This window comes from Myxococcus sp. CA051A (genome assembly GCF_013336705.1).
Classification (GTDB): Bacteria; Myxococcota; Myxococcia; order Myxococcales; family Myxococcaceae; genus Myxococcus; species Myxococcus llanfairpwllgwyngyllgogerychwyrndrobwllllantysiliogogogochensis.
Map to the genome: position 1 here is coordinate 1 of NZ_JABUMS010000005.1, position 57,671 is coordinate 57,671.

A 57,671-nucleotide genomic window follows, 5' to 3' on the forward strand; every position below is an offset into this window, starting at 1 on the left:
GCTGGAAGGAGGAGAGCAGTGCCATGAAGAGGGTGGCACCGTGGAGACGGGAGAGGGAGTCGAGGGAGTCGCGAAGGTGGAGGGGAAGAGAGAAGCGGTGAGTGGAGCCCTCGAAGGATTGGAGAGAAGGACGAGGAAAGTCAGTGGGAAGAGAGAGGACGAGAGGGACGCCGTCGAGGAGGCGAGTCCAGAAGGAGAGCTGGGAGGAGAGGGTGTCGCCGGAGAGCCAGTGACGCTGCCAGGAGGAGAAGTCGGCGTACTGGATGGAGAGAGGGGCGAGGGAGGAGGCCACACCCTGGAGTCGAGCAAGGTACTCGGCGGAGAGCTCCTGGTAGAGGACGCCGAAGGACCAACCGTCGGAGATGATGTGGTGGAGGTTGAGCAGCAACAGATGCTCATGTTCGTGAGCAGCGGTCGTCACCAGCAGTGCTCGAAAGAGCGGACCACGTGCGAGGTCGAACGGACGTTCCGCCGCGGCACGCAGCAGGGCATGGGCCTGTTCGACTGAACTCACGGAGCTCCGCTCCAGCCGCACGGACACGGACTCCGCCACGAGTTGCACGGGAGCGCCTTCGCCCGGGAAGGTCGTGCGCAGGGACTCGTGACGGTCAACCAGTGCCTGGAGGCTTTGCTCCAGGGCCGTGACGTCGAGAGGCCCCTCCAACCGGAACGCCATGGGCAGGGAGTAGACGGCCGTGTCTGGCATCCACCGGTCGAGGAACCACAGGCGCTGCTGCGCGAACGATGGGCTCAAGCGCGCCTCGCCCTGGGCGGGTCGGATGAGGTCCTCGGAGAACGCGCTCGGGGTCTCCTCGAGACGGGCGCAAAGCTCGCGTAGGACGGGCTGATCGAAGAGCGCACGCAGCGGAAGGTGGAACCGTGTCTCCTCGCGCATCCGGGTGACGACCTGCGTGGCGAGCAGCGAGTGGCCCCCCAGGTCGAAGAAGTTCGCGGTGGCGCTCACTGCGTCCACGCCCAGCACCTCCGCCCAGATGCGCGCGACGGCGGTCTCCAGGGCCGACTCCGGCGCGATGAAGTCCTCGGAGTGCGCCTGGGGTGTGGGCAGCAACGCGCGGTCCACCTTGCCGTTGGGCGTGAGTGGCAGTGCGTCCAGCACCACGATGGCGGCGGGCACCATGTACCCGGGGAGCAGGCGTTGCACGTGCTCGCGCAGCTCGACGGAGGACGCTCGCGCGACGACGTACGCGACCAGCCTCCGGTCTCCCGGTAAGTCCTCTCGCACGAGCGCGAGGGCCTCCAGCACGGAGGAATGCTGGCGCAGCGCACTCTCCACTTCCCCCAGCTCGATTCGGAAGCCACGCAGCTTCACCTGGTGGTCGCGACGGCCGATGAACTCCATGACTCCATCGACGCGCTGCCGCACCAGATCTCCGGTGCGGTACATCCGCCCACCGGGCGTATCGCTCCAGGGGTCGGGCAGGAAGCGCTCTCCCGTCAGGTCCGCGCGCTCCCAGTATCCCCACGCGAGGCCCAGGCCCCCCGTGTACAGCTCACCCACGGTTCCGACGGGAACGGGCCGCAGCGACTCGTCCAGTACATACATCCGCGTCCCGGAGATGGCGCGGCCAATGGCGACGGCCGTGGTGTCATCTGTCTCCAGTGCTCCGCGCATCGGGTGGTAGCTGGTGAACGTCGTGTTCTCGGTGGGCCCGTAGAAGTTGACCAGCCGGATGTGCGGAAGCTGCTCCAGCGCCTTGCGCGCATGGGGCACGGAGAGGACCTCGCCTCCCGTGAGCAGCTCGCGCACGCGGCCCATTCCAGGCAGGCCCAGCTCGACGAGCTGATGGAAGAGGCCCGTGGTCACCCAGACCACCGTCACTCCCTGCTCCTCCAGGAAGGGACCCAGCTCGTCCAGCCCCGCGGCGCCCTGGGTGAACACGGCGAGCCGCGCGCCATTGAGGAGCGCGCCCCAGATTTCAAAGGTCGACGCATCGAAGGCCACGGGCGCGAGCTGCAGCAGCACGTCGTCGGGGCCCACGTCCACGTAGTTGGCGCCCAGCACCAGCCGCAACACGCCCCGGTGGGGAACACAGACGCCCTTGGGTTTGCCCGTGGAGCCCGACGTGAAGACCACGTAGGCGAGGTCGTCCGGGCAGACCTCCCGCTCGGGCGGATGCGCGGGAAGCGCGTCCAGCTCCGCCTCCAGCGCGTCCAGGCACAGCGTGGGCACACCGCCCGACGGCAGGCGGGAGCGAAGGCCCGTCTGCGTGACGATGGCGTGGACCCCCGCGTCCTCCGCCATCAACCGCAGTCGCTCGGATGGGTAGTCCGGATCGAGCGGAACGTAGGCGCCGCCCGCCTTGACGATGGCGAGGAGGGTGACCAGCAGCTCCGCCGAGCGCGGGAGACAGACGCCCACCTGGGGATGCTCTCGACCGATGCCCTGGGCGCACAGACGCCACGCGAGCTGGTTCGCCCGCGCGTCGAGTCCCGCATACGTCAGGCTCACGCTGTCGCTGCTGACCGCGACAGCGTGAGGACGCAGCGCCACCTGGGCTTCGAAAGCGTCCGCGATGTTGGAGGGAAGAGAAGCCGGAGAGGGAGCCGACAAGGAGAGGGCGTCGAGCATGTCAACGCGTCGCCCTCACAGGATGAGAAAGCGACGGCTGCCGCGGGTGGCACGGCAGCCGATGAGACGGGGCGGAACGCGTGAGTCATATCTAGGAGGCTTGCCAAGACATGCGCAAGATTGGCTGGTCCTCCCCGCCCTGATGAGGCGGATCCCCGTTGAGTTGTGTTTCAGTTTATTACGGGTGACTCGTCGGGTCCGCCGGGTTCGTGCCGGCGGACCGCTCGTCGCCATCGCGGAAGCCGTCGAGGTCCCGGTCGATGCCGATGCGCGTTCCCGAGCCCGGGGGCACGCACGTGTACGTCAGCACGCCGTTGCTCGCCGTGGTGGCGGCGCGAAGGTTTGCGTCCGACACTCCTGGCAGACCCTGTCGGTCGACGATGAACTGACCTCCTCCCACGTAGAGGAAGCCCGCATCGTGCGGGCCCACCCGGCCCTTGGCGACCAGGTCGCACTCGCCCGCGTTCGCTCGCGCCACCAGCAGGTTGATGCGCGGCCCCACCACGGCGGCCTGGGCTGCCGTCAGCGTCACCTGCTGGCCGACGATGGGCGCCAGGTTCGTGTCGAAGACGAAGATGAACTGCTCCATGTTCTTCTTCGCCGCGATGCCCTCCGGCGTATCCGGGATGCCCACCGAGTTGAAGATGGGGTGGAAGTCGAAGCCGCTGTTGAACGCGAAGAGGGTGGGAACGGTGCCGTCGCTGTTGAAGCCGAAGCCGCGCACCTGGTCTCCCATGAAGGGGTCCACGGGCAGATTGCCCGTGGCGAAGGGCGCGCCGAACATTCCGACCTTCTGGTACGCGTTGCGCAGGTGCGGCACCTTGGGAAACTGCGGCACCACGTCGAACGACGACCGACCGTCCGTGCCGAAGAAGCCCTTGAAGACACCTTCGCCAGGGTTCGCGTTGGGGTCGAGCGTGTGGCACGAGCCGCAGGGCCCGTGGAAGAACGTCGTCGTGTTCAGGAAGAAGTCCCGGCCCGCCTGCTGCGTGGTCGTGAGGGAGTTGTCCAGCTTGCGGATGGGGTTGGGCGGATAGACGACCTGGAGCGCGAAGTCGGTGAACTTCTGGAGCTGCTGCGGCGTGAGCTGGGCGTTGCGGCCCAACAGGTCCATGAAGGCCGGGTTGAACTGCTTGAAGGCCTCCGACTCATTGAAGGAGCCGTTGTTGGGCTGGGCGTTCGCCGCGCTGTCTCCGCCGTTGCGGTCTCCTCGCCAGTGCATGGGGCCGTGGTTGGCCATGCCTCGGAGGCTCTGCGTCGTCATCGGGCCCTTCAGCGGGTGGAAGGCCGTGCTCTGACCGAACGTCGGATCGCTGCCGAACTCGGGCATGATGGGGACGACGGGGCTGGGGTTGCTCTTCACCGCGCCGTCCGGGTTGCCCAGGTCCCAGGCCAGGCTGTCGAAGTCGCCGAAGATGTGGCAGCTGGCGCACGAGGAGTCGCCGTGGCTGGAGCTGTTCCGGGCGTCGTAGAGGAACGGACGGCCCTCCACCACGCTCGCGGGCTCCGGGTTGTACATGGGCAGGTGGGCGATCTCCTGGCGCGTCGTCGTGTTGATGACGGAGATGGCGTTGTCGAAGCGGGTGAGCACGTAGAGCCGCCGCCGCGCCTCGTCCAGCACCAGCCCCGTGGGGCCGCCGCCGGTGAGCTGAATCTGGTTCGCGGCGTTCGGCACGAAGGTGTCCGCCTCCAGCGCCGCGGTGGAGTAGACGCCCAGCTTCGAGGAGCCGAAGGCCGTGACGAACAGCGTGGCGCCGTCGGAGGTCACCGCCATGCCCAGCGGCTGCGCGAGGCTCTTCTCGCTCTCCGGATTGGGCGTGGGCGCGCAGCAGGTGCCGTAGTTGATGTGCTTGTTGAGGTGGCGCGGCGTGACGCTGGTGGGGCCGAGCACGGTGATGCGGCTCTCGTGGATGTGGCCGCGCAGCGTGGTGTTGGCGAAGGTGCCGGGCCCCTCGAAGCGCAGGTCATTCCGGGCCTCGGTGTTGCTGACGTACACCTTCCCGTTGGCGGGGTTGACCACCATGTTGAACAGGATGGTGCCCACGCCGGCGTAGACGCTCCCGCTGCCGGTGAGCGGCGCGGGCGGGTTGGAGGTGGCGTCGATGGCGAAGACGTCCTTGTCCGGCAGGGACAGGCGCACCTGCGGCGTCCACGAGCGGTTCACCACGTCCACCCAGTCCTGCCCGTTGTACTTGACGATGACGGAGACCTCCGGGGCGGGGACGCCCGCGAAGTTGGTGTTGGGGCTCGGAACGCCGCCCGCGGCTTCGCCACCGTTGGGAATGGCCGCCTCGTGCAGCACCGTGGTGCGATTGCCGGAGTGGAAGGCCGCCGCGTACACCCGCGAGCCGTCGGGCGTCGTCGCCAGGGCCCGGGGCGTGTCGGCGAACAGCGACAGGATGGTGAGCGGCGTGCCGCCCAGCGAGCTGCCCAGGTGGTCCGAGTCGAAGACCCAGACGTCGGCCCGGCCCACGCCCGGCGTGGTGAGCTGGGGGTCGAACGGCGCGTTCTGTCCGCGATGCGCCGCGGTGATGAACGCGCGCCGCCGGCCCGGGCCCGCGAAGACCAGGTCGCGAGGCTCGTCACCCACGAGCAGCGTGCGCGTCACGATGCCGCTGTTTCCCTCACCGTCCACGCGGACGATGCTGACGCTGTCAGACAGGTGGTTGACGACCCAGACCTCGTCGTTCGTCCTCGCGGCGACGGCCACGGGCTCCAGGCCCACCGGCACCGAGCCCCGGTGGCTGAGGCCACTGTTGCCGACGCGGAAGATCTCCAGGCGGTTGTCCGGAGTGTTGACGGCGAACAGCAGCCTTCCGTCAGGGGAGAGGGCCAGGGGCCGCACCTGTCCGCTTTCGAAGAGCGTGAAGGGCGCCGCCACGGCTTCGCGGCTTGAAAAGACTCCCGCCAGCAGCAACGTCAAGACAACGCTTCTCAGCGAACCAGCTCGAACGGCAGTGCACCGGGGTTTCACATCATCCTCCAGGGGAGAGGGACTCTTCCCTCCCTCCGTCGAGGGAGTGACGGTTGGAAGGGAATGCGGAATCTTCCGTGGATACGGTGTGAACCGTAAATACTGGCATTCGCTTTCGTGGAAATGCCCGTGACGGTGACGCAGTCTCATGGGTCTGGAGTGTCCGGACCTACCCATGGCATGTCCGGACGGAGCGAATTTTTACAGGAGTGTGAGCCGATGGCCTGGAAGATGCCCGAGGAACCCTATGTCGACGCGGAGCCTGGCTCCGCGCTGGAGACCGTCATCGTTCCGCGCACGCGGGACCTGGGGGATGGCTTCGAGGTGCGCCGGGCGCTGCCGTCGTCGCGGCGGCGGATGGTGGGCCCGTTCATCTTCCTGGACCAGATGGGGCCCTCGGTGCTCCAGGCGGGCAAGGGGCTCGACGTGCGGCCCCATCCGCACATTGGCCTGGCCACGGTGACGTATCTGTTCGATGGCGAGGTCCTGCACCGGGACTCGCTGGGCGTGGTGCAGACCATCCGGCCCGGCGCGGTGAACTGGATGGTGGCGGGACGCGGCATCGTCCACTCGGAGCGCACGCCGCCGGAGGCGCGCGTGAAGGCGAACCGGCTGTTCGGCATCCAGTTCTGGGTGGCGCTGCCCGGCAAGCACGAGGAGGTCGCGCCGTCCTTCGTACACACGCCGGTGGAGGCGCTTCCGGTCATCCAGGACCACGGCCTGGAGCTGAGGCTCATCGCAGGCGAGCTCTTCGGCGAGCGTTCTCCGGCGAAGACGCAGTCAGAGCTGTTCTACGCGGACGTGAAGCTCGACGTGGGCACCCGGCTTCCCGTGCCGTCCGTGCATGAGGAGCGGGGCCTGTTCATCGCGGAGGGGCAGGTGGAGGTCGGCGGCGAGAGCTTCGGTCCCGGTCAGCTCCTGGTGCTGCGTCCGGGCGCGGACGTCGTCGCCCGGGGCGGCGGGGCCACGCGCTCGCGCTTGTTGCTCTTTGGCGGCGAGCCCATGGATGGGCCGCGTCACATCTGGTGGAACTTCGTCTCCAGCTCGAAGGAGCGCATCGAGCAGGCCAAGGAAGACTGGCTCGCGGGGCGCATCGGCCAGGTCCCGGGTGAGACGGAATTCATTCCGCTCCCGGAGCCCGAGCCAAACGTGCCCCGCTATCCCTGACACGCCCGCAAGGTTGATTGAGACAGCCCCGCAGGAGGTCCTTCTGCGGGGAGTGTCTGTGTGCCCCGAGGCAGCTCAATCCTTGTGCAAACACTCTCCATTTCAGTATCCGCCGCCTGGATTGATGGGAAGCCGACGGGCGAGGGAGGGCAGGGTTTTCACGGATTGAGTTGTGTGGCTCGCGATGCAAATCCTTTCGCAGTGACCTTGGGTGTCTGGAGATGCCCGAGCGAGTCCCATGTGCGGGGAGGAATCGCCGTGAGCCATCCGATCATGAAGTCGCGAGAAGTGTCCGTCTCTGTCGGAGATTATCTGCTGGCCCGCTTGCAGGAGCTGGGCATCCACCATGTCTTTGGCGTCCCGGGAGACTTCAACCTGGGCGTGCTCGAGCAGTTGCTCAAGCATCCGGGGCTGCGGTGGGTCGGGTGCTGCAACGAACTCAATGCCGCCTACGCCGCGGACGGGTATGCCCGCATGCGAGGGTTCGCCGCGCTGCTGACGGCCTACGGCGTGGGGGAGTTGAGCACCATCAACGGCATCGCCGGCGCGTATGCCGAGCGGGTGCCCGTGGTGGCCATCACCGGAGCCCCTCCGCTGTCCCATCTCCAGAAGCGCTCCGTGATCCACCACAGCCTGGGGGATGGAGACTTCGGCAACACGCTGGCGAGCGTGGCGCCCTTCACTGTTGCGCAAGCGGTGCTGACGCAGGCGAATGCACCCCAGGAGATCGACCGGGTGCTGCGCACGTGTCTCCGGGAGCGGCGGCCCGTGTATCTCCAGCTCCCCTCCGACGTGACGTTCCAGCACGTCCCAGCTCCCGAGGCACCGCTGGTGCAGGAGGCTCCACGGAGCGACCCCGAAAGTCTTCGGCTGCTCCTCGAGGAGCTGGTGCCAAGGTTGAGGGGTGCCCGACGGTGCGCGCTGCTGGTGGACAGCGATATCCAGCGCTTCGGCCTCGCGCCGAAGGTGCTCGCGATGGCGGAGGCCGGCCGACTTCCTATCGCGCTGCTCAGCTCAGCGCGGGGCCTGGTCGACGAGGGGCATCTGGCGTTCCTCGGCTTCTATGGCGGGCGCCTGTCCGATGCATACGTGCGGGACTGGGTGGACGGCGCGGATTGCGTGGTAGCCCTGGGCACGCGCTTCACGGACCTCAACACACACTCCTTCTCTCATCGCCTGGAGTCCGCCCGGCTGGTGGATCTCCAGCTCTTCAGCGCCGCGCTGGGGCAGGGGACGCAGGGTGTGCCACCGTCCCTGTACAGCGGATTGGTGTTGAGCGAGGTGCTGGAGGCGTTGACGGAGTCGCTGGGCGCTCGGGGGGCCCAGGACTTTGTTCCCCGCTCCGCCCGGCTGCGAGCCACGGCGGCGGCCCGGGCGCCGGTGCCCGTCCCCAAGACCGGGACGCCGCTGACCCACGCGCAGCTCTGGCCCGCGCTCGCGGGGGTGCTGGAGCCGGAGGATGTCCTCGTCGTCGAGGCGGGCAGCCCCATGGTGGGCTTTTCATCCACGCAGCTTCCCCGAGGCGTGAGCTGGGTGGCCCAGCCGCTGTGGTGCTCCATCGGCTACACGCTGCCGGCGTTGCTGGGCACCAGCCTGGCGGCGGCCCCGGAGCGGCGCCACCTGCTCTTCATCGGCGACGGCTCCTTCATCATGACGGCCCAGGAACTCTCCACGTTGCTGCATTTGAAGCTCAAGCCCCTCGTCTTCCTCATCAACAACGCGGGCTACACCATCGAGCGCCTCATCGTCGGTCCGGAGTCCGTCTACAATGACATCCCGAAGTGGAACTACCCGGCCGTCTGTGATGCGCTGGGGGCTCCAGGTCAGTCGCTGACCTTGCTCATCGAGAAGCCGGAGCAGGTGGCGCCTGTCTTGGCCGAGGCGGTGCGTGCCCAGCGCGGCGGACGGCTGGTGTTCGTGGAGGTTCGGCTGGCTCCGCTGGACGCCCCCGCGGGCTTGGCCCAGATGGGGGCCTCCCTCTATTCCTTGTCATACCGGGACGACAGCGGACTGCCTCGCTTCTAAATCCCTGGCGCATTCCCTTGCGGGGCGGCGGGATGGGGAAACCACTCCCAGTGTGTTAGTCTGGGAAGGCCGTACAACCCATAAGCTGTCCCTGGAGGCACGAATGCAGGCTGGAAAGTACGTCAGCGGTGCGTTGCTTGCGGTGGGATTGATGCTGGCTGGTTGTGGTGGCCCCACGGTGGAAGCCACCGAGGCACCAGACCTCACTTCGCACGAGACCCTGGTTCCCGATTGTACGGGTTCCACGGCGGGGACCATCTACTACTCCAACGCGGCGCACACGGCGATGGTGGGATACATGGGCTGCGGTTGTGGTCGCTGGACGCGATGGGGGCAGACGTCGGACTACTCCTCCGCCACGGATCTGTGCCCCAAGGAGTACCCGCCCGAGGTCTGAGTGAGCAGACGTCGTCGTGAATAGAAAACGGCCCGCCCCGGAATGTCTCCAGGGCGGGCCGTCGCATTTTCGCTTCCTGAGCAGCCGAGAGTGATTGGCAAAGCCTGTTAACTATCGGGGCGGCGATTAACGACGTTCTCCTAGTACTGCCTGGTCGGTTGTATTCAGCGGGCGAGCGTGACTTACTCCAGGGACCATCAAATCTTCGTCGGCTGGATTCCGAGGGCTGAGCCATGCTTTTTGCTCAGCACGATGAGGATCCGCCCCAGTGGTCCCTCTTCTGTCCAGAACCTTGAGATGACACATCATTCAGATGTCTGCATTGTTGGTGCCGGAATCGGAGGGCTGACCTGCGCCACTGGATTGGCGACTTCCCCCTTGAGCAACCGTCTGCGAGTCAGAGTGTTTGATTTGAATGCCAGCGTGGGAGGCCGCATCCAGTCAAGAAAGCTGGACGGTGGGGAAATCACCGAGCTGGGTGCCGCTCGCTACTCGCCGCAGTTGCATCCACGTTTCCAGGCGCTCATGCATTGTTTCCAACATCAACATGCGACCTACCCATTCACTCAAGCCGTATTTCAAGACGACATGCAGGGAAAGCTGAGAGCGACCTTGCTTGGCTTGCTCTCCAATCTGGATGAGCATCCCCAGGCCTCATTCCTGGAATTCGTCAGCCACTATCTGGGGGAAGGGGAGGCCAGGAAGATCATCAAGGCCATGGGGTATGACGCCCTCCTTCTGCCGATGGTCTCCGCGTCCATGGCATACAGCATCATCAAGAAGCACCCGGAAACGCAAAGCCTGGTTGATGACACAAGCAACCAATGGCGCTATGCCCCGGAAGGCTACGGCCAGCTGCTGGCGCGCCTTCAGTGTCAGGCACAGGAGGGCCGGGTCGAGTTTCGGATGGAACACCGGTTGCTCTCCGTTTCGCGCTCAGGAGATGGATACGGCCTCGCCTTCAGTCATCAAGACAACATACAAATACATCGGGCGCGGCACGTCATATTGGCCATCCCACCCTCCGCCATGACACAGCTCAATCTCGGCTTTCCCACCCATTGGAGTCCCTACCAATATGGCTCCCTGCCTTTGTTCAAGGGGTTTCTGACCTTCAATGGCGCCTGGTGGCGAGACTGTCAGATGACAGACAAGGTCCTGGTGGTTAACAACCCTTTGAGGAAGATCTACTTCAAAGGCGAAAAATACGTACAGTTCTACACCGACGGCGAAAACGCGACGTATTGGCAGGACAGCCTGGAGCAAGGCGAGGACGTCTATTTGAAGAGGGTGCGCGCCTGCCTGGAACAGGTTCTCCCCCTCGGTGGAAAGCCCCTACCTCCCATCAAGGACCATTTTCACAAGCATTGGCCACATGGAGTGGAGTTCTGTCTGGAATCCAAGGCGGATCAGCCCACCGCCTTGGTTCATCGCGATGGTGTCATCGCCTGCTCAGATGCCTACACGCCGCATGGCGGCTGGATGGAAGGTGGACTGCTCAGCGCGCATCAAGCAGTTCGGCTCTTGCTGGAACAGCTCACCAGCGCTTCAGAGAACCGGTATCAACAAAGCCCTCGTAGCACCGCTTGTCGAACGCCATGAGTATCCTCTATTTTCCTCGGCTGTTCTTTCGAGGCTTTGCTCGCGCCAATGTTCCAACCGCGAATCGAAACACGCATGGCCAGATCGACATCGCCACCAATACCGTGCTCATGGAGGGGGCTCCGTTTGATCTTCGCCGGCCGCCCTCCGAATTCCATGAGCACCTGAAGCAACTGGCTCCCAGATACGACGCGGAGGGGAGGGCGGACTCCGGAGGAATCTTCAGCGAGGCAGCCGGCTACAATTTCGGCGGCAACAATCACTTCTCCTGGGAAAACGTCAGGATCACGGGCGTGCAGTTGCGGGAAGGGGACCTCGACACCAGCGACAGTCTGGTGGGGGCCCAACTGGCGCTCTGGGGAAACTACAACGAATACCTTCGCACGACGTTCAATCGCGCCCGATGGGTGGACAACAACCCCAGCCGGGCCGACACCACCTTGATATACGCCGGACAGGTGACGCTGAGCGACAAGCACGCTACGCCTCACACTCCGGCGCTGCTCACGGCGAGCATTCCGCGGGCTCATTCCGTTCGCTGGGTGGGGACCGGGCATGTCGTCGAGCGCAACGACCACTTCCTCGCCGAAGAGTTCACCCGCTCGCGGCTGTTTCAATTCTCCGTTTCCAAAAATGACACCCAGTTTCTACCCACGTCGCAAGCATCCCCATCCCCCGGCCTGGAGGCCGTGCTGCAAGCGCTGGAGGGCGACGAGGTACAGGGACTGACGATCCAGTACGCCTTGTTCAACATGTCGACGCCGCGGGGGGCGGATTCACCTGTCTTTTATGATCTGATTGGCACCGTTGGCCTGTGGTGCCGGCATGAGCTGGAAACCTATCCGGCGGGGCGTCTGCTGTTGCCGCGCCAGCCCGGCCTGGGACCGGTCGTGGTGAGGGTGCAGTCGGACCGGGTGTCACTCAACATGCCGACCGCCGTCCCTTTCACGACCCGAAGCGCCCAACCTGTCTCGGACCAGCATCCCACCCATGCCTTGGGCGGAAAACTGCCGCTGGGAGATCTTGCACTCCTCAACCAGTCCGGCGCACTGGTTGCCAGAATCCCTGAAAAACTCTACCTCGATTATTGGCGCCATCATGGCGTGCTGGATGTGCCGTTGTTGAACTCCGCCACGGATTCGCTTCTCCTGACAAGCGAACACGCCCAGTGGAGAGAATCCGATTGGGTGGTGCAGTCCGACAGTAACCACCTGTTTCTGGAGGCGCCCAACAAGCGGAAGGACCAGGTCTTCCCGGAGACCATCACCGTGCAAAGCCGCCTCCGTGGCGAACTGGCATCGCACTCGGCGCTCGCGGTGCGGGCTGAAGACGCCGGCATGCTGACCGCGCACCTGACTTCGTCGGCACTGGGGGCTGGCTATGCGCAAGTCACCCTCACGGGCCAACGCCCTGGCGCGACTCGCGTTGCGCTGAGCGCCGGAGAAGACAGCCAGTCCATTGGCGTCAGGGTATTGCCCGACGACTGGCACCTGGATGAGGTCCCCGCCGAGCAGGTGGACTATGCATTCTTGTATCAGCACGTCATGAGCTATTACGAGCTGGTATACCCCTTCATGTCGAACAAGGTGTTCAGCCTGGCGGACCGCTGTAAATGCGAAACGTATTCCCGGCTGATGTGGCAGATGTGCGATCCGCTCAACCGGGACAAAAGCTACTACATGCCGAGCACCAGGGAACTCTCCCTGCCCAAGTCCAAGCTGTTCCTGAAATACCTGACGCACCTCGAAGCGGCCTCCAGGACCTCTCTTCCTGAGCCTCCTGGTCCGCAGCCGATCAGCAATAGGGCCCACCTGGTCAAGGAGTTGAAGAGAGCGATCGACCTGGAGCTGTCCCTGCTGTTTCAGTATCTGTATTCCGCCTACTCCATTCCCAACTACGAACAAGGGCTCAAGCAGGTTCAGGCGGGCCGTTGGCAGATGGCCGAGCTGGAGTTGGCCTGCGGCTCCGAGGACAGGCGCCGCAACAGTGGTGTGCGCGGCACGTTGCTGGAAATCGCGCATGAAGAGATGATTCACTATCTCGTGATGAACAATGTGCTGATGGCCTTGGGCGAACCCTTCCATGCGGGCACCCCCATGGTGGGAGCGCAGGCGCGGCTCCATTTTGGTCTGGATACCGAGTTTTCCTTCGAGCCCTTCTCGGAGCATGTGCTCGCCAGGTTCGTTCGGTTTGAATGGCCTGGACATATCCCCGTGCCAGGAAAGTCCATCGCGGATTTCTACAGCTCGATTCGCCAGGCGCTTCGTGAGCTGCCTGACCTGTTCGACACCCGCCCCGGCAAACGCGGCGGGGAACATCATCTCTTCTTGAATGAACTGACGAACAAGCTGTTCCCAGGGTATCAGCTGGAGGTTTTTGATCGGGACAGCGCGCTCTTCTCCATCGACTATGTCACCGAGCAGGGAGAGGGTGTCGCGGTCGATGCCCCATCCTTCGAGTCCTCGCATTTTCAAAGACTGCGCCGCATGGCCGCCCGATTCAGCGCCCAGAAGAAACCGTTTGAGCCGGCCGTACCGGCATTGAGGAATCCGGCCCTGGAGCCACGTGACGATTGTGTCCAGGTGGTGAACGAGGATGCCAGGTCGCTGATGGGCCTGTATCAAGGGTGTCATGAGTTGATGGTGCTACTGATGGCCCATCATTTCGCGCAAAGACCGCTGGGCAGTTTGCGCCGCTCCCGCTTGATGAATGCCTCCATCGACATCATGACGGGTCTGCTGCGCCCTTTGTCGATCACCTTGATGAATACGCCGTCGGGTCTGCCCGGGCGCAATGCCGGACCGCCGGTGCCCGAGCCAGTCAAGGGCCAGGTCGGCGGCGATTACGCTTCGGGATGCCAGATGCTGGCTCAGAAATGCCTGACATTGGCGCAGGTGGCCCGCGGCATTGGCGCGGACCTTGTCGGCGTGGCACCGATAGAAATGTTGGAGTTCTTCAATCGTCAACTGACCGATCTGGCCCAGGGGAACATTCCAAGGGAGGCCTGAATGCACAAAGCCATCATTGTGGGCGGCGGACTGGCAGGCAGCCTGACCGCCATTTATCTGGCGCGGCGTGGGTACGACGTTCGTGTCGTCGAAAGGCGGAGAGACCCGCTGCAGAACACCTTCTCCTCCCTGGAGATGACCAGCTCGCGCGCCATCGGCGTCAGCATGAACGTCAGGGGCATCAAGGCGGTGCTGCAGGCCGGGATTGAGCCACAAGAGTTGAAGCGGTGCGGCGAACCCATCGCCGGCATGGCCTTCTCTGTTGGCGGAAAGTACAGGATCCGCGAACTCACTCCGTCCGAGGGGATTTCCCCTCTGTCCCTGGATCGGTTGGCGTTTCAAAGGCTGTTGAACAAGCACGCCGCCCTTCTCGGCGTGAAGTATCACTTCGAATCCAGATGCCTGGGTGTCGACCTGGAGAAGAAGTCAGTCCTCGTCCAGGAAAACGACGGTGGGGTCCAGCGCCATCAAGGGGATTTGATCATCGGCGCGGATGGCGCACACTCCGCGGTACGCCAGTCCATGCAGAGCGGCCTGCGGCGCTTCGAATTCAAACAGACCTTCTTCCGCCACGGCTACAAGACGCTGGTCCTCACCAACGCCGCGGAGCTGGGCTATCGGAAGGACCTGTTGTATTTCTTTGGCATGGACTCCAAGGGGCTCTTCGCCGGCCGCGCGGCGACCATCCCCGGTGATAGCATCAGCTTCGCGATTTGTCTGCCATACACGGGGGCCCTGAGCCTGGCGACGCAAGATGGAGACACCCTGCGCGCCTTCTTCAACCACTATTTCGGGGGCCTGCCGCTCGCCCGCCGGCAAGAAATGCTGGAGCAGTTCATGACACTGCCCAGCAACGACCTCGTCAATGTTCGCTCGAGCACCTTTCACTATCGTGGGAATGCAGTGCTGATGGGCGATGCGGCGCATGCCACCGCGCCCTTCATGGGGCAAGGCATGAACATGGCCCTGGAAGATGCCTATGTCTTCTCCACCCTGCTGGACAAACACGCCCATGACCTTGAGGTCGTGCTCCCGGAGTTCACCCGCCAGCGGAAGGTGCAGGCGGATGCGATGCAGGACATGTCCATCGCGAACTACGAGATGCTGAGCAATCCTCGCTTCATCTTCTTCTTGCGGGCCCAGTATGCCCGCTACATGCATCAGAAATTTCCCAGCCTCTATCCGCCGGACATGGCGGAGAAGCTGTATTTCGATTCGGTCCCTTACGACGAGTTGCAGCGAATCCAGCGGAAGCAGAATGTGTGGTACAAGCTTGGAAGGATGAACTAGCTCGGCCATGCAAGCACATCCCCCTCCGCCGCTCCTGCCAATGCAGTGGAGCAGCGCCTATGTCTCCTATTGGTCGCCCATGCTGCGTGGCGACCAGATGACTTCTGGCTATTGCTGGTTCAACTACGCTCGCGATGTCTGCCGGATTGACGGGCTGTTCAATCCCTGGCCCGAGAAGGAGAGGGGGGAGCACCTCTGGATGTCGGAGGTCGGCGATGTCGCGCGCGGACAGAGCTTCAAGAGGAAGATGGCCTACTGGAAGAAGGCGACCCCCATCGGGGAACGCCTTTGTGAGACCTTGTTGCCGGATGAAAGGTCGTCGTTCCATGAGTTGTTCCTGCCTCGCACCGTATTGCTGGACGGGAACGCGCGTCATGCTGGATGTGACCCTGTGCTGGGCCAGTTGGCGGATGTCTGGACCATCGAGAGGCCGAACAAGGCGCCCCTGACGCTCTACCTCCAGGCTGGAACCAACCTGCTGCTCCGCATGGTTTCCGGCAACGACAAGGTGCACGTCTCGGTGCGTGATTTCCCGAACGTATTCGTCGGAGACATCCCCGAGAGTGTTTTCGCGATGCCGAGAACCCCGTTCCCACCCGGCATGGCCGGGGAGGTCCCGCGCGTCGTTGAAACTTGAAGGGGACTCGACTCGATGCGGCATCCCCTCTCATGCCTGGCGAGATTCTCGCAACCTGTCCAGTGTGCTAAACTGGAAAAGTCGTACAGACCATGGACTGTCCCTGGAGGCACGAATGCAGGCTGGAAGGTTCGTCAGCGGTGCGTTGCTTGCGGTGGGGTTGATGCTGGCTGGATGCGGTGGTGCGGCGGTGGAAGACACCGAGGCCCAGGACCTCACCTCGCGCGAGGACGCGGTGCCCAACTGCAATGGCATTGCCTATGATCGGGAGTATTACTCCGACGCGTCGTACTCGACGCTGGTGGGCACGCGGAGCTGTGATTGTAGCAACTACGGCCAGTGGGGCCGGGTGACGGCGTTCGTCGTCACGTATAACTACACCTGCGGCTGAGCACACCCCGCGTGAATGAAGACGGCCCGCCCCGGAGTGTTTCCGGAAGCGGGCCGTCGTGCTTCAGCAATGCGTGGCTCAGGCGGTGGCGGAGCGCACGGCCGCGAGCAGCTCGCCGGAGTCGACCAGCTGGCTGACGGCCTCGATGTCCTTGTGCAGCTCCCTGTCCCGGTCCATGTGCGGCACCTTGGAGCGGATGACCTCGTAGGCGGCCAGCGCGCCCTTGCCCGGCTTCCCCGGCAGGCGGAAGTCCAGGGCCTGCGCGGCCACGAGCAGCTCGATGGCCAGACACGAGCGGGCGAATTCACCCACCTGCCGGCCCTTGAGCGCCGCCGTCATGCCCATGGACACATGGTCCTCGCGGCCCGCCGACGACGGAATCGAGTCCACCGACGCGGGGTGGCTGAGCACTCGCGACTCGGCCACCAGCGCCGCGCTCGTCACCTGGGCAATCATGAAGCCGGAGTTGAGCCCGGAGTTCTTCGCCAGGAACGCGGGCAGGCCCGACAGGGACGGGTTCACCAACTGCTCCACGCGCCGCTCGCTGATGGACGACAACTGGGTGAGCGCCATGGCCACCACGTCCATGGCCAGGGAGATGGGCTGGCCGTGGAAGTTGCCGCCGGAGACGATGCGCTCCGTCTCCGTGAAGACGAGCGGGTTGTCCGTGGCGCTGTTGACCTCCACCTCGAGGATGCGCCGGGCGAAGGACAGGCCCTCGCGCGCCGCGCCGTGCACCTGGGGCATGCAGCGCAGCGAGTAGGGGTCCTGCACCTTGCTGCAGTTGACGTGCGTCTCCACCAGCTCGCTGTGGACCAGGATGCGCCGCAGGTTCGCCGCACAGGCCTTCTGGCCCGGATGGGCTCGGATGTCGTGAATCTCCGGGATGAACGGCTTGTGGCTGCCGAGCAGGCCTTCCAGCGTCATCGCTCCGGCCACGTCGGCCAGCTCCGCGAGGGACTCGGCGCGAAGCTGGAGGAGGGTGCCCACGGCACACATGGCCTGGGTGCCATTCACCAGGGCCAGGCCCTCCTTGGCCTCGAGGATGACGGGCTGGAGGCCGGCCATCTCCAGGGCCTTGCGCGCGGGCAGCCGCTGTCCCTGGTGGAAGGCCTCGCCCTCGCCGATGAAGACGAGCGCCAGGTGGGCCAGCGGCGCCAGGTCACCGGAGGCGCCCACGCTGCCGCGCTCGGGGACGACGGGGACGACGTCCCGGTTCAGCATGTCCAGCGCCAGGGCGAGCGTCTCCGAGCGGATGCCGGAGTACCCCTTGGCGAGCACGTTGCAGCGCAGGAGCAGCAGCGCGCGGGCCTCGGGGAGGGGCATGGGCGTGCCGACGCCGCAGGCGTGGGAGAGGATGAGGTTGCGCTGGAGGTCGCGCAGGTCCTTCTTGTCGATGCGGACCTCGGCCAGGGTGCCGAAGCCGGTGTTGATGCCGTAGGAAGGCGTGTCACCGGCGGCGACCCGGTCCACGAGCGCGCGGGCGGCGCGGACGCGGGCGGCGGCCTCGGGGGCCAGCTCCACTGTGACCTCGTTCCGGGCGACCTGGAGGATCTGCTCCAGCGTCAGGGTGTCTCCGTCGATGAGGATGCGGGGGCGCGACATTGGGGCTCCAAAGGGATGGCGGATTCAGGGTCTTCGGCAGCGGGGCTTTACACCCGGGAGCGGTGCTCGTATAGGTCCGCCGACTGAAGAGGGAGGTCACGGACTCCGTGGCGCTGATCGTCCAGAAGTATGGCGGTACCTCCGTGGGTGACACCGAGCGGATGAAGAATGTCGCTCGCCGCTGTCTGGCTGCCCAGGCGGCGGGTCATGACGTGGTGGTCGTCGTCTCCGCGATGTCGGGAGAGACCAACCGGCTGCTCAAACTCGTGGCGCAGATCACCGACCGGCCAGACGAGCGGGAGCAGGACGTGGTGGTGGCCACCGGCGAGCAGGTCTCCATCGGTCTGGTGGCGATGGCCATCCATGCGCAGGGGGGCAAGGCGACGAGCTTCCTGGGACATCAGGTGCGCATCGTCACCGACAGCACCTTCTCCAAGGCGCGCATCAAGAGCATCGACGCGCAGCCCATCCGCGCGGCCCTGTCCAAGGGGCACATCGTGGTGGTCGCGGGCTTCCAGGGCGTGGACGAGGAGGGCAGCGTCACGACGTTGGGGCGCGGTGGCTCGGACACCACGGCGGTGGCGGTGGCGGCGGCGCTCAGCGCGGATGCCTGTGAAATCTACACGGACGTCGACGGCGTCTACACCACGGACCCGAACATGGTCCCCGCCGCGCGCAAGCTGGAGCGCATCGCCTACGAGGAGATGCTGGAGCTGGCGAGCGTGGGCGCGAAGGTGTTGCAGATCCGCTCCGTCGAATTCGCCATGAAGTACAAGGTGCCGCTCTGGGTGAAGTCGTCGTTCTCCCAGGACCCGGGCACACTCGTGTGTGAGGAGGACAAGTCCATGGAGGACGTGCTGGTCCGCGGCGTGGCGTATGACCGGAACGAGGCGAAGATCACCGTCTGTGGCGTGCCGGACGTGCCGGGCGTCGCCGCGAAGATCTTCGGACCGCTCGACGAGAAGCACATCGTGGTGGACCTCATCGTCCAGAACCCGTCGCGTGATGGGCGCACGGACCTGACCTTCACGGTGGGCAAGTCGGACTTCCTCAAGGCGCAGGAGGTGGTGCGCGAGGCGGTGAAGGAGATTCACGCCGCCGGCATCGAGACGGACGAGAACATCGCCAAGGTGTCCATCGTCGGCGTGGGCATGCGCAACCACTCGGGCGTGGCGGCGCGGATGTTCACGGCGCTGTCCTCCGAGGGTATCAACATCCAGATCATCTCCACCTCGGAGATCAAGGTGTCGTGCGTGGTCCACGCCAAGTACACGGAGCTGGCGGTGCGGGCGCTGCACACGGCGTTCGGGTTGGATCAGCCGCTGCCTCCCGAGGGTGTCGCCACCGTGTCGGAGACGGCCGCGCTCAAGGGCGAGAAGGTCTGAGCCGGTGGCAGGGCGCACCGCCGCGCTCGCCGTCGTCGCGCTGGGAGTGATCGGGCTTGGGGCGGTGGCTCGCTGGCGCTGGCCGGATTCCGATCCAGCGCTGGATTGTGCTCCAGAGTCCGTGCGGCTTCGGGCCGATGGCGTGGCCACGTGTGGCGAGGGTGAGGTGCCGACGGGGGCCACGGCGTTGGCGCTGGGGCGGCGGTTGGACCTGAACTCCGCGACGGAGGAGGAGCTGGCGCTCTTGCCGGGCGTGGGGTCGTCGCTGGCGCGGGGGCTGGTGGAAGCCCGCGAGGCGGCGGGTGGCTTCAGGAGCTGGGACGCGGTGGACGAGGTTCCCGGGGTGGGTGCTGCCCGGTTGAAGACCCTCCAGGCGGCCACCCTGTTGGGGCCGACTCCGGATGCCGGGCCCGTGTGGTAAGCACGCGACGTGCAGATCGCCTGCCCTCAGTGCTCGATGCAGTATGTCCTTGATCCCCGCCTGCTGCCGCCGGGAGGGGCATCGGTCCAGTGCACGCGTTGTGGCCATGTGTTCATGGCCTCGCCGCAGGCGGAGGCTCCGCGTCCGCCACCGGTGGACCCCGCGGGGCCACGCACACCGAGCGGCTCATGGGCCTCGGCCTCGAGTCCCGCCGCGTCGAGCATGCTGAGGACGCAGATCTTCGGCTCGGGCCAGAATCAGGGCGCGTCCGGTGCGGTGCCTCCTGTGGACGTGGGGACCGCTGCACATGGCGCGGTGCCGAACACGACGCAGACGTTTGGCGCGGTGCCGCCGGTGCGCGCGGGTGCGGGCTCCCAGGGAGCGGTGCCAAACACGACGCAGACTTTTGGCGCGGCGCCTCCGGTGCGCGCGGGGGCGGGTTCCCAGGGAGCGGTGCCAAACACGACGCAGACGTTTGGAGCTGTGCCTCCGGTGAGTGCAGGGCCGCCCGGCGCGGTGCCGAATACGACGCAGACGTTCGGCGCGGTGCCTCCGGTGAGTGCAGGGCCATACGGCGCGGTGCCGAATACGACGCAGACGTTCGGCGCGGTGCCTCCGGTGCGCACGGATTCAGGCCCACATGGCACGGTGCCGAACGCGACGCAGACATTTGGCGCGGTGCCTCCGGTGCGCTCGGATTCAGGCCCACATGGCACGGTGCCGAACGCGACGCATACGTTCGGTGCAGTGCCTCCCGTGCGCTCGGATTCAGGCCCGCACGGGGCGGTGCCGAACACGACGCAGACCTTCGGTGCAGTGCCTCCGGTGAGTTCTGGCCCGCATGGCGCGGTGCCGAACACGACGCAGACCTTCGGCGCGGTGTCTCCGGTGAGTTCGGGCACGCACGGGGTGGTGCCGAACACGACGCAGACGTTCGGTGCGGTGCCTCCGGTGAGTTTGGGGCAGCACGGCGCGGTGCCGAACACGACGCAGACCTTCGGCGCGGTGCCTCCGGTGAGTGCGGGCCCGCACGGCGCGGTGCCCAATACGACGCAGACCTTCGGTGCGGTGCCTCCGGTGAGTTCGGGTCCGCACGGGGCGGTGCCAAACACGACGCAGACGTTCGGCGCGGTGCCTCCGGTGCGCGCGGATGCAGGCCCGCACGGCTCCGTGCCGAACACGACGCAGACGTTCGGCGCGGTGCCGGGCCCGGCGCACGCATCGAGTGGGGATCCCTCGGGCCAGGGCTCCTCCGCCGGCGGTGTGAGGCAGTCCACCCAGGTCTTCGGTCTCGCGGCCCAGGGAAGCACCGTGCCGCCCTCGATTGCTCCGGTGTCGGGGGGCTCGACCGAGGCCCCTGCGTCCCTTGGTCGGACCCTGACGTTCGGCGCGATGGCCGCTCAGTCCACGCCCACCGCTCCCGGCGAGGCACCGTCGCTCGCGGGTGAGGCCCAGACCCGCGCCTATGGGGATGCCCCTGGCGGCACCCAGAGCTACGGAGCCATCGGCTCCGAGTCGTCGCCCACGGGCCTGCTTTCGGCGCCGGTGGAGCGCAAGACGACGCTGTACGGCGCGGCCCTGGGGCCTGGGGCCCCGTCCGGGAGTGTGCGGTTGCCGCCCGAGGACATGTCGGGTGTCGGGACCTTTGGCGCGGGAGCCAGTCTCGGAGCCTCCGAGCCGAGAACCCCGTCCTCGCGCCGGGTCCCCGTGTCGCTTCCTCCCGAGTTGCTGGCGGCGGGCAGGGACGACTCGGAGTTCCCCGGGATGGCCCCGTCGAGTCGCTCCTCCCGGCTGTGGCTCGGGTTGCTGGTGGCGGCGGGAGTGCTCCTCGCGGGAGTGCTCGCCTATCCGGCCTGGAGGGATCGCAACGCGAACATGCCGGCGGACGCGGTGGCGGACAAGGACCGCGCGGCGGCGCTGCTTCGGAGGGATGACGCGACCTCCAGGGACCAGGCCATCAAGACCCTCAGGGGCCTGACGACCGTCCATCCCAAGTACACCGAGGCACGGGCCGAACTCGTCGGCGCGCTGTCCTTGCGTCTGGGAGAGCTCCAGGCCCAGGCCGAGCGACTTCGAATGCGGAGCGAGTACCTCCAGCGCGAAATCGAGATCCTCACCCGGACCCGCGAGTCGGTGGATTGGGAGAGCCGGGTCAACGTGCTGCGGGAATCGACGGCCGAGGTCGTTCAGCTCAGCGGCCCGCTGCGGGTCGAGGTCGACACGCTTCGCAAGGAAGTAGACGTCCTCGCCTCCGAGCTGGAAGCCGCGCCGGAGGTGGAGCCCGCCCCGGCCCTGGCGGCTCGGGTGAAGGCGCTGGCCCTGCACGCGGGAGTGACGGCGGCTCCAGATGCCCTGGCCCTGGCGGAGCGCCTGCGCAACGTGGAGAGCGCCCCGAAGATCTGGAGCACCGTGGCCAAGGCCGAGTACGTGCTCAGCTCGGGTTCTCCTCCAGACTCCGTGGCCCAATCCGTGAGCGAGCTGGAGGCATTGCGCCAGGCCGACGGCACGCTCCTGCGCGCCCATGTCCTGGGTGCTCGCCTGGCCCTGCGTCAGAAGAAGCCGGAGGCGGCGCGTTCACTCCTGGACGAAGTGATTGCCCTCAATCCGAACCACGAGCTGGCGCGCAAGCTGCTCGAACAGTTGGATGCCACGGGCTTCCAGCCCTGAAACGACGTCCGTCGCGTTCCGAGGCAGGCTGGAGAAAGTCCAGTCCCTCCGTGGCGATGATCCTCGCCTTTCCCAGGTTCTTCGGGCGGAACGCGCGCCGGTGCGCGGGGCATGCCTCTTGCTGGTCACCCGTGCGGAGTCGGGGACTGGGTCTTGGGAGGCATGGTCGATGGCGGAGGTCTTCTTCTGGTGTGCCGCGCTGCTGTTGGCGCACACGTACTTTCTCTACCCATTGAGCCTGTTCGTGCTGGATGGGGCGGCGCAGGTGGCGCAGAACATCCGGGCGATGCGGGGTGGGGCGCCGCGTCGGAGCCTAGCGGCCAGTCGGGGGCCGGCTCCGTCGGTGAGCCTCGTCGTGGCCGCGTACAACGAGGTGTCCTGCATCGAGCAGAAGCTGGAGAACAGCCTCGCGCTCGAGTATCCGGCGGAGCGCTTCGAGGTGGTGATTGGCTCGGACGGCTCGACGGATGGAACGAACGAGCGGGTCCTCCAGTGCCAGGATGAGCGGGTGCGGTTGTCGCCGGCGCCGCGCGCGGGCAAGACGACGGTGCTCAATCGCTGCATTCCAACGGCGAAGGGCGACATCGTGGTCCTCTCGGACGCGAACACGATGATTGAACCGGAGGCCATCCAGAAGCTCGTGCGCCACTTCGAGGACCCTGAAGTCGGGGCCGTCTGCGGCAAGCTGCGCCTCTACAATCCGACGAAGCAGGACTACGAGGAGAGCGCGTACTGGAGCTACGAGTCCCTCATCAAGATGTACGAGGGGCGCCGGGGCGCGGTGGTGGGGGCTAACGGAGGCCTGTACGCCATCCGTCGCACGCTGTTCACGGAGCTGCCGCCGTCCACCATCGTCGACGACTTCGTCATCCCGCTGCGCATCCTCGAGAAGGGCTACAAGGTCGCCTATGAGGAAGAGGCCGTCGCCCATGAGGAGACGACGGAGGACTACGGCAAGGAGTTCGGCCGTCGCGCGAGAATCGCCGCGGGCAACTTCCAGAGTCTCCGCATGGTGCCGGGCCTGCTCCTGCCCACCGCGGGCTTCCCCGCGTTCGCGTTCTGGTCGCACAAGCTCTTGCGCTGGTGTGCGCCCGCGCTGATGGGACTGGCGCTGATCGCCAACCTGTTCCTGCTCGACAGCGTGTTCTACCGCTTCACCCTCCTGGGGCAGGGCCTGTTCTATGCCCTGGCCTATCTCGGAAAGGTGGGGGTGCTGAAGCGCGGCGCGGCGAAGCGAGTCGCCTCGGTGGCCTACTATTTCGTCACCATGAACCTGGCCATCGTCGTGGGCTTCTGGCGCTTCCTGCGCAACTCGCAGCGCGCCGCGTGGGACCGCACCGCTCGCGCGTCCTGAGTCGCGAGCACGTCGTGCGTCCTGGCGCTCGGTCCCTCTGGGGGCCGGGCGCCTCGTCGTTCTACCGCAGCGAGGCGACGGGGACGGGTGCGGGCTTCTTCGTCGCGGGGCTGGGGGGCAGCACGCTGCCGAACGAGGCGAAGAGCTGGCCGGTGAGGACCGGGTCCTTGTTCGGACCCGCGTGGCGCAGCAGGTCGTTGAGCACCGCGCCCGTCTTGGGGTCCCTGGGCAGGTGAGGGCGGGCCAGGTTCATCCGGTAGCGCACGACGCCCCGGCGCACCCGGTGGATGACGGTGACGGTGCCCTGCGCATCCACGGAGTCGACGATGCCCACGTGCGTGAGGCCGTCGTTGCGGCGGCCGTCCCGGTTCTGGTCATACGTCTCGTTGAAGAAGACCAGGTCCCCCGCCGCGGGGCGACCTTCCGAGTACACGCGGCCATTCGCGCGGGCGTAGCGGTAGAGGGCGGTGACGCCGTTGTCGCCGGGCTTGAGCGTCCCTCGGAAGGACAGGCCCGCCTGGGCGTAGACGCCCTCGATGAGTCCCGTGCAGTCCGCCGGGTACTTGCGCCCGTCGAGCGTCACCTGGGGCTTGCCCACCAGCGAGCGGGCCGACGCGAGCACCGTCGCGCGCGCATCGGCCGAGGCGGGCCGCACGTGCGTGCTCGCCGGAACGGTGGCGGGCTTGCCCTTCGCGGGGCGGGCGGCGGTGGCGCGCGCGGGCGTGCGCTTGACGGGGGCGGCCTTCCGCTCGGCCGTCTGGGCCTTGGGGGCCACGGGGCTGGAGAGCGACTCGCGCGGAAAGGCGGGCGGAGACGCGGAGCGGTAGCGCACGGCGTAGGAGTCCAGCCACGGCTCCAGCCGGTTCGACGGGGTGGCGCAGCCCGTCGCCGTCATCGCGAGGATTCCCATCAGCGTGAGCCACCGCATGCGCGACCTCCCTGTAGCGTCCTGAGGCACCCATGGTCGCCCCGGTGGCTTGTGTCGTCAAAAAACCTACCCAGGCAACCGTCCGTGACGGCTCGGGTTTCCGGGGGCGCCCGGGTGCGGTATTGCTCCCAGGAGAATGGTCTCCCTCCGCCGAGCCCTCGCCATCCTCCTGCTGTCCGCTGGCTGTCTGCCGTCGCCGTATGACCGCGCCGCCAGGACCGACACCGTGGAGGGCTACCGCGCCTTCCTGCGTGAGAACCCGACCCACCCGGACGCGGACGCCGCCGAGTCGCGCTTGGAGGAACTGGAGTTCGAGGATGCGAAGAAGCTCCACACGGTGCTCGCCTACAAGCGCTTCCTGGAGGTGTACCCGGACGCGCCGCACTCGCGCACCGCGAAGACGCTGTTGGAAGGGCTGCGCTTCAACGCCGCGAAGGAGGCCGCCACGGTGGCCGCGTGGCGGCAGTTCCTCCAGGAGCACCCGGAGGGCCTGCAGCGCGACGAGGCGAAGCGGCTGATGGCGGAGGTGGAGACGCGGGAGCTGGCGACGACGCAGGACCCCCGGCGTCTGGCCGAGTACCTGCGCGAGCGCCCGGATGATCCGCGCCGCATGGAGGTGGAGTCGCGGCTGGACGGGCAGGCCTTCGAGCAGGCCAGGTCCGGGGGCGCGGCGAAGCTCTTCGCGTACCTCAAGGACTTCCCGGCGGGGACGCACCGCGAGGAGGCGCGCGGCCTCCTGCTGGAGCTGGAAGTGGAAGGGCTGCTCGTCTCGGGCCTGGTGGACGAGGCCGAGGCCCGGGTGAAGGCGCATCCCCTGGGGCCCACGCTCACGGGTTTTCCGGCGCGGCTGGCTCGCGCTCGCGCGGAGAAGGCAGCGTTGGCCCAGCCGGAGCCGCTGGTGCAGGCGGCGTACGTGGGGCACTACCTGCGCGATTTGGAGGACCTGAAGCGCGCCATGGTGGCGCCGGATGCGTTGGACCGGTGGCAGGCGGCCGAGGAGATGGGCCAGCACGTGTCCGTGCGCGCGGTGGATCCGCTGCTGGATGCGCTGCGCTCCGCGCGCAATCCGCTCATCCGGCAGAACGCGCTGGAGTCGCTGCGCACGGTGCTGGCCTCGCTGCCGCGTCCGGTGGCCGACTACGAGGTGGCCTCGCGGCTGGACGCCCTGCGCGAGCGGGCCGGCAGCGCGGAGATGTACCTCACGGTGGCGGTGCTGCTGGACCTCTCCGGCCAGCTCGCCCAGGCCTCCACGGAGTACCAGCGCGCCTTCGATACGGGCGTGCCGGACCCCGTCGTCCTTCGCCGCTGGGTGGACATCCGCGAGGCGCGCAAGCAGCCGTTCTCCGCGGCGGTGGCCGCGCGGCAGCTCGCCGTGTGGGCGCTGGGCGTGGCGCGCGAGGAGACGGTGACGGCGGAGGGCCGCGTGCCCCTGGCCTCCGCGCGGCAGTTGTGCGCGGCGGCAGTCAACGCGCGCTTCGCGGCCGGGGCCATCTCCCGTGCCCGCGCGGCGTCCAACGAGTTTCCCGAGGACCTGGCCGAGTTCGAGCGTCGGGCGGAGGAGGCGCGGCGGCTGGCCGAGGCGCGACTGGCGGACGCGGAGCTGCTCCTGCGTGAGCAGAGCCCGGGCGTGCGCACCTGCGCGGACCGGGGTGTCAGCGAGCGGCTGGAGGGTGGGGTGAAGGAGCGCACCGCGGCGCTGGCCACGGTGGGAACGAAGCTGCCGCAGGTGGGACGGTTGCTCCTGGAGCTGGCGCGGGAGAGAGACCCCTCGCCCCAGGTCCGCGAGGCGGCCTCCGCGCGGCTGACGGCGCTCAAGCCGGTGCCCTGAGCCGACTGATCCGTTCGTCCCCGGAGGGCGGGGCGGTTAGAGTTCGCCGCCCCATGGTCACCCAGCCCACCCCTCGGACCGTCGCTCCGACGAGCGCCTCGTCGCGCATCGACTACGCCGGCCTGCTCAACGAGGAGCAGCTGCGGGCGGTGGAGGCGGAGGCCGGGCCAGTGCTGGTCATCGCCGGCGCGGGCTCCGGCAAGACGCGCACGCTCACGTTCCGCGTGGCGCGTCTGCTGGAGCGTGGCGTCCAGCCCGAGAACCTCCTGCTGCTGACCTTCACCAACAAGGCCGCGCGGGAGATGACCCGGCGGGTGGCGGACCTGGCGGGCTCGTTCGCGGACGTGCGGCGCATCCTCGGAGGGACCTTCCACCATGCGGCGCACCTGCTCCTGCGCCAGCACGCGGGGATGCTGGGCTACTCGGACCGCTTCACCGTGCTGGACCGGGAGGACGCCCGGGACTTGATGGTCACCTGTCTGGCCGAGCGCAAGCTCAAGAGCGACAAGCGCTTCCCCCGACCGGAGCTGGTGTTGGACCTGGTGTCGTTGGCCACCAATCTCCAGCAGGCCGTCTCCGAGGTCCTCTTCGACCGGCGGCCCCAGTTTCTTCCCCTGGCCCCGGAGATCCTCGCGACGGCGGCGCGCTACCGGCAGCGCAAGGCGCAGCTGCACCTGATGGACTTCGATGACCTGCTGCTCAACCTGAAGCGGCTGCTCACCGAACACCCCACGGTGCGCGCCCAGCTCACCGAGCGCTTCCACAGCGTCCTCGTGGACGAGTACCAGGACACCAACAAGCTCCAGGGAGAGCTGGTGGATCTGCTCGCCGGCGAGCGCCGTGACTTGACGGTGGTGGGGGACGACTGCCAGTCCATCTACAGCTTCCGGGGCGCGGACTTCTCCAACATCATCGGCTTTCCCGAGCGCCATCCCGGCTGCGCCGTCTTCACGCTCACTCGCAACTACCGCTCGACCCCTGAGGTCCTCCAGCTCGCCAACGCGGCCATCTCCCGCAACGAGCGGCAGTTTCCCAAGACGCTCGTCGCGGAGCGTCCTTCGGGGGCCCGTCCCGTCGTCGTCCCAGCGCTCGACGCCGCCGACCAGGCCGCCTGGGTGGCCCGCCGCGTCCTGGAGCTGCGCGACGGAGGCCTGTCCCTGGAGGCGATGGCCGTCCTCTATCGCGCGCACAACCACTCGCTCGAACTCCAACTGGAGCTCACGCGCCTGGGCATCCCGTTCCGGGTCCGCTCGGGGGTGCGGTTCTTCGAGCAGCCCCACGTCAAGGACGTGCTGGCCCACCTGCGGCTGGTGAACAACCCCGGGGATGAGCTCGCCTTCAAGCGGGTGGTGCGCGCGGTGCCCGGGGTGGGGCCCACGACGGCGGAGCACCTGTGGACGTCCCTGCGCGCGCTGCCGGAGGGACTGTCCCTGGCGGAAGGCCTGGCGCGCGACGAGGTCCGGACCCATCTGTCGCGCAAGTCGCGCCCGGGCTTCGAGCGCTTCGCCGTTCTGATGGGTCGGCTCGGACGTCCGGAGGCCGCAGCTGACCCGGGTCTTCTCATCGAGGAGGTGCTGGCGGGAGGGTACGCGGAGGTCCTCGCGGCGGAGTCCTCACCCGAGGAAGGCCGGGAGGACGACCTGCGGCAGCTGGCCGAGTACGCGCGCCGGTTCGAGGACCTGCCCCGCTTCCTGTCGGAGCTCGCGCTCGTCGCGGAGTTCGCCGCGAAGGAGGCCCTGGGGGCCGGGGCTCCCGGAGACGTCCTGACACTCACCACCGTCCATCAGTCCAAGGGGCTGGAGTGGCGGGCCGTCTTCGTCCTCTGGCTGGTGGACGGGCGGTTTCCCATGTCCCAGGCCGCCCGCTCGGCGGAGGAGGAAGAGGAGGAGCGACGACTCTTCTACGTCGCCACCACTCGGGCCCGGGACCACCTGGCGCTGGTGTACCCCTTGTCGGTGCTGCCCCGGGAGGGGGAGCGCATCCTCCTGCGGCCGTCCCGCTTCCTGGAAGAGCTGCCAGCCGGGGAGGGGGCTCCCTATGATCGGCTCGTCCTGGCTTCCGCCGAGGCGGTACTGGGGGGGCTCCCCCTGGGGTTGCCTGGGCCTGGGCCGATGGGGTCCGAGCCGGAGGACTGAGCGGACGCCCAGAAACGCGCGCGCGAAGTCGCGACGTGATACAGAGTGGGACGAGGGCGTGCGTCTTGTGACCCGCGCCTGTGAACTTCATGGCGGACAGACCTCGCATCGTCGGGATTGACCTGGGCACCACCAACACGCTGGTGGCGTCCGTGCGCAACCGCATCCCGAAGATCGTCCCCACGGACCGCGGCAATCTCATCCTCCCCTCCGTCGTCGCCCTGTCGTCCAAGGGTGACCTGCTGGTGGGTGGGGTGGCCAAGGATCAGATGGTCACCAACCCCCGCAACACGCTGTGGGGGACCAAGCGGCTCATCGGACGGAAGTACCATTCCAAGTCCGTGGAAGACCTCCGCGGTGCCTTCCCGTACGACATCGTCGAAGGCCCTGGCGGTGACGCCGCAGTGATGTTGGACGGCAAGCTCTACTCGCTGCCCCAGGTCTCCAGCTTCGTGTTGTCCCAGCTGAAGACCATCGCCGAGCAGTTCCTGGGCGGCCCCATCGACGCGGCCGTCATCTCCGTCCCGGCCTACTACAACGACAACCAGCGCCAGGCGGTGAAGGAGGCGGGCCGGTTGGCCGGCTTCGACGTCAAGCGCATCGTCAACGAGCCGACGGCGGCGGCGCTGGCCTACGGCTTCAACCGGGGCCTGGACCAGAAGATCCTCGTCTATGACCTGGGCGGCGGCACCTTCGACGTCTCCGTCCTGCACCTGTCCGGCAATGTCTTCGAGGTGCTCGCGACGGGCGGCGATACCTTCCTGGGCGGCGCGGACTTCGACAACCGCATCATGGAGTACGTGCTGGAGCGCTTCCGCGAGGAGACCAAGGTCGACCTCGCCGAGAACCCCATCGCGCTCCAGCGCATCAAGAACGCCGCCGAGGCGGCGAAGATCGACCTGACGCTCATCCCCAACGTCGTCATCGACCTGCCCTTCATCGACGAGCGCAAGGGCAAGCCGTTGGACCTGCGCATCCCCCTGACGCGCGAGTTCCTCAACAGCCTCACCGGCGACCTGGTGGACCGGACGTTCGACATCTGTGATCGCGTGCTGGCGGAGAAGGGCATCGCCCGCTCGGAGATCGACGAGATCATCCTCGTCGGCGGGCAGAGCCGGATGCCGCTCGTGCAGCAGAAGATCCAGGCGCACTTCGGCAAGCCGCCTCGCAAGGGCGTGCACCCCGACGAGTGCGTGGCCCTGGGCGCGGCGCTGCTGGGTGACTCGCTGGGCAGCATCGACGCGGTGACGCTGCTGGACGCGCTGTCCATGCCCATTGGCTACGCGCTGCCCAATGGCCGCGTGAAGCGCATCATCGAGAAGAACTCGCTCATCCCCATGGTGAAGAGCTTCCGCCTGCCTCCTCCCAAGGAGCCCGGCGCGCCCTTCATCGAGCTGGACATCTTCCAGGGCGACAGCGACCTGATGGTGGACAACGAGTACCTGGGCACCGTCCGTGTTCCTTCCGCCGCCGCCGGTCGCAAGATCGACTTCCGCCTCACCGAGGAGTGTCTGCTCCAGGTGATGGTGGAAGAGGCCAGCGGCATGCGGAAGGTGGACCTGGCGACCCGAGACACCCCGGAGCAGCTCAAGAAGGCGCTCCAGGAGGTCGTCATCAAGCGCGACACCCAGCCGGTGCCCAGCTCCAACGGCACCAACGATGACCGGGGCCTCCTCTCGAGCATCAAGAGCATCTTCCGGAGAGGTTAGTGGGGCATGGCGAAGTTCCCGTCGAAAGAGTGGCTGGACGAAGCGGTCCGGCTCACGAACGAAGATCCCGAGTGCGCGGTGGCCGGCAGGGGCTGGATGGGCGACTTCGGGGCGGTCATCGAAGCGGAGCCCGGCAAGCTGGCGAAGGCGTTCGTCATCCACGTCGTCCCCGGTGACTGCCGCATCGAGAAGGCGCGTGTGCTCGCGGACCCGGACGACCTGGATGAGCTCGAGCCCATCTATCTGGCGCGCGCCCCGTACACCGTCTGGAAGCAGCTGCTCCAGGGGACGTTGGACCCGGTGGAGGCGGTGCTCAAGCGCCGCATCACCATGAAGGGTGACCTGCAGCCGCTCATCGAGCGCATGAAGTACAAGGGCATCGCGGACCGAGTCTTCGCGAAGCTGCAGACGCAGTTCGTCGACGAGCCGTAGGCCGGGGGGCAATCATGGGTATCCGTGACGACTTGAAGAAGCAGGCGCTGGAGGTCTCCAGCAAGGCGGTGGAGAAGCTGATGGCCGACGAGAGTCGCGCCATGGCCATCGCCAACGCCATTGGCAAGGTTCAGCGTGGCAAACAGGCGCTGGACCGGGGCCAGGAGGAGCTGTTGAAGGCGTTCCACTTCGCGCCGCGCAGCGAGTTCAAGGCCGTGGGAAAGCAGCTCTCCGGACTCAAGCGTCGGCTGCGCGAACTGGAAGAGAAGCTGGATGGGCTGTAGTTGAAATTGCGTTGACACCCACGGGGGCAGATGGCATTTACCCCCTCGTCGCGTCTCGGTCGCACACGAAGCGCGGGCGCATAGCTCAGTGGTAGAGCACTGCCTTCACACGGCAGGGGTCGCAGGTTCAAGCCCTGCTGCGCCCAACAGAAGAGGCCGTGAATCCAAGGGGAAACCCAAGGGTTCACGGCCTCTTCGCTTTTCGGCTCAGGCAGCGCCGGATGTCTCTTCGGAGCGTCGGCTCGGCGCGCCCGGGCATGGACTCCCAGGCGCGCCGCGAGTTCCCCGTGCGGGGTGGACTTCAGCCCTCCGACGGCTTGGCGAGCGGCTCGGCGCCGGGCGTCACCGGCGCGTGGGGCGGCGTGTTCCGCGACTTGATGAGCGACGCGACGATGCTGAGGCCCAGCAGGCCCGCGATGACGCCCAGGGACACCGCGGGGTGGATCTTCACGAAGTCGATGATGGCCATCTTCGTGCCCACGAAGACGAGCACGCCCGACAGGCCCACCTTCAGGTAGCTGAACTTCTCCACCGCCCCGGCCAGGAGGAAGAACAGCGAGCGCAGGCCGAGGATGGCGAAGATGTTGGACGTGAAGACGATGAATGGATCCCGCGTGACGGCGAAGATGGCGGGGATGGAGTCGAGCGCGAAGAGGATGTCCGACGCCTCCACCAGGATGAGCGCCATCAACAGCGGCGTGGCCAGCTTGCGTCCGTTCTCCACGGTGAAGAAGTGGTGCCCGTCGAAGCGGGGCGTGGAGGGAATGGTCCGCCGCGCCATCTTCATCATCCACCCGTCCTCCGGGTGGTCCTCCTTGTTGCGCTGGAAGAAGAGCTTCAGGCCCGTGAGGATGAGGAACGCGCCGAAGACGTAGATGAGCCAGTGGAAGCGCTCCAGCATGGCCACGCCCGCGAAGATCATGATGGCCCGCAGGACCAGCGCGCTGAGGATGCCCCAGAAGAGCACCCGGTGCTGGTACAGCGCGGGGATTCGCAGCGCGGAGAAGATGACGACGAAGACGAAGATGTTGTCGACGGAGAGCGACTTCTCGATGAGGTAGCCGGTGAGGAACTCCACCGCCGGACCCCCGCCGAACTTCCACCACAGCCCCGCGTTGAACACGAGCGCCAGGCTGATCCACACCGTGCTCCAGCCCAGCGCCTCCTTGAAGCCGACCGCGTGGGCCTTCCGGTGGAAGACGCCCAGGTCCAGGGCGAGCATGGCGATGACGAAGGCAATGAAGCCGCCCCACAGGGCGGGACTGCCGACGGTTTGTAGGGATTCCATAGGTGGATTTCAGATAAGAGCGCCCGTTCTCATCGACAAATAGGGATTCCGGTTGCGCTCCATCGAGAAAACCTAAGAGATGCCGGGAGCGGATGGAGGCCTGTCCCGGGAGGGGCCAGCCCGAGGGGGGCTGGAGCGAGCGACGCTGGCTGGGGAAGGGTTGCGGGACGTGGTGGGTTTCGGCCCGTCCGGTTGGAACTCGACAGTCACCGGGCCATTGAGACCAACCAGGCGTCCGCGCCCGGAGGCATTCCTGGCCTCCGGCGGGATGGGCGCGGCGAGGGCTCGCAGGGCGATTGGCGTCCGCGGCTCCTGTCACCTCGTGGCCCCCCGAAGAAGGACCGCCCTTTTGACCCGGAACCGTCTTCTCTCCTCGATTTGCGGGGCCTTGCTTGCCCTGTCCGCCACGGCTTGTGGCGCTGACTCCTCTGGTACGACGTCCCCCGGTGGTGGCACCGAGTCGCCTCCCGAGCAGCCCCAGGTCCCCACGCCTGACCCCACGCCCACTCCGGACCCGACGCCCACGCCGGACCCGACGCCGACGCCCAATCCGGACCCGACGCCGACGCCCAATCCGGACCCGACGCCGACGCCCGATCCAGACCCGACGCCGACGCCCAATCCGGACCCCACGCCCGAGCAGCCAGGCGCGGACGCGTTCGGCGTGACGATGCTCTATCCCTCCAAGGCAGGGGGCGAGGCCTGGTCACTGTCGGACAACCCCACGTCGGACTCGCGGTTCGATCCCCAGGGCACCATCACCCGCAACTCGGATGGCTCCTGGAAGATGAAGAGCAGCCAGGTTCGCATGGGGGTCACCACGTCGACGGGTTACTCGGCGGCGAAGATCCCCACCTATGACCGGGACGTGCTGGCCAGCCGTGGCTACATGCAGGCGGCGAACGATTGGAAGAACCTGGAGATGACGGGCTTCGTGAAGCTCAACTCCGCCTCCGACGGCTCGGACAACTTCGACTGGTATGCGCGGGGCGGGAAGCACAACGACAAGGAGTCGGGCTGCGAGGGCAGCAGCTACAAGGGCGGTCTGCACTACGACGGCCGTGCCCGCTGGCAGAAGGAGACGTGGCACGTGTCCTACGAGCAGGCGCCCTACAAGCCCGCGACGTCGGCGTTGAAGGGCCGCTGGGTGGGCTTCAAGGCGGTGATGCGCAACACCACCGTCAGCGGCAAGGAGGCCGTGAAGCTGGAGCTGTACGTCAACGAGAACGCCGACAAGGTGACGTGGAAGAAGGTCCACGACATGGTCGACGCGGGAGACTGGGGCGGTGACGCCGAGCACTGCGGTGGTTCCGTCGGTCCCATGCCCATCACCTGGGGTGGCCCCATCGCCACGTTCCGCTGGGACAACGCGGAGGACGTCGACTTCAAGTGGCTGTCCGTTCGTGAAATCCAGCCGTAGTTGATGGGGCGTCACGGACCGCGGTGGACGCGGCCGTGTCAGGGCGCGGAGGGCGGAAGCCTTCCGCGCCCTTTTTCGTGTCCGGGGGCTTCATGTCTCCGCGCCAACGAGGTGCGAGACCCCAAGGCAGGTGGCCGGAGTGTCCGGGAACGCGCAGCCTTCTTCGCGCCGGCGCGGGAGCGGACGGCATCCGAGGGTGTGGGCGCGGCGCTTCGCCGGTCCACTTCGGGCGAGGGGCGGCGTTCATGCGAATCACCTTCCTGGGCCATGCGGGCTTCGCCGTGGAAACCGCGCGGAGCGTCGTCGTCATGGACCCGTGGCTCACCGAGCGGGGAGCCTTCGACTCGGCGTGGATGCAGCTGCCGCGCAACCACCACTTGGCGCCGCGCGTGCGCGAGCTGCTGGAGACGCCGGGCCGGGAGCGCTTCCTCTACGTCAGCCACGAGCACAAGGACCACTTCGACCCGGAGTTCCTGGCCACGCTCCAGCGCCGCGACTTCACGGTGGTGATTCCTCGTTTCCTGCGCTCGGAGCTGCAGGACATCTTCGCGAAGTACGGCTGCAAGCGCGTCATCGCCTGTGAGGATGGCCGCGAAATCCCCTTCAAGGGGGGCTACCTCAAGCTCTACGTGTCGGAGCAGGGCACCAACCGGGACTCGGCCGTCATGGTGCGAGGGGACGGCCAGTGCTTCATCAACCTCAACGACTGCAAGCTGCATGACCGGCTGGCGCGCATCACCGAGGAGGAGGGGCCCATCGACGTCTTCACGGCCCAGTTCTCCGGCGCCATCTGGCACCCCACCTGTTACGAGTACTCGCCGGAGACATACGCGGCCATCTCGCTGAAGAAGCGCGACAGCAAGTTCGAGGCGGTGGCGCGGGCGCTGGAGGTGGTGCGCCCTCGGGCCTACCTCGCGTCCGCGGGGCCCGCGTGCTTCCTGGACCCGACGCTGTTCCACCTCAACTTCGAGAAGGTGAACATCTTCCCCAATGCCACCACGCTGTTCCGGTTCCTGGAGCAGCGTCTTCCGGGGGCCGCGTCGAAGTACCTGGAGCCGATGCCCGGGGACGTGCTGGACATCGGCTCGCTGGATTTCGTCTCGCTCGACCAGGAGCGCGTGACGGAAGGGGGCTTCGATGCGTACCTCCGGAAGTACGCGGACGACATGGCGCCGCTGTTCCGGGAGCGGCGCCGCAACATGCTGCGCGCGGAGGTGGATGAGATTCACGCGCGGCTGCGCGTCGAGCTGCAGCGCAAGCTGGACCTTTTGGACCTGCACGAGCGCGTGGGCATGCCCCTGTACGTGGAGCTGACGGAGTTGCCGGAGCGGTTGTTGCGGGTGGACTTCAAGGGCCGGCGCGTGGACGAGGTCTCCGAGCTTCGCGAGACGACGCGCTACACGATGAAGGTCTCCGCCGCGGACATGGTGCGGGTGCTGGACCGGAAGCTGACGTGGGAGGACTTCCTGCTGTCGTTCCGCCTGCGGCTGAGCCGGTCGCCAGACGTCTACGAGCCCATCCTCCATGGCTTCCTGGGGGTGGAGATCGAAGACATGCGCGCCTTCTGCGAAGGCGTGCGCTCCACGGAGTCGCAGCGCGAGCGGACGGTGGTGTCCGTGGGGCAGAAGCGCTTCTCCGTGCAGCGGTTCTGTCCGCATCAGGGCGCGGACCTGGCGGAGGGCTGGGTGGAGGAGGGCAAGTACCTCGTCTGTCCTCGCCACCGCTGGCAGTTCGACCTGGACGACGGAGGTCGCTGCTTGATGAATGGCTCCACGCTCTGCGCGGAGCCGGCGACGGACGTCGTTCCCGAGGAGACGGAGAAGCCCACCGTCCCCGCGCCAGTCGTCGAGCCTCGCGTGTAGCTCGCGGACGCGAGGTGTGAGGTGGGGCGCTCAGGGCTCGAAGCTGACGCCGCCCTGAGCGAGGAATGGATGCCAATGCGCGCCAGCCTCGCGTTCACGGTGGCGTTCTGAGCTCCCGCCGGACCGAAGCACTCGATGAATCAATGCCGCCCGAGGTTTTCCATGGATGGCTTGGAATGGGCTGGCAGGAGGAGCGTCTGACCCGCTCGGGAATCCCTGGGTTCTGGTGGATGTCTGTCTGTGTATCGGAATGAATCCGGGGATTCATGGGAGCCGGTGGATTCATCAGGCGTCCCTGGGTGAAAAGGTGAGCCCGGCGGCCGGTATGGGCGGTATTTTCGGTCCGCCATGTCTCATGCCCCCAAGCCCCCGAAGAAGATGGATGTCGCCAGGCTGATGAAGAAGGTGGACGGCCTGCTCGACGAGTCGCCGCCTCAACTGGATGACGCGGTTCCCCTTCTGCGTCAGGTGCTGGAGGCCGAGCCAGAGCGACTGATGGCGTTGCACTCCCTGAGCTGGGCGCTGGACGCCTCGCGTCGCACCGATCCGCGTCGCTGGGAGCGAACGCTGAAGGCGGAGCACTGGAGGGCCAGGGACCGCGTCCTCGAGCTGACGCGAGGCACCCGGGCCGGTGGCGACCTGAGCGATGCCCAGCGGGCGCGCTCGCTGGCCCTGAGCCTGTGGGCGGAGGAGGTCGTCGGGGGCAGTCCCACGGACGCCCAGCTCGACGCCGTGGAGGCCGCGTTGGAGGAGGCCGAGGGGCTGCGCCCGCTGCCGGACCATGCGCGGGCGCGCCGGGGGCTCGACGCCTGGCGCACCTTGCGGAAGGGCCCGGGGACGAAGGGCTACGAGAAGCTGCTCGCCGTGCTGGAAGCGGCGCCCGAGCAGCGAACCCTCGACGTGGAGGACGACGGCCCGGATTGCTTCAGCGGTCTGCAGGGGGCCTTCTCCGACGAGGGCTTCGTGGCGTGGCTGCGAAAGCAGAAGCCGGCGGCGCGGCCCAAGGGGAAGAAGGCCCGTCAGCTTGACGCGGGCCTGCTGCTCGCGGCGGGGCAGGACGCCGCCCCGTTCTTCGGCCCGGGCTTCGGCGGAGGTCGAGTGGCCCGGGTGCTGGCCTTGCGCGCGCTGGGCGCGAACCTGGACGTCCAGGACGAGGATGAGCAGGGGCTGCTCCACCTGGCCGCCCGCGTGGATGACGCGGCGCTGGTGCGGGAGTTGCTCGCCCTGGGACTCTCCACGTCCGCCGTCGCCGCCGAGTCGGCCACGCCGCTGCACCTCGCGGCCGAGGATGGCGCGGTCTCCTGCATCCCCGTGCTCGTCAAGGGCGGAGCCCAGGTGGACGCGCTCGACGAGAATGGACGCACCCCGCTCTTCAACGCCCAGGTGCCTGAGGTGGCCCAGGCACTGCTCGACGTGGGCGCCGACCCCAACGGGGGCGATGGCTGGACACCGCTGCACCAGCACGTGTGCTTCCTGGACCGGGAGCCGGTCATCGAGCTCCTCCTTCGCGCGGGCGCGGACGTCACGCGCAAGGACGCGGGGGAGAAGACCCCCGCCCAGGAAGCGCTGCGCCACAAGAACCCGCGGCTCGCCGAACTCCTGGGGGCGCCGCGGCCGCCGGGCGGAAGGAAAGCCACACTGGCGAAATGATGAGACCTGGTTCGCCCCGGCGCTTGCGGGAATCCCGTATGCGCTGGGGTCGGACGTCGATGTTTGTGGCATTCCATGTCACACGCCGCCAGCTGAGAGGCATTGTTTGTAGCGCTTCATGTCACATGAGGGTCCCGCCTGCCGTGGGTCGTGTGTGGCATGACTGTGTTTGGATGGATATTGACGCCGGGATTGGAACGCCTGTGCCAGTCGTGGCAACGTCAGACGAATCACATATCGTGTTCCTGGGTGTCATCGAGCCCGATGCCACCTCTCTCCCAATCCGGAGGTATGTGATGTCTCTGTCGAGAATCGCTGGCAAGCAGTGGCTGTGGTTGTGCGGTCTGCTCGGAGGTGCGGTGGTGCTCGGTGGCGGCTGTGGCGCGCCTGACGCGGAGGTCGAGCCTCAGCCCTCCGTGGAGCAGGCGCGTCCGCTCATCCAGTGTACGCCCTCGTCGACGGGCCTGACGGCCTGTGGCGTCGTCACGACGGCCACGGGCGCGCCGGTCGCTGGCGCGATGGTGGACCTGCGTGGCATTGGGACGCTCACGGCCGCGGATGGCTCATTCTCCGTGTCCGCGCCAGCGCCGATGGGCTCCGCGCTGACCATCACCGCGCCGGGGTACATGCCCCACGTCGGCGCCATCACGCGCAACGTGCTCGGGGCCCGGTTCGTGCTCCACACGCTCCACCGTCAGACCTTCACTGGCGGCACCCCCACGGTGGCGGACCCGCGCAGCGGCGCCTCCATCCAGGTGAACCTGAGCGCGCTCCAGGGCCCCTCCGGTGAGCAGCCCGTCCCCCCGTTCACGGTGGGCGTGCGCTACATCGACACGGGCCTGCTCGCGATGCCGGGCGCGGACGCCGCCATCAACCGCGCGGGCCAGACGGTCTTCCTGGAGTCGCGTGGCGCCATCTACACGGAGGTGCGCGACGCCAAGGGCACCCTGCTCAAGCTGCGCGCGGGCGCGACGGCCCGCATCTTCATCCCACTCACCAACGACATGGCCGGCTCCGCGCCGAGCTCCATCGCGCTGTGGTCCATGGGCGTGGGCACCAACGTGTGGAACCAGCAGGCCGCCCCCGCCACGCGGGCGCCCAACCCGACGCAGTGCGGGGTGCGTGAGACCGTCACGTGTGACCCTGACGACTGCAGCCGCATCTCGTCGACCGGCTTCGGGGGCAACACCAGCGAGATTGGCTTCGTCAACGCGGACATCGAAAAGACGAACCCCGCCTGTCTGCGCGTGGTGGTGAACGCCGCGTCGCTGCCGCCCGGCACCGTGCTGCCCATCTGCCTGGAGCTGGAGATTCCGATCCCCACCGGTGGGACGCAGACGCGCAACATGTGCGTGGGGGCGGGCACCGACGTCCTCTACAACCTGCCGGCCAACGTCAACGTCACCGTGCGCCAGGCCTCGGGCTTCGGGTGTCCGCCGCCGCCCAGCGGCAGCGTGACGGTGAACACGGGCGCGCCGTGGGGCGGCGCCGGCGTGCCTGCTTCCCCCGGCCAGTGCAATGGCGTGCTGACGCTGCCGCCGCTGCCTTGACGTGAGTCGATGGTTGCAAGGGGCTCCGGCGTGCTCGCGCGCCGGGGCCTTGTCGTCGCCGAAATGAAGGGTGCCGTGTCCGGAAAGGTCGCCGTCCAGCAGCCGACAGCCATCCGCGACTGACAGGCGATTACGAGCCCCCGCCCGAACGGAGACCATCCCGGCCTCCGAATGCGTGCCATTCCCAAAGGGCGAACCCCCTTCCGTCGACGTCGTGTGGCTGTCATTGGCGCGGGGGTCGCGCGCGACGCCGTCATGCTTGTTCGGGGCGACTGCTGGGGAGCGCCTCGCAACGCCGCGGTGACCGTCGCGCCTTCCATGCCGCCAGCCCTGCCGCTGCGTTCCCCGCGCTCCGCGCTGCTCCAGGGCGCGCTGACGGGCCTGGCGCCGCCGCGTGGTTTTTCTGTCCGGGCTTGATGCGTGCTCGGGCTCGAAGCAGCTTCACCACCCCAGTCGGAGGTATCCCAGATGAGGGATGTCGCGCATTCCACCCTGTCTCTCCATGAGTCCCGAAGCAGTGCGGCGGAGCTCGTCCGGAGCATCCTGCCCATCCTCTATGGCGTCGACGAGCGCCCGCCTCGGGCGGCCGCGACGAAGCACTACCATCCCGATGCCACCTTCCAGGATCCGCTCCTCACGGTGCAGGGAATCGAGAGCATCCGGCGGCTCGTCTACGTCAACCGGACGCTCCTCACGGACTGCCGCATCGTGTTCGGGGATGTCGCGGAGACCGTCCGTCCGGACGGCTCGCACGTCGTGCTGGCCGACGTGACGTGCACGCTGGTCTTCAAGCACTTCCTCCTGTGGCGCCCCTGGCAGAAGCTGGTCGGGGATTCCTTCACCTATCAAGCGGTGCACAAGGTCGTGCTCGACGAGGACCTCAAGGTCACCGCGCATGAAGAGCATTTCAGCGTGAGGTCCGTGCTCGATACCGTCCCGGTGGGCCGCGCGCTGTATGCGCTGCTCCGCAAGGTGGATGCCGGCTGTACGTCGGACTTCGGCTACACGCTGAACCAGTACATCGCCGGGGACCGGTCCATCCGCACCGTGCTCTGAAGTGTCGCCCGAGCGCTTCGGCCCTCGCCGAGGCGCGCCGGGACCCGACGCGAGGGCTTCGCGCGAGTCAGGGCGTCCGGGCCAGCGTGTCCGCCTTGAGGTGTCCCAGGTCCGTGCGAGCCCCGCCCTCGATGACGAAGGGGCGCTTGTCGAGACTTCCCTCCATCGTCAGGAAGTGATCTCCGGGCGGAAGACCCGCCACGATGAAGCGCCCGTCCGCCCCCCGGAAGGACATGGGGTGGTAGAGCCAGTCGTCGACGTTCAGGCGCGGGCCCACGACATACGTCCCCTCCTGGGTGACGTCGACGTGGCCGACGACGGCGCCGGTGTCCTCCAAGCGGATGTCCGCGACCACCCGCTGGCCCTCGGTGGCCGTGACGGTGACGCTGCCGGCGCGGCCGTCATCGAGCCACGCATGGACGGTCTGCGTCCCCATGACGGGATTCACCACGAAGGCCGAGCCCTCGAAGCGGATCTGGCTGAAGTAGCGAGGGCTCTGACTGCAGCCTCTCCAGTACTGGGTGGGCTTCATCACGGAGATGCGTGCCCCCTTCGCGGGCGTGCCGTCCGGCATGAGGACATGACCCGCCAGCTCGAAGTAGTGCGGCACCGGAGGATGGGGTGGCCCGATGGTGACTCCGTGGACGTTCGAGTCATACGGAACCTTGATGGACAGCGGGACTCCGGGGGCCAATTCCACCTTCTTCCATCCGTCGAGGGTCGACCAGCCGTGGACGCCGCTCACGTGCGCGGTGTGGCTTCCCGACTCGACGTTGCCGCTCCAGCTGCCATCGTCCTGACGCCTCAGCGGAGCGGCGACGGAGACGGATTCGATGACATCCACGTTGTTGGACTTCTTGAACCGGGACCAGCGGCGATTGCGGCTGCGCGAGGGTTGGACTGTCACGGTGGTGAAGCCCGCGAACTGGATGTCCAGCCGAGCCTCCTCTCCCGCTTTGACGTCGAGGTCGCGACCCAGCCCCTGGCCCTCGGGGGAGAAGGGATGGATGTAGACGGGGCCCGGCGAAACGCCATCCAGGCGGTAGTGGCCTTGCGCGTCGGTGATGGCCTGGGTGGGCATCCACTTCTCGACTGAGCGCTCGCCCCTGGCCATCAATCGCACCCCCTGGGCGGGCGTCCCATCGAGCTTGCGCACCTGTCCGGTGACGGTGGCGCCGGGAGGCAGCGCCAGGTGGGCGGTGATGGTTCCTCCGGCGACGAGGCCCACGTCCGGCTCGCAGTCCTCGCCGTGCCCCGCGCCGCGCGCGCAGAGGTGGAAGTGCCCGGGGCGCGCGGCGGGGAACCGCGCGAGGCCCTGCTCATCCGTGAGCGCGGACTCCAAGGGATTGGCCAGGTCGACGGGCTCGCGAATGATGGCGACCATGGCTCCCGCGAGCGGCCGCTGATCCTGGGCGGAGACGACGCGGACCTCGGCGAGTCCCGTCCCATCGCGCGTGGGAGGTGTCAGCGGTGGACGAGGCCTGGGCGCGGAGGGGCTCGCGGGAGGGGCCGCGGGTTGGAGGGGGACGGGCGTGACGGCGGCCGGAGGAGGCGGATGGATTCGAGCCGTCAGTTCCTGGCGCAGCAGCGCGGCGACTCCAAGGGCCGTCACGACTCCAGCGGTCGCGACCCAGCCAGCCTTTGCACGCATGATGTGGTCCTCCCAGGCGCCTCGCACCCGCGCAGCCTGGGCGAGACAGATGAGACTACCATTCCCGGGGTCGTTCTGGGCACGGCCGCCGGGGTCTTCCCCGCTGTGAAGGGCGAGGGAGTAGGGTAGGGTGTCCGCCGTTCCCGCACCCTCGGATTTCTCCACCGCATGTCCACCGATGTTCCTGTTTCAGGAGAGGCGCCGCTGCCTATGTCCCTGGGCGCGCGGTTGCGCGTGCTGGGCGCGGAGCTGGCCTTTCCCGTGGGGCTCTTCTTCTTCAGCCGTCTGGCCTTGTTGCTGCTCGCGCGCGTATCGCTCGCGTTCGACAACAGGCTCCACCGCGCGCCCTTCCAGCAGGTGGGCCCGGCGGGGCTGGATGCGTTCTGTCGATGGGACTGTGGTTGGTACATGGAGATCGCGCAGAAGGGCTACGAGCGCCCCCAGGCCACGAACTTCTTCCCTTTGCTGCCCATGTTGGGGCGGTGGGTGCGAGACGCCACGGGCCTGAGCATCCAGGTCTCGTTGGTGCTGGTGGCCAACGTCGCCGGGTTGTTGGGACTCATCGTCCTGTATCGGCTGTTTCGCGCGCTGGAAGGCGAGGAGACGGCCCGTGTCTCGCTGCTGCTCTTCACGGCGTATCCCTTCGCCTTCTTCCAGTCCGCGGGCTACCCCGAGTCGTGGATGGTGTTCCTCACCGCGCTCGCGCTGCTCTTGAGCCTGCGCGGCCGTCACTGGTGGGCGGCGCTCGCCCTGGGCTTCGGCGGTCTGGCGCGGCACCTGTCCCTGGCGGCGGGCCTGTCCCTCTTGTTCCAGCAGGTGCGCTCTCGTGGTGGCGGCCTTCGGGCCTGGTTCCACCGCGACATGCTCGCGCTGGCGATACCGCTGGTGATGACCTCGCTCTACTTCGTCTTCCTCTGGCGGAAGTTCGGAGACCCGCAGATCTGGTGGAAGGTGCGCGGAGGCGAGTGGGCGGGGGCCTGGGCGGGCCTGCTGACCTGGTGGAAGGGTGACTGGGCGCCCGAGGTCAGCCTCTACGTGGCGCTCTCCTTCGTCCCCGGCGTGGGGGCCTTGCTGCTCCTGGCGCGCCGGCGCTGGTGGGCGCTGGCTGCCTTTGGCGTTCCGCTGATGCTCGTGTTGTGGACCGTCGGGCTGGTAGGCCTGGGCCGCTACAGCGCGGCCGTGTGGCCCGCCTTCCTGCCCCTGGGGGCCTGGCTCGGCCGGCACCCCGCGCTGCGAGGGCCCGTGGTGCTCGGCTTCGCGCTGTTCCAGGGCATGCTCGTCTTCCTCTTCGTCCACGCGTACCCCATCAACTAGGGCCGCAAGGCGAGTGCCCCTCCCGTGTCAGTCGAGGGGCAGGAAGTCCGGCCGTGACGCGCTCTTCGACATGGGGCCGGTGGGCCCGTCGTTGAGGACGCACTCCCCCGCGATGGGCTCGGAGACTTCGCAGCCCGACTTCGGGTTTCCCCATCGCTCGGTGCGGTTCAGCCACGCCAGGCTCCCCTCAAAGGTGCCCGGCGTGCGCCAGTCGAAGGGCACCAGCGCGCTCCACGTGTCCCAGGCGATGCCGCGTCCGGTGTCATCCGCCAGGAAGTCGCCGTTGGGCAGTTGCCGGTAGATGTGCCGGGCGGCATCCGCGTAGACGCCGTGGGAGCCCTGGGCGGAGAAGAGCTCCGGCCGCCAGCCCAGCAAGCCCATGCCCTTGTCGCCATAGGTGAAGGTCTGCCCGTTGGCGTGCTGGCTCAGGTAGACCTGCGACGGCCGGCCCTCCACGAAGCGCACCGTCGCGTGCTCCCAATCCCCCACGTGGTTGCCGAAGGTGGAATAGCCCCCCACGCAGCCCCAGGGGGAGTACCAGCCAATGCAGACGCGCTTGCCATTGTTGTACGGGTAGAACATCCAATACACCACGTCGGTCGTGGACGTGGGCAGCCCATTCACGGTGCGGGTGATGAGCTCCGCATAGACAGGCACGGGCGCCTGGTTCGGCCGCTGCCCATCCAGGAACTGCGGGTCCGTACACGAGTCACAGCCCAGGGCCTGGTTCGTCACCTGATGGCCGCCCTCCACGTGGACGTTGGCGAGGTGGAACTCCGTGGAGGAGGGGAAGTACGCCTCGCCGGGGTGCATCCACACGCGAGGGGCGAAGGCCGCCGCCGTCGCGGCGCTCACGGGCAGCCCCTGGAGCTCCGGGTGCGCCGTCGCGCTCTTGTTGAGGGCCCAGTAGCGACTGCCTCCCGTGTCGGAGTGGCTGGGCCGTGCCACGAAGGTGGCGACAGGCAGTCCCCGGTGGTCCCTGGCGTTGCTCTGCCAGAGGCCCACGTCGTTGTTCGCGCCAGAGCCGCTGTCGTTCCACACGGCGCCAGGGTCGGCGGCCACCACGTACTCGCTCTTGAGGCAGCGGATGAGGTCCGTGGAGGGCTTGCCGTAACCCAGCACCCCTACCGCGCCCAGGCAGGTGTAGCCGGCGGGCGCCACGGGCTCCCAGAACGAGCCATCGTGGGTTCCTCCGGAGCCCTTGTCGTCCCAGACCCAGACGTAGTCCACGGGTCGGGCGAGCAGGTCTCCCTCGCCCTGCACCACGAGCGCTGTCGCGGGAGTGGGGCCTCCGCCGCCATTGGGCATCGCGACATCGCCGAGTGAGTAATAGCCCGGCGACTGGGCGAGGTTGGGGCGCCAGATGGAGACGTCGTTGTTGGAGCCCGTGCCGCTGTCGTCGTAGATCCACTGGAAGGTCGACACGGGTTTGAAGAGCAGTCGCTGGCTGAAGCGCAGCGGAGCCCTGTCGGAGGCGAGGGTGAGGTCCGCGCTCTGGCCCGGTGAAGCGGTCGCCGCGACGAGCTTGTAGGTGCCCGGGGCCAGGGAGAGGGACACGCGCGCGCCCAGGTTGCCCGCGCTGTTGTCGTCCTCCGCGAGCACGTTGCCGCTGGCATCGAGCAGGTAGAGGTACGCATCCACGGACGAGGTGAGGGTGAAGGTCACCGTCGCAGTGGGGCCCACGTGGTCGACGAAGAACGTGCGGTTGCCGGGATGGGTGGGATTGCGTCCACCGGAGCCGAGCCATCGCCCATACACGGTGTTGCCCTGGAGTCCCGCGAGGGCGGCCCCCGTGTCGCGCAGCGACGTGTCTTCGACGGCCTCCAGCGAACCGCCACATCCCAGCGCGCCCACTCCCAACGATGACAGCACGAGCCAGCGGAGTGAACCCAGACGTCCAGCGAGCATACGGGCCTCTTCATGTCCCTGCGTGGACGCGCAGGATGCCCTCAAGTCTCTTCAAGACACCAGTCTGGCACCTGGAAGGAATGCGTCAGGGTGAGGGGACGCGAAGCTGGAGCGTCAACCGCACGTTGTCCGAGCGCAGGCCCACGGGACCGTCGAGTGCGAGGGCCTCTGGGGGAAGGTCGCCCTCCCAGACCAGCGCGTCGTCCGCCCAGACGCGCAACGTCACTCCGGCCAGCTCGGCGCGCAGGGTGTGTTCCTCTCCCTTGGAGGGCGCGCTCACCGCGCTGCGTCGGAACGGGCGGACGGTGACATAGCCGCGATTGCCACAGTCACTGCTGTGGTGCTGGTCGGGGTTGCGCTTGTAGTTGACGACGATGTCCGCTTTCGGAGCGAAGCGCCACATCACGTACAGCACGTTGCATCCGTCGCGTGCGCGCAGCTTGAGGCCTGCCTGCTGTCGCTGTTCTCCAGACCGCAGGGCCCGCTGCTCGCTGGAGGAGCCTCGGGACGAGAAGCGCAGCTCCGCGCGTGACGTCGTGTTCGTGCCGGGAACGATGGCTCGCAGCCGTGCGCCTTCCACGTCGAGCCGTCCATCGGTCCGCTCGCGCAGCGCGCCCTGCGTGACCCGCAACTTCGACAAGGGCACCGGGGCGAGGGTCGTCACACGTTCCTTCTCCCGCGCGCCCGCGCCTTGGGGAGCGCCGGGACTCTGGGCGTCACCGGGCGGAGGCCGAGCCCACCCGAGGACAGAGAGCACTCCGAACCCCAGACAGGCCACGAGGACCCGGCTCGGGGCCCTGGCCGACATCAGGGATGCGTCGTCCCGAGGAAGGACGTGAGCGCCTCCACATGCGCCGTCAGGTACGCCTGCTCCGCGCGCAAGCGTGCCAGCTCCAGGAGGAGGTAGTCGCGGAAGCGGCGTATCTCCCGCGTCTGGAGTGCCTCCACTTCGCGAAGCTGTCCCTCCAGGTCCGACACGAGCGCGGAGACCTCCCTCAGCCGAGCCTCCTCCGTCCGATGCCGCGAGCGCAGCTCCACCAGCAACTCGGAGATCTTCTGATGCACGCCGTCCACGTCATTCGCCGTCGAACGTCGACGACCGTCGCGGGCCCGGGCATTCGCCTTGCCTTGCCACAGGTGGCCCAGGTCATACGTCAGCATGACCTGCCCGAAGAGGGGGACTTCCTGCTCCACGTCGAAGACCTCGTCATACCCTCCGCGCACGCTCAGCTCCCACGCCTTGGCTCGGCGCAGGCTTCCGGTGGCGACCTCCACCGCGTCATCCGCCGCGCGCAGCTCCTCCAGCAAGGGCTCCAGGCGCTGTCCGCGAGGAAACTCGGGGCGCGACGCCAGGCGCTCTCGCGCCAGCGCCGTGTCCGTGCTCAGGGAGCGCAGGTTGTCCAGGCGCACCTGCATCGCGTTGAGCTCTTCCAGCGTCGCCCGGCCGTCCCGGAGGTCCGTGCGCAAGGCGTTGACGAGCTCCTCGGCGCGGGGCAGGGCGTCCTGGAGCACGCGGGCCCGGGCTTCCAGCGCCGAGTCCTCACCCAGCCCCATGCCCTGTCTCACCGCCGCCTGGAGCGAGGAGAGCGCCTGGTGTCGGCGGCACTCCGCCGCCGCGCGTCGGTGAATCTTGTGGCCCCGGTACAGGCCCACGAAGTCGTAGCTCAGGCCCGCCGTCACCCGCAGCTTCGGCTTGCCAAGAGGGACGCCGCCCTCGGCCTCACCGGTGTTCACCACGCCAAAGCTGCCGAACACCTCGGGTGCCAGCTCCAGCGCGGCCTCCGCGTCGCCCAGTCCTTGAACCCAGTCGCAGTAGCCCGCGGCGCGCTGCTCCACGCGGGCGTCGGGAGTGGCCGACTCGGTGGGCTGCTCCGCGTGGGCCGCCGGGGTTCGCGCGGCGAGCAACACCAACACGCCACAAGTGAGAGTCTTCCGCATGGGGCTTCTCCACGTCTTCATGTGCGCATGCCCTCACAGCACCAGGGGCGCGCGGCCCAGGTGCAGCAGGTCCTCGCGCGCCGACGCGGAGTCCGTGAGCTTCACCTCCACCATCACCCCGCGCAGCATGTGCTGACGGATGGGGTGTTTGATGGAGACCTCACCCTCCAGCACCCGGCCCACGACGCCCACCTCGCGGCACCAGATGACCTTCGCGGCGCACGCGAAGAGGGGCGTGCCCACGGCCGCGTTGTTCAGGTTCTCGTACGGCACGAAGGCCACCGTCAGGTCCTTCTCGATGGCGCGCAGATAGGGCGAGGCTCGCAGCGACACGATGAGCGCCTCGTAGCGCTGGGACACGTCGTCGAGCGCCTTCAGGTCATGCTCCAGGCTTCGCAGCGTCGCCACGGCGCGGGCCTGCTCCAGCACCGAGTGCGTGTACTCGCGCTCCAGGAGCAGCACGTCCGGAGTGATTCCCACGGGCGTGCCGTCCTTGCCCATGCCGTTCTGCACCGCCGTCAGCCCCGCGAGCTCCCGATGGAGCGAGTCGACTCGAGTCTCCATGTCCACCGTGGTCTGCGCGAGGGCCAGGTTGCTCTGCGCCAACTGCGCCAGATGGTGATTGATGGTGAGCTTGTCCTCCTGCTGGAGCAGCCGCGCGCCATACATCGCGTCCGTGCGTGCGCGGGACAGTCCCGCGTAGGCGCGGTTGGACTTGAGGATCTCCTCTCGGGCCCGGCCGTACTCATGGCGCAGGGAGGCCAGTCGCTTCGCGGCGCGGTCCTTGGATGCACGCTCGCCGCGCAGGGCCACCAGGAAGCGCTGTTGGAAGGCGCGCTCCGCGGACACGGTGCGCTCCGCATCCTCGATGCGGTTCTCCACCGCGCGCCGCTCGGCGACGACGTGGTCTCTCGCCGACGTCTGCGCCGCGAGCTGCGTGTTCAGTGAGAGGATTTGCGGGTCCGTGGGGGACACCACCGTGGGCGTCACCCAGCCATGGCTCAGGAGGAAGAAGCCCTGGACCGCGAGGAAGGACACCAGCGCCGCCAGGATGATCCCCAGGAGCACCGAGCCCAGCAGCTTGTACGTGGACACGGCGATGGCATTGATGCGATTCGCGACACGTTGGTTCATGGCGAGCCCTCTCCGGCGGGGTTGGGCGGCAGTCCGCTCCGGTTTTCTTCGGTGGAGGGAGCCGGGGCGACGCTGGGGCTGCCCCGCGTCTCCCAACTCCCGGAGTCCAGTGTCAGCAGTGCCAACGGCGTGAAGAGCGCGTACGTCACCGGCATCAGCAGCGCCATGGGCAGGAAGCACGCCCCGTGCACGCGTCGGTCCTCGGGCAGATGCCGCGTCTCCAGTCGGTAGATGATTCCCAGCAACCCGATGACGAGGAAGTGGAACGAGAGGATGTCCAGGAACTCGCCGGTGAGGACGTTGTGGACGATGACGACGGGGTAGGCGAGCAGCAGCGCGAGCTGGGACACGTAGTGGATGGTGATGACCGGGTGCAGGCGCCACGCGTGGGACAGGCCGCCGAGCAGGTCCACCAGGTTGGAGCGCCGCCACCGCAGCTGCTGGGAGAAGTAGCCGGCCAGCGTCGCGGGCGCGGCGGTGAAGCAGAACGCGTCCAGCGTGTAGACCGTCTCGTAGTCGTGCTTGACGATCTGCCGCGTGAGGAACCGGTCCTCGCCGTATTTGATGGGGATGCCGGCGATGGAGCGCGCCTCCAGGATGGGCTCCAGCTCCAGGAGCACATGCCGGCGATACGCGGTGAGGCAGCCGGACAGACACATCACCTGGCGGAAGCTGCGCTCCAGGTCCTTCAGCCACTGCTGGGCGAAGTGGAACTTGATTTCCACCATCCGCGTCAGCCAGTTCTGGTGCCGGTTCGTCACGTACGTCCGTCCGCCCACCGCCGCGATGCGGGAGCTGACGAAGCGGCGCACGAGGTTGCGCACCGCGGAGCGGTCCACGATGACGTCGGAGTCCACCGAGACGATGATCTCCGCGTCGACCGCGGCCTTCACGCCCCGGTTGATGCCCTTGCGCTTGCCCATGTTCTCCGGGTTGCGCATGACCAGGACATTGGAGTGTCCCTCCGCGGCCTTCAGGGCCCACGTGTAGCTGTCATCGTTGGAGCAGTCGTCCACCACCACGATTTGCAGCAGGTCGCTGGGGTAGTCCTGCTCCAGCAGGCTGCGGATGGCGTGGAAGATGCCTTTCCCCTCGTTGAAGAGGGGGATGACGATGGCGACGCGAGGCCGGTACGTGTCGTCCACCCGGTCGATGCTGGACCCGCGCAGGCGCCGCAGGAACGGACCGAGGATGTAGCGGTTCATCAAGACGACGATGAACAGCAGCTGGATGGGAAAGAGCTCCATCAGGTCCCGTCCCCCATCACGCCGCCACCCCTTCCCCGTGGCGGCCCGCGCCGCCCCCATTTCTCCCATGAGGGAGCGGGGGGAAAGTTGGTGGGGGTTGGGCCCACGCCAACTGCCCCCAGGGACGGTGGAAGGGGATTGCTCACCCAGGCGTCATCGCGCGCCGGAGGCCGTCCGGTACGCGTCAGCGCGCCGGGCCCGGAGGGCACCCCCGAGCTTCTCGTGCTCGACGCCTGGGAGGCGTCAGTGCGCCGCGGGAGGCGACGGAGACGTCAGCGCGTCCGCGCGCTGGAGGTCCCGGGTCAGCTCCACCTTGCGGGCATCTCGCTGGGCCGCGGAGGCGAAGGCGATGCCCTCCATCGACTCGCGCGCGGCGATGGCCACCCGAGCCAGTCCGTCGCGGGAGATGAGGCCCAGCGCGAAGGCCTCCAGCGCGGCGCCCACATAGGTGTCGAAGAAGTGGATGCGCTTCTCGCGCCACGCGCGCCGGGTGGTCTCCGGCGTGTCCACCACGTCGTGGATGAACACGGCGTGGACGGCGTGCGGGGCGGCGGTGAGCATCTTGTCGCCGAACTCCACGTCGCCCTGTCCGCTGTCGCCCACGAAGACGAAGCCGTACTCCGGGAAGACGCGCACGTAGCGCTGGAAGTTGTCGAACTTCTTCGCGGCGATGCGGGAGTTGCCCAGCAGGTGGGTGAGGCTGCCGGAGAGCACGACATGGGGCGGGACGCCGTGCTTGCGCAGGGAGTCGAAGGTCAGGTTCTCCACCGCGCCCAGCGGGTCCATGGGCCGGGCCGTGACGAAGGTGAGGTCTCCCTCCCGGCCGGGGATGATGCCCGGTCCCCGGTCCAGCTCCGCGTAGAAGGCGAGCACGCCCGGGTACACCGTCTTGGACGGGTACCGGGTGTCCTTGAGGTTGGCGAAGAAGGTGTCGTCGATGTCGCTGAGGACCTTGTTCTCGCCACTGGGCGCCGCTTCGCCCTCGCGGAGGATGTGCGCGAGGATCTCCTCGCGCAGCGCCGGGTCGTCCACGTCGTCGAAGAGGAGCTTCTCCAGGTCCTGGTGGTTGTTGCCGGCGTCGAGCAGGTTCTTGAAGGCGGTCAGCTCGCGCCCATGCACGCTCAGGAACATGTCGCGCAGGGCACGCTCCGCGGTGGCGGGGGTGCCCCCGCGCTGGAGCGCTGTCACCAGGCTTGCGCGCACCGGCAGGGCCAATTGGGCGGCGCGCTCGCGACAGAGCATCGTCAACAGGGCGGTGTGGTGGTCCGGCCCGAAGATGCGGTCATCCATGTCCCCCAGCAGGGACTCGAGGTCGATGTTGGCCAGGAGGTAGTTCAGCTCGGCGGCGTTGGCGTCGCGCAGGAGGTCCAGGATGCGACGCTCCTCGCTGGTATCGGTGTGGCCGGCCATGAGCGTGCGCAGCGTCTCCAGCTTCTTCGTCGCGGCGTGCGGATCCATGTTGCTCCCCCCATTCCGGCGCGAGGCCGGACTTGGATTTCCGAGCCTACGCGGGGTGCGGCCCGGCGTGGTAGAGGTGAGGCATGTCGACTGTCGCCGTTCCGCTGGAGCTTCGTCCGGACGAAGTCCATGTGTGGATTGTCGAGCCCGAGCGCATCCAGGAACAGCGGCTCCTGGACGCCTACTGGGGGCTGCTGGATTCAGGGGAGCGCGAGAAGCAGAAGCGCTTCCGCTTCGAGCGTCACCAGCGGCAATACCTGGTGAGTCACGCGCTGGTGCGGCTGACGCTGTCGCGCTACGCGCCGGTGGCGCCCTCGGCGTGGAGCTTCTCCACCAACGCGTACGGGAGGCCGGAGGTGCGGGGTGAGTGGGGCGCGCGGCTGCGCTTCAACCTGTCGCACACGGACGGCATGGCGCTGGTGGCGGTGGGGCTCGACGCGGAGCTGGGCGCGGACGTGGAGGACGCCCAGCGGCCGGGCGAGACGGTGGAGATCGCCGACCACTTCTTCGCCCCCCCGGAGATCTCCGCCCTCCGGGCCCTGCCCGCCGCCGAGCAGCGGGGGCGCTTCTTCGAGTATTGGACGCTCAAGGAGTCCTACATCAAGGCCCGGGGCGCGGGGCTGTCCCTGCCGCTGGACCAGTTCGCCTTCCACCTGGAGGCCGGCAAGGAGCCGCGCATCTCCTTCGATGCGCGGATGGTGGACACGCCGGAGACCTGGCGCTTCATGCAGCTGCGTCCCTCCGAACGCCATCAAGCGGCGGTGGCGATGCGCGGGCCGAAGGAGCGGCCCTTCCGCGTGCGGTGGCAGTTCACCGTGCCGCTGGAGTCGGATGCGCCGCCCCGCTTCGACGAGGCGGCGTGAGCCTCAGGCCGGAGCGGCCATCCAGCGCGTGAGGTCCTCGCCCAGCGCGGCGAGCATCGCGGGCTGCTGCTTGCGCAGGAAGAAGTGGCCGCCCTCGAAGTGGCGGATGCGGAAGTCGGCGTTGCGCGTCTCCTCGCGCCACGTCTCCAGGCGCGCGAGGGACACGTGCTTGTCCTCGGTGCCGCCCATGACGGAGATGGGCACGTCGAGCTTCACGGGCCCGGGGCCGTTCTCCCACCACGCGAGCGCGAAGTCCGCGCGCAGGGTGGGCACCAGCAGCTCCAGCAGCTCCCGGTGCTGGAGGATCTCCTCCGGCGTGCCGTCATAGCGCCGCAGCTCTTCGATGAACTGCTCCTGCGGCAGGTGGTGGATGGGCTTGCGGTCCGACTCGCGGGGCGCTCCGGACGCGGCCAGCACCAGGCCCCGGGGCAGCGGGCCGTTGCGCGCCTGCAGGCGCCGCGTCAGCTCCAGGGAGATGCGCGAGCCCATGCTGTAGCCGAAGAAGGCGAACGGCTTGTCCAGCAGCGGAGCGAGCACCGGCAGCAGCACGTCCATCAGCGCGGACATGTTGTCGAAGGGCTTCTCCATCAACCGCCGCTCACGGCCGGGCAGCTGTACCGCGCACAGCTCCACGCCCGGAGGCAGGCCTCCCTGCCAGCCGCTGTAGATGGACGCGCTGCCTCCGGCGAACGGCAGGCAGAACAGCCGCAGGCGAGGGTCTGTCAGCGGCTTCCGGGAGGGAAACCAACGTTCGGGAGAGTTCGGGTTCGGGGTGGGAGCACTGGGCATGGCGGTATGGTTCTGTCGCACAGCCGAGGAAAACGGGTCAAGGCCCCGGTACTTCGAGCGTGTTGAAGACTTCTACCCAGCGTACAGGACTGGCTGTCTCTGCTCGGAATTCGTGAATGAGTGGACTGGCGGGACTCCTCGGAAGACGTGCTAGCGTTTTTCGCGTGAGCTACGAGCTGTCGCACCTGGACGCCCTGGAGGCGGAGTCCGTCTTCATCATCCGGGAAGTGGTCGCCGAACTGGACAGCCCGGTGTTGCTGTTCTCCGGCGGCAAGGACTCCGCGGTGATGTTGCACCTGGCGGTGAAGGCCTTCGCGCCCGCGCCGCTCCCGTTCCCGCTGATGCACGTGGACACCGGGCATAACTTCCCGGAGGTGCTCGAGTACCGCGACGCGCGCGTGGCGGAGCTGGGCGCGCGTCTGCTCGTGGCGTCCGTGCAGGAGGCCATCGACGGGGGCCGGGTGGCGGAGGAGAAGGGGCCGCGCGCCTCGCGCAACCGCGCGCAGACGGTGCCGTTGCTGGAGGCCATCGAGAAGCACCGCTTCAACGCCGTCTTCGGTGGTGCGCGCCGCGACGAGGAGAAGGCGCGCGCGAAGGAGCGGGTGTTTTCGTTCCGCGACGAGTTCGGTCAGTGGGACCCGAAGAACCAGCGCCCGGAGCTGTGGAACCTCTACAACGGCCGCCACCGCCGGGGAGAGCACCTGCGCGTCTTCCCGCTGTCCAATTGGACGGAGCTGGACGTGTGGCAGTACATCGCGAGGGAGGGTGTGGCGCTGCCGTCCATCTACTTCAGCCACCGGCGCGAGGTGTTCCGCCGGGACGGCATGTTGATGGCGTGGTCTCCCTACCTGCCGCTGCTTCCGGGCGAGGAGGTCACCACGGCGCCGGTGCGCTTCCGCACGGTGGGGGACATGACCTGCACCGCGTGCGTGGAGTCCGGCGCCGTCACGGTGGCGGAGGTCATCACGGAAATTGTCGCCTCGCGAGTCACGGAGCGGGGCGCGAGCCGGGCGGATGACAAGTTCAGTGAGACGGCGATGGAAGACCGCAAGCGCGAGGGCTATTTCTAGTGGAACTGCTTCGATTCGCGACCGCGGGCTCCGTCGATGACGGGAAGAGCACCCTCATCGGCAGGTTGCTCCATGACACCCGCTCGATTCTGGAGGACCAGCTCGCCGCGGTGGAGCGCACCAGCCGCGCGCGCGGGGACGAGTACGTCAACCTGGCGCTCCTCCTGGATGGCCTGAAGGCCGAGCGCGAGCAGGGCATCACCATCGACGTGGCCTACCGGTACTTCGCCACGGCGCAGCGCAAGTTCATCATCGCGGACACGCCGGGGCACCTCCAGTACACGCGCAACATGGTGACGGGGGCCTCCACCGCGGACCTGGCGCTCATCCTCGTCGATGCGCGCAAGGGCGTGCTGGAGCAGACGCGGCGCCATGCGTTCCTGGCCTCGCTCCTGCGCGTGCCTCACCTGGTCCTCTGCGTGAACAAGATGGACCTGGTGGACTTCGACGCGGCGGTCTTCGAGCGCATCCGCGAGGAGTTCCGCCAGTTCTCCATGAAGCTGGACGTGGCGGACCTGTCGTTCATCCCCATCTCCGCGCTGGGCGGGGACAACGTGGTGACGCGTTCGGAGCGGATGCCCTGGTATCAGGGCCCCACGCTGCTGCACCACCTGGAGAACGTGCACATCGCGTCGGACCGCAACCTCATCCACGTGCGCTTCCCCGTGCAGAGCGTCATCCGCCCCATGTCCTCGAAGTTCCCCGACTACCGGGCGTACGCGGGGCAGGTGCTGGGCGGCGTGCTGCGGCCGGGCGACGAGGTGATGGCGCTCCCCTCCGGCTTCACCACGCGCATCCGCGAACTGGACCTGGCGGGGAAGGCCGTGGCGCAGGCGTTCCCGCCCATGTCGGTGAATGTCTCGCTGGCGGACGAGCTGGATATCAGCCGGGGCGACATGCTGTGCCGGCCGGGCAATCCGCCCATGGTGGGGCAGGACCTGGATGCGATGGTGTGCTGGCTGGCGGAGGGCGTGTCGCTCCAGCCGGGAGCCAGGTTCGCGCTCAAGCACACCACGCGCTCGGCGCGGGCCCAGGTGAAGCAGTTGCACTACCGGCTGGACGTCAACACGCTGAGCCGGGACGAGACGAGTCCCCGGCTGGCGCTCAACGAGATTGGCCGGGTGACCTTGCGCACCACGGTGCCGCTCTTCTTCGACGAGTATCGCCGCAACCGGCACACGGGCAGCTTCATCCTCATCGACGAAGGCACGAACGCGACGGTGGGTGCCGGGATGATCAACGGACCCGCGGTCTGAGGTGCGCATGAATCGGCAAGGCTCCGGATTCATTCTCTGGCTGACGGGCATGTCGGGCGCGGGCAAGAGCACGCTCTCGCGGGCGCTGCGCTCGCGGCTGGAGCCGTTGCGTCCGGTGGAGGTGATGGACGGTGACGAGGTGCGCACCTGGCTGACGCGCGGACTGGGCTTCTCGCGGGAGGACCGGGAGGAGAACGTCCGGCGCATCGGCCACGTGGCGCGCCTTCTGGCCCGGCACGGCGTCGGCGTCATCGTCGCCGCGATTTCGCCCTATCAGAGCTCGCGCGCGGAGGTGCGGCAGTTGGCCGCGGACGCGGGGCTGGCCTTCCTGGAGGTCTACATCGAGGCGCCGCTGGAGGCGCTCATCGCGCGCGACGTGAAGGGGCTCTACAAGAAGGCCCTCGCCGGTGAGCTGCCCCACTTCACCGGCGTGTCGGACCCGTACGAGGCTCCGGAGGCGCCCGAAGTCACCGTCCGCTCGAGCTCGGAGCCCTTGGAGGCGGGCCTTGAGCGCGTGCTGGCCGCGCTCCAGACCCGGGGACTCCTGGTGCCTCGCGCCGCCTAGAGCACGCGTTCCATGCGCACGTAGGGGCGCTCGGCCTGCATGCCCTTGGAGCGGCAGTGGTCGATGAACTTGTTCGACTCGATGAGCTGCGGGGTGGTCTCGTTGTAGACGAGGATCATCACGTGCCGCAGCCAGGGCTCCTGGCCCATGGCGTAGACGTAGACCTCCTTGGGCGTCAGGTGGTTGGTGATCTCCATGGCGCGGTTGCAGTCGGAGCCGTTGAGGCGCCGCGCCTGGTCCATCTTCCGGGGCAGCGGGTTGGACAGGAGCGGGCCGTACATCCAGCTCATCGGGCCGCCCTCGCACTCCATGCCGAGGAACAGGATGTCGATGGGGCCGATGATGTCGCGCAGGTGCTGGTACATGCGCGGCTCAATCGCGTTGGAGTCCGCCGCCATCAGGATGGACTTGCCACCCACGCGCACCAGGTGGGCCGTCTTGGCCTGGATGGCCAGGTCGCTGTGCTCGCCGAGGAAGGGCAGGCCGGTGATGGAGCCGCCGGGGATGGTGATCTCCTGGAGGTCGTCGATCTCCACCACGTTCTTGAAGCCCGTGTGGTGGAGCATCAGCCGCAGGGAGGGGTCCGCCAGCGAGTTGCCGTTGTTGCGCGGGACGATGATGGTGCCCACGCGGTGACGCAGCTGGAGGAGCGTCTCCATCATCAAGTGGTCCGCGTGGCCGTGGGTGAGGACCACGTAGTCCACGTGCTCGGGCAGGTCCGCGTGCGTGTAGCGCGGCAGGTCCGTGGGGAACTCGTAGCTGATGACGGGGTCGGTGAGGATGCTGACCTCCTTCGTCTCCAGCAGCACGCAGGCGTGGCCGAAGTAGCGCACCCGCACGCCCTCGCCGTCATAGCGAGGCGCCTTGCGAGGCACGGCGTCCGTGAAGAGGTCCGCGAACGCCGCGGCGGCCGAGGACGGCACGCCGAGCATCTCCGCCACCTGGCCCGGCGAGCCCGGGGTGTGACGCATGCGGAACAGCGCGTCCAGGCCCTCGTGGCGGTAGGGCACCTTGAGGTGCACCGGCATGTCCTCCTCGAGGCGCGGCGTGCTGAAGATGTACGGGCGCCAGTCGCCGTCCACCTGCATCAGCGTCACGCTCTGCGAGGACTCTTGATAGAAGCGGCTCTTGTACAGGAGCGGCTCGATGAAACGCGCGCTGGCGCGGTTGCTCAGGTCGTACGTGAGCTCCACGTAGCCGCGCAGCAGGTCCGGGACCTTGGGGTAGAGCGCTTCCAGCGAGCCGCCGTTGTTCGGCGCCATCAACTGCTCCAGCTCCGCCACCGCCTTGGTGTACGCGAGCATGTGCGCCTGGTCTCGCAGCGTCCGCTCGAGCAGCTCCTTCACCCGGGCCGCGCGCGCCGTGGGGTGGTTGATGAACGGGCCGCCCATCAACATCGGGTTCTTCAGCGCGGCCACGTGGACGTCGGGGTTGGCGACGAAGGACTGCATCAACTTCTGGTGCAGGTTCGTCACGAACAGCGGCGCGGTGGCGGGAGACAGCAGGTACCACCAGGCGTACCACTGGTTGTACAGTGGCTCGATCGCCACGTTGGGCTTGAGGTACATCGGTCGGTCCAGCATCGGTTCTCCAGGCGAGGTTTGATTATCTGGGAGGGCATGGAGACAGGGAAGCCCCTGATGACGTTCGCCTGCCTGCTGGACCTGTAAGGGTGGGCCCTGAGTCCACACCGCGAGTCTCTCCCTCTAACGGCTTTTAGCCCTCGCGGATTTCGCCTGCGCTACCATTACGTCGGACCTTCAAGAGTGCGCACGTTTTGTGCGTCAGCGTCCGGAGGCTTCTCCACGTGACGGCATCCTCGACTTCCTCTTCGGAGTTGCCGCTGGCGTCCTGGGCCCGGCGGCTGGCGCCCTCGGCCATCCAGGACATGCTGCAGATCATCACCCGGCCGGGCGTGTTCTCGCTTGCGTTGGGGCTGCCCGCCGCGGAGCTGTTTCCCACGGAGGGGATGGCGGAGGCGGCGGCGCGGGTGCTGGCGGAGCAGGTGGGGGCGTTGCAGTACTCGCCGACGCTGGAGCCCCTGCGCGAGCAGGTGGTGGCGCTGATGGCGAAGCGCGGGGTGCGCTGCTCGACGAGTCAGGTGTTCCTGACGACGGGGGCGCAGCAGGGGCTGAACCTCCTGACGCGGCTCTTGCTGGAGCCGGGGCAGACGGTGCTCCTGGAGGACCGGGTGTACTCGGGCTTCCAGCAGGTGTTGGATCCGTTCCAGGCGCGGCGGCTCACGGTGCGCAGGGATGCGCGGACGGGGTTGGACCTGGACGGCCTGGCGTCGCTGCTCGCGTCAGGGGAGCGGCCGGCGTTCTTCTACACGATGAGTGACGGGCACAATCCGCTCGGGACGAGCCTCGCGATGGATGCGCGGGAGAGACTGGTGGGGCTGGCGCGGGAGTACCGCATGCCCATCATCGAGGACGATGCGTACGGCTTGCTCCACTACGAGGAGGGCGGGGCACTGCCTCCGCTGCGCTCGTTGGACGCGCAGTGGGTCTATTACGTCGGCTCGTTCTCGAAAATCCTGGCGCCGGCGCTGCGGGTGGGCTGGGTGGTGGTGCCGGAGTCGCTGGTCTTCCGGTTGGCGACGGTGAAGGAGTCGAGCGACATCGACACGGCGACCTTCACGCAGCGGATGGTGCTCTCGTTCCTCCAGTCGGGGAAGTTGGAGGCACACCTGACGCGGCTGCGAGGGGAGTACCGGCTGCGGCGGGACACGTTGCTGAGGGCGCTGGAGACGCACCTGCCGGCCGGGGCCTCGTGGACGAAGCCCACGAGCGGGATGTTCGTCTGGGTGGAGTTGCCGGAGGG

42 protein-coding genes, 1 tRNA gene and 1 pseudogene (1 of these 44 running past the window's edge) are annotated in these 57,671 nt (G+C 67.7%); 30 read left to right on the top strand and 14 right to left on the bottom strand.

The features are described 5' to 3' along the window. On the bottom strand, window positions 1–2,590 hold a 2,590-nt coding region (locus tag HUA74_RS16480), incomplete at its 3' end, for a non-ribosomal peptide synthetase (protein ID WP_174455279.1). Between the two features lie 178 nt (window positions 2,591–2,768). Next, window positions 2,769–5,714, bottom strand: coding sequence for a hypothetical protein (locus HUA74_RS16485; protein WP_254625091.1), 2,946 nt, complete (start codon window positions 5,712–5,714; stop codon window positions 2,769–2,771). A 69-nt stretch (window positions 5,715–5,783) separates the two neighbouring features. Here HUA74_RS16485 and HUA74_RS16490 point away from each other — a divergent pair, with 69 nt between their 5' ends. The 8 genes from HUA74_RS16490 to HUA74_RS16525 all read left to right on the top strand — a co-directional run bounded on the left by HUA74_RS16490 (window position 5,784) and on the right by HUA74_RS16525 (window position 16,081). Further along, entirely contained in the window at window positions 5,784–6,731 is a 948-nt protein-coding gene (locus HUA74_RS16490; protein ID WP_254614411.1) for a pirin family protein, read from the top strand. Window positions 6,732–6,989: 258 nt separating this feature from the next. Further along, window positions 6,990–8,756: a thiamine pyrophosphate-binding protein gene (locus tag HUA74_RS16495; protein ID WP_217443476.1), complete on the top strand. Its 1,767-nt coding sequence runs from the start codon at window positions 6,990–6,992 to the stop codon at window positions 8,754–8,756. 103 nt (window positions 8,757–8,859) lie between these two features. After that, complete coding sequence (locus HUA74_RS16500) at window positions 8,860–9,153, top strand: hypothetical protein (RefSeq protein ID WP_174455281.1); 294 nt, start codon at window positions 8,860–8,862, stop codon at window positions 9,151–9,153. 297 nt (window positions 9,154–9,450) lie between these two features. After that, entirely contained in the window at window positions 9,451–10,755 is a 1,305-nt protein-coding gene (locus tag HUA74_RS16505; RefSeq protein ID WP_174455282.1) for an FAD-dependent oxidoreductase, read from the top strand. Further along, complete coding sequence (gene vioB / locus HUA74_RS16510; protein WP_174455283.1) at window positions 10,752–13,763, top strand: iminophenyl-pyruvate dimer synthase VioB; 3,012 nt, start codon at window positions 10,752–10,754, stop codon at window positions 13,761–13,763. Before HUA74_RS16505 ends, vioB begins: the two co-directional genes overlap by 4 nt. After that, the gene (locus HUA74_RS16515; protein WP_174455284.1) at window positions 13,764–15,053 is read left to right on the top strand and encodes an NAD(P)/FAD-dependent oxidoreductase; all 1,290 of its coding nucleotides are present in this window, start codon (window positions 13,764–13,766) and stop codon (window positions 15,051–15,053) included. Window positions 15,054–15,060: 7 nt separating this feature from the next. Beyond that, window positions 15,061–15,690, top strand: coding sequence for a violacein biosynthesis enzyme VioE (gene vioE, locus HUA74_RS16520; protein WP_174455285.1), 630 nt, complete (start codon window positions 15,061–15,063; stop codon window positions 15,688–15,690). Window positions 15,691–15,805: 115 nt separating this feature from the next. Beyond that, window positions 15,806–16,081, top strand: a complete 276-nt coding sequence (locus tag HUA74_RS16525; RefSeq protein ID WP_174455286.1) for a DUF6289 family protein — start codon at window positions 15,806–15,808, stop codon at window positions 16,079–16,081. Window positions 16,082–16,159: 78 nt separating this feature from the next. Here the strand turns inward: HUA74_RS16525 and hutH are convergent, their stop codons facing one another. Further along, window positions 16,160–17,686, bottom strand: a complete 1,527-nt coding sequence (gene hutH, locus HUA74_RS16530; protein WP_174455287.1) for a histidine ammonia-lyase — start codon at window positions 17,684–17,686, stop codon at window positions 16,160–16,162. Between the two features lie 107 nt (window positions 17,687–17,793). Here hutH and HUA74_RS16535 point away from each other — a divergent pair, with 107 nt between their 5' ends. The 5 genes and pseudogenes from HUA74_RS16535 to HUA74_RS16550 all read left to right on the top strand — a co-directional run bounded on the left by HUA74_RS16535 (window position 17,794) and on the right by HUA74_RS16550 (window position 23,513). Next, window positions 17,794–19,071 (top strand): aspartate kinase, encoded by a 1,278-nt coding sequence (locus tag HUA74_RS16535; RefSeq protein ID WP_174455288.1) that lies wholly within the window; start codon window positions 17,794–17,796, stop codon window positions 19,069–19,071. Between the two features lie 121 nt (window positions 19,072–19,192). After that, the gene (locus HUA74_RS45620; RefSeq protein WP_371817246.1) at window positions 19,193–19,492 is read left to right on the top strand and encodes a ComEA family DNA-binding protein; all 300 of its coding nucleotides are present in this window, start codon (window positions 19,193–19,195) and stop codon (window positions 19,490–19,492) included. 9 nt (window positions 19,493–19,501) lie between these two features. Beyond that, a pseudogene (locus tag HUA74_RS46820) lies at window positions 19,502–19,600 on the top strand (zinc-ribbon domain-containing protein); the annotation flags it as partial. 114 nt (window positions 19,601–19,714) lie between these two features. After that, window positions 19,715–22,159 carry a lipopolysaccharide assembly protein LapB gene (locus HUA74_RS16545; protein WP_254625093.1) on the top strand — a complete coding sequence of 815 codons (2,445 nt, stop codon included), beginning with the start codon at window positions 19,715–19,717 and terminating at the stop codon, window positions 22,157–22,159. A gap of 169 nt (window positions 22,160–22,328) precedes the next feature. Next, window positions 22,329–23,513, top strand: a complete 1,185-nt coding sequence (locus HUA74_RS16550) for a glycosyltransferase family 2 protein (protein WP_174455291.1) — start codon at window positions 22,329–22,331, stop codon at window positions 23,511–23,513. 61 nt (window positions 23,514–23,574) lie between these two features. On the opposite strand, the gene HUA74_RS16555 is transcribed toward HUA74_RS16550, so the two are convergent. Beyond that, the gene (locus HUA74_RS16555) at window positions 23,575–24,441 is read right to left on the bottom strand and encodes a CHAP domain-containing protein (RefSeq protein ID WP_174455292.1); all 867 of its coding nucleotides are present in this window, start codon (window positions 24,439–24,441) and stop codon (window positions 23,575–23,577) included. Window positions 24,442–24,577: 136 nt separating this feature from the next. On the opposite strand from HUA74_RS16555, the gene HUA74_RS16560 reads away from it, so the two are divergent. The 6 genes from HUA74_RS16560 (at window position 24,578) to HUA74_RS16585 (ending at window position 30,975) form a co-directional block, all read left to right on the top strand. Continuing rightward, window positions 24,578–26,269, top strand: coding sequence for a HEAT repeat domain-containing protein (locus HUA74_RS16560; RefSeq protein WP_174455293.1), 1,692 nt, complete (start codon window positions 24,578–24,580; stop codon window positions 26,267–26,269). Between the two features lie 53 nt (window positions 26,270–26,322). Then, the gene (locus HUA74_RS16565; RefSeq protein ID WP_174455294.1) at window positions 26,323–28,404 is read left to right on the top strand and encodes an ATP-dependent helicase; all 2,082 of its coding nucleotides are present in this window, start codon (window positions 26,323–26,325) and stop codon (window positions 28,402–28,404) included. A gap of 89 nt (window positions 28,405–28,493) precedes the next feature. Beyond that, entirely contained in the window at window positions 28,494–30,113 is a 1,620-nt protein-coding gene (locus HUA74_RS16570; protein WP_141641288.1) for an Hsp70 family protein, read from the top strand. Between the two features lie 6 nt (window positions 30,114–30,119). Beyond that, the gene (locus HUA74_RS16575; RefSeq protein ID WP_174455295.1) at window positions 30,120–30,545 is read left to right on the top strand and encodes a hypothetical protein; all 426 of its coding nucleotides are present in this window, start codon (window positions 30,120–30,122) and stop codon (window positions 30,543–30,545) included. Window positions 30,546–30,559: 14 nt separating this feature from the next. Further along, on the top strand, window positions 30,560–30,829 hold the full coding sequence (locus HUA74_RS16580) for a hypothetical protein (protein WP_141641290.1): 270 nt from the start codon (window positions 30,560–30,562) through the stop codon (window positions 30,827–30,829). A 74-nt stretch (window positions 30,830–30,903) separates the two neighbouring features. Further along, window positions 30,904–30,975: transfer RNA gene (locus HUA74_RS16585), tRNA-Val, on the top strand. Between the two features lie 155 nt (window positions 30,976–31,130). Here HUA74_RS16585 and HUA74_RS16590 read toward each other — a convergent pair. Beyond that, window positions 31,131–32,117 (bottom strand): TerC family protein, encoded by a 987-nt coding sequence (locus HUA74_RS16590; RefSeq protein WP_174455296.1) that lies wholly within the window; start codon window positions 32,115–32,117, stop codon window positions 31,131–31,133. Between the two features lie 349 nt (window positions 32,118–32,466). Here HUA74_RS16590 and HUA74_RS16595 point away from each other — a divergent pair, with 349 nt between their 5' ends. The 5 genes from HUA74_RS16595 (at window position 32,467) to HUA74_RS16615 (ending at window position 39,655) form a co-directional block, all read left to right on the top strand. Next, window positions 32,467–33,537 (top strand): carbohydrate-binding protein, encoded by a 1,071-nt coding sequence (locus HUA74_RS16595; RefSeq protein WP_174455297.1) that lies wholly within the window; start codon window positions 32,467–32,469, stop codon window positions 33,535–33,537. A 245-nt stretch (window positions 33,538–33,782) separates the two neighbouring features. Continuing rightward, a complete protein-coding gene (locus HUA74_RS16600; protein ID WP_174455298.1) occupies window positions 33,783–35,399 on the top strand; it encodes a Rieske 2Fe-2S domain-containing protein in 1,617 nt (538 codons plus the stop codon). A gap of 348 nt (window positions 35,400–35,747) precedes the next feature. Further along, complete coding sequence (locus tag HUA74_RS16605; protein WP_254614415.1) at window positions 35,748–37,049, top strand: ankyrin repeat domain-containing protein; 1,302 nt, start codon at window positions 35,748–35,750, stop codon at window positions 37,047–37,049. A gap of 296 nt (window positions 37,050–37,345) precedes the next feature. Continuing rightward, the gene (locus tag HUA74_RS16610; RefSeq protein ID WP_174455299.1) at window positions 37,346–38,599 is read left to right on the top strand and encodes a carboxypeptidase-like regulatory domain-containing protein; all 1,254 of its coding nucleotides are present in this window, start codon (window positions 37,346–37,348) and stop codon (window positions 38,597–38,599) included. A gap of 468 nt (window positions 38,600–39,067) precedes the next feature. Beyond that, window positions 39,068–39,655, top strand: a complete 588-nt coding sequence (locus HUA74_RS16615; protein ID WP_174455300.1) for a hypothetical protein — start codon at window positions 39,068–39,070, stop codon at window positions 39,653–39,655. 67 nt (window positions 39,656–39,722) lie between these two features. Here HUA74_RS16615 and HUA74_RS16620 read toward each other — a convergent pair whose 3' ends face one another. Beyond that, on the bottom strand, window positions 39,723–41,306 hold the full coding sequence (locus HUA74_RS16620) for a carboxypeptidase-like regulatory domain-containing protein (protein ID WP_174455301.1): 1,584 nt from the start codon (window positions 41,304–41,306) through the stop codon (window positions 39,723–39,725). A gap of 168 nt (window positions 41,307–41,474) precedes the next feature. Here HUA74_RS16620 and HUA74_RS16625 point away from each other — a divergent pair, with 168 nt between their 5' ends. Next, a complete protein-coding gene (locus HUA74_RS16625; protein ID WP_174455302.1) occupies window positions 41,475–42,620 on the top strand; it encodes a mannosyltransferase family protein in 1,146 nt (381 codons plus the stop codon). 27 nt (window positions 42,621–42,647) lie between these two features. Here HUA74_RS16625 and HUA74_RS16630 read toward each other — a convergent pair whose 3' ends face one another. The 6 genes from HUA74_RS16630 to HUA74_RS16655 form a co-directional block, all read right to left on the bottom strand. Continuing rightward, the gene (locus tag HUA74_RS16630; protein ID WP_174455303.1) at window positions 42,648–44,528 is read right to left on the bottom strand and encodes a Vps62-related protein; all 1,881 of its coding nucleotides are present in this window, start codon (window positions 44,526–44,528) and stop codon (window positions 42,648–42,650) included. A gap of 85 nt (window positions 44,529–44,613) precedes the next feature. After that, the gene (locus HUA74_RS16635; protein WP_371817247.1) at window positions 44,614–45,192 is read right to left on the bottom strand and encodes a hypothetical protein; all 579 of its coding nucleotides are present in this window, start codon (window positions 45,190–45,192) and stop codon (window positions 44,614–44,616) included. 143 nt (window positions 45,193–45,335) lie between these two features. Further along, window positions 45,336–46,466 carry a hypothetical protein gene (locus HUA74_RS16640; RefSeq protein ID WP_174455305.1) on the bottom strand — a complete coding sequence of 377 codons (1,131 nt, stop codon included), beginning with the start codon at window positions 46,464–46,466 and terminating at the stop codon, window positions 45,336–45,338. Between the two features lie 33 nt (window positions 46,467–46,499). After that, window positions 46,500–47,600: a hypothetical protein gene (locus HUA74_RS16645; RefSeq protein WP_141644543.1), complete on the bottom strand. Its 1,101-nt coding sequence runs from the start codon at window positions 47,598–47,600 to the stop codon at window positions 46,500–46,502. Continuing rightward, complete coding sequence (locus HUA74_RS16650; RefSeq protein ID WP_174455306.1) at window positions 47,597–48,847, bottom strand: glycosyltransferase family 2 protein; 1,251 nt, start codon at window positions 48,845–48,847, stop codon at window positions 47,597–47,599. The genes HUA74_RS16645 and HUA74_RS16650 overlap by 4 nt, the downstream gene beginning before the upstream one ends. Window positions 48,848–49,090: 243 nt before the next feature. After that, window positions 49,091–50,305 (bottom strand): phosphatase domain-containing protein, encoded by a 1,215-nt coding sequence (locus tag HUA74_RS16655; RefSeq protein ID WP_174455307.1) that lies wholly within the window; start codon window positions 50,303–50,305, stop codon window positions 49,091–49,093. Window positions 50,306–50,388: 83 nt separating this feature from the next. Between HUA74_RS16655 and HUA74_RS16660 the strand changes: the two genes are divergently transcribed. Next, window positions 50,389–51,168, top strand: a complete 780-nt coding sequence (locus HUA74_RS16660) for a 4'-phosphopantetheinyl transferase superfamily protein (RefSeq protein ID WP_174455308.1) — start codon at window positions 50,389–50,391, stop codon at window positions 51,166–51,168. 3 nt (window positions 51,169–51,171) lie between these two features. Here the strand turns inward: HUA74_RS16660 and HUA74_RS16665 are convergent, their stop codons facing one another. Beyond that, complete coding sequence (locus HUA74_RS16665) at window positions 51,172–51,957, bottom strand: thioesterase II family protein (protein ID WP_141644539.1); 786 nt, start codon at window positions 51,955–51,957, stop codon at window positions 51,172–51,174. 164 nt (window positions 51,958–52,121) lie between these two features. Here HUA74_RS16665 and cysD point away from each other — a divergent pair, with 164 nt between their 5' ends. Genes cysD through cysC form a run of 3 tightly spaced genes read left to right on the top strand, consistent with a single transcriptional unit; the run spans window position 52,122 to window position 54,848 of the window. After that, the gene (gene cysD, locus HUA74_RS16670; RefSeq protein ID WP_220137878.1) at window positions 52,122–53,027 is read left to right on the top strand and encodes a sulfate adenylyltransferase subunit CysD; all 906 of its coding nucleotides are present in this window, start codon (window positions 52,122–52,124) and stop codon (window positions 53,025–53,027) included. Beyond that, window positions 53,027–54,283 (top strand): GTP-binding protein, encoded by a 1,257-nt coding sequence (locus tag HUA74_RS16675; protein WP_174455309.1) that lies wholly within the window; start codon window positions 53,027–53,029, stop codon window positions 54,281–54,283. The genes cysD and HUA74_RS16675 overlap by 1 nt, the downstream gene beginning before the upstream one ends. A 7-nt stretch (window positions 54,284–54,290) precedes the next feature. After that, complete coding sequence (gene cysC / locus HUA74_RS16680; protein ID WP_174455310.1) at window positions 54,291–54,848, top strand: adenylyl-sulfate kinase; 558 nt, start codon at window positions 54,291–54,293, stop codon at window positions 54,846–54,848. Here the strand turns inward: cysC and HUA74_RS16685 are convergent. Further along, window positions 54,845–56,431, bottom strand: coding sequence for an MBL fold metallo-hydrolase (locus HUA74_RS16685; protein ID WP_141644535.1), 1,587 nt, complete (start codon window positions 56,429–56,431; stop codon window positions 54,845–54,847). The genes cysC and HUA74_RS16685 overlap by 4 nt on opposite strands. Window positions 56,432–56,655: 224 nt before the next feature. On the opposite strand from HUA74_RS16685, the gene HUA74_RS16690 reads away from it, so the two are divergent. Next, on the top strand, window positions 56,656–57,671 hold the 5' portion of the coding sequence (locus HUA74_RS16690; RefSeq protein ID WP_141644534.1) for a PLP-dependent aminotransferase family protein. 190 nt of this gene lie beyond the right edge of the window; only the first 1,016 of its 1,206 coding nucleotides appear in the window; it begins with the start codon at window positions 56,656–56,658; the stop codon falls past the right edge of the window.

Bases quoted from the DNA above. Each gene is read 5' to 3' on its own strand.
- HUA74_RS16485 (WP_254625091.1), bottom strand. From the start codon at position 5,714: ATGAGACTGCGTCACCGTCACGGGCATTTCCACGAAAGCGAATGCCAG.
- HUA74_RS16490 (WP_254614411.1), top strand. From the start codon at position 5,784: ATGGCCTGGAAGATGCCCGAGGAACCCTATGTCGACGCGGAGCCTGGC.
- HUA74_RS16500 (WP_174455281.1), top strand. From the start codon at position 8,860: ATGCAGGCTGGAAAGTACGTCAGCGGTGCGTTGCTTGCGGTGGGATTG.
- HUA74_RS16505 (WP_174455282.1), top strand. From the start codon at position 9,451: ATGACACATCATTCAGATGTCTGCATTGTTGGTGCCGGAATCGGAGGG.
- vioB (WP_174455283.1), top strand. From the start codon at position 10,752: ATGAGTATCCTCTATTTTCCTCGGCTGTTCTTTCGAGGCTTTGCTCGC.
- HUA74_RS16515 (WP_174455284.1), top strand. From the start codon at position 13,764: ATGCACAAAGCCATCATTGTGGGCGGCGGACTGGCAGGCAGCCTGACC.
- vioE (WP_174455285.1), top strand. From the start codon at position 15,061: ATGCAAGCACATCCCCCTCCGCCGCTCCTGCCAATGCAGTGGAGCAGC.
- HUA74_RS16525 (WP_174455286.1), top strand. From the start codon at position 15,806: ATGCAGGCTGGAAGGTTCGTCAGCGGTGCGTTGCTTGCGGTGGGGTTG.
- hutH (WP_174455287.1), bottom strand. From the start codon at position 17,686: ATGTCGCGCCCCCGCATCCTCATCGACGGAGACACCCTGACGCTGGAG.
- HUA74_RS16545 (WP_254625093.1), top strand. From the start codon at position 19,715: ATGCTGAGGACGCAGATCTTCGGCTCGGGCCAGAATCAGGGCGCGTCC.
- HUA74_RS16550 (WP_174455291.1), top strand. From the start codon at position 22,329: ATGGCGGAGGTCTTCTTCTGGTGTGCCGCGCTGCTGTTGGCGCACACG.
- HUA74_RS16555 (WP_174455292.1), bottom strand. From the start codon at position 24,441: ATGCGGTGGCTCACGCTGATGGGAATCCTCGCGATGACGGCGACGGGC.
- HUA74_RS16560 (WP_174455293.1), top strand. From the start codon at position 24,578: ATGGTCTCCCTCCGCCGAGCCCTCGCCATCCTCCTGCTGTCCGCTGGC.
- HUA74_RS16565 (WP_174455294.1), top strand. From the start codon at position 26,323: ATGGTCACCCAGCCCACCCCTCGGACCGTCGCTCCGACGAGCGCCTCG.
- HUA74_RS16570 (WP_141641288.1), top strand. From the start codon at position 28,494: ATGGCGGACAGACCTCGCATCGTCGGGATTGACCTGGGCACCACCAAC.
- HUA74_RS16575 (WP_174455295.1), top strand. From the start codon at position 30,120: ATGGCGAAGTTCCCGTCGAAAGAGTGGCTGGACGAAGCGGTCCGGCTC.
- HUA74_RS16580 (WP_141641290.1), top strand. From the start codon at position 30,560: ATGGGTATCCGTGACGACTTGAAGAAGCAGGCGCTGGAGGTCTCCAGC.
- HUA74_RS16590 (WP_174455296.1), bottom strand. From the start codon at position 32,117: ATGGAATCCCTACAAACCGTCGGCAGTCCCGCCCTGTGGGGCGGCTTC.
- HUA74_RS16600 (WP_174455298.1), top strand. From the start codon at position 33,783: ATGCGAATCACCTTCCTGGGCCATGCGGGCTTCGCCGTGGAAACCGCG.
- HUA74_RS16605 (WP_254614415.1), top strand. From the start codon at position 35,748: ATGTCTCATGCCCCCAAGCCCCCGAAGAAGATGGATGTCGCCAGGCTG.
- HUA74_RS16610 (WP_174455299.1), top strand. From the start codon at position 37,346: ATGTCTCTGTCGAGAATCGCTGGCAAGCAGTGGCTGTGGTTGTGCGGT.
- HUA74_RS16615 (WP_174455300.1), top strand. From the start codon at position 39,068: ATGAGGGATGTCGCGCATTCCACCCTGTCTCTCCATGAGTCCCGAAGC.
- HUA74_RS16620 (WP_174455301.1), bottom strand. From the start codon at position 41,306: ATGCGTGCAAAGGCTGGCTGGGTCGCGACCGCTGGAGTCGTGACGGCC.
- HUA74_RS16625 (WP_174455302.1), top strand. From the start codon at position 41,475: ATGTCCACCGATGTTCCTGTTTCAGGAGAGGCGCCGCTGCCTATGTCC.
- HUA74_RS16630 (WP_174455303.1), bottom strand. From the start codon at position 44,528: ATGCTCGCTGGACGTCTGGGTTCACTCCGCTGGCTCGTGCTGTCATCG.
- HUA74_RS16640 (WP_174455305.1), bottom strand. From the start codon at position 46,466: ATGCGGAAGACTCTCACTTGTGGCGTGTTGGTGTTGCTCGCCGCGCGA.
- HUA74_RS16645 (WP_141644543.1), bottom strand. From the start codon at position 47,600: ATGAACCAACGTGTCGCGAATCGCATCAATGCCATCGCCGTGTCCACG.
- HUA74_RS16650 (WP_174455306.1), bottom strand. From the start codon at position 48,847: ATGGAGCTCTTTCCCATCCAGCTGCTGTTCATCGTCGTCTTGATGAAC.
- HUA74_RS16655 (WP_174455307.1), bottom strand. From the start codon at position 50,305: ATGGATCCGCACGCCGCGACGAAGAAGCTGGAGACGCTGCGCACGCTC.
- HUA74_RS16660 (WP_174455308.1), top strand. From the start codon at position 50,389: ATGTCGACTGTCGCCGTTCCGCTGGAGCTTCGTCCGGACGAAGTCCAT.
- HUA74_RS16665 (WP_141644539.1), bottom strand. From the start codon at position 51,957: ATGCCCAGTGCTCCCACCCCGAACCCGAACTCTCCCGAACGTTGGTTT.
- cysC (WP_174455310.1), top strand. From the start codon at position 54,291: ATGAATCGGCAAGGCTCCGGATTCATTCTCTGGCTGACGGGCATGTCG.
- HUA74_RS16685 (WP_141644535.1), bottom strand. From the start codon at position 56,431: ATGCTGGACCGACCGATGTACCTCAAGCCCAACGTGGCGATCGAGCCA.